Source organism: Streptococcus vicugnae (assembly GCF_016461705.1).
GTDB lineage: Bacteria > Bacillota > Bacilli > Lactobacillales > Streptococcaceae > Streptococcus > Streptococcus vicugnae.
Window position 1 is genome coordinate 519,044 of the sequence record NZ_JAEMHW010000002.1, and the last position, 57,671, is coordinate 576,714.

Annotated in this window: 50 protein-coding genes, 1 pseudogene and 2 riboswitches (2 of these 53 running past the window's edge); of the genes and pseudogenes, 6 read left to right on the forward strand and 45 right to left on the reverse strand. The window is 36.6% G+C overall.

What is annotated here, in order from left to right; translation table 11 throughout:
• Window positions 1–1,226: the 5' portion of a 2-isopropylmalate synthase gene (locus JG537_RS06115; protein WP_132868959.1), read on the reverse strand. Its footprint begins 340 nt before the window's first position; only the first 1,226 of its 1,566 coding nucleotides appear in the window; it begins with the start codon at window positions 1,224–1,226; its stop codon lies beyond the left edge, outside the window.
• Between the two features lie 307 nt (window positions 1,227–1,533).
• On the reverse strand, window positions 1,534–2,166 hold the full coding sequence (gene udk / locus JG537_RS06120; RefSeq protein ID WP_074481959.1) for a uridine kinase: 633 nt from the start codon (window positions 2,164–2,166) through the stop codon (window positions 1,534–1,536).
• A 154-nt stretch (window positions 2,167–2,320) separates the two neighbouring features.
• On the opposite strand from udk, the gene JG537_RS06125 reads away from it, so the two are divergent.
• Window positions 2,321–3,406, forward strand: a complete 1,086-nt coding sequence (locus tag JG537_RS06125; protein WP_199544331.1) for a DEAD/DEAH box helicase — start codon at window positions 2,321–2,323, stop codon at window positions 3,404–3,406.
• 409 nt (window positions 3,407–3,815) lie between these two features.
• Here the strand turns inward: JG537_RS06125 and JG537_RS06130 are convergent, their stop codons facing one another.
• From JG537_RS06130 to acnA, 8 genes are all read right to left on the reverse strand, one after another.
• Window positions 3,816–5,459: a phosphoenolpyruvate carboxykinase (ATP) gene (locus tag JG537_RS06130; RefSeq protein WP_199544333.1), complete on the reverse strand. Its 1,644-nt coding sequence runs from the start codon at window positions 5,457–5,459 to the stop codon at window positions 3,816–3,818.
• 184 nt (window positions 5,460–5,643) lie between these two features.
• Complete coding sequence (locus JG537_RS06135) at window positions 5,644–7,074, reverse strand: NADP-dependent glyceraldehyde-3-phosphate dehydrogenase (protein ID WP_132869854.1); 1,431 nt, start codon at window positions 7,072–7,074, stop codon at window positions 5,644–5,646.
• A 350-nt stretch (window positions 7,075–7,424) separates the two neighbouring features.
• A complete protein-coding gene (ptsP, locus tag JG537_RS06140; protein WP_132869356.1) occupies window positions 7,425–9,158 on the reverse strand; it encodes a phosphoenolpyruvate--protein phosphotransferase in 1,734 nt (577 codons plus the stop codon).
• A gap of 4 nt (window positions 9,159–9,162) precedes the next feature.
• On the reverse strand, window positions 9,163–9,426 hold the full coding sequence (locus JG537_RS06145; protein ID WP_003064009.1) for a phosphocarrier protein HPr: 264 nt from the start codon (window positions 9,424–9,426) through the stop codon (window positions 9,163–9,165).
• A 219-nt stretch (window positions 9,427–9,645) separates the two neighbouring features.
• Window positions 9,646–10,446: a putative ABC transporter permease gene (locus tag JG537_RS06150; protein ID WP_199544335.1), complete on the reverse strand. Its 801-nt coding sequence runs from the start codon at window positions 10,444–10,446 to the stop codon at window positions 9,646–9,648.
• Window positions 10,447–10,523: 77 nt separating this feature from the next.
• Window positions 10,524–11,699 carry an NADP-dependent isocitrate dehydrogenase gene (gene icd / locus JG537_RS06155; RefSeq protein WP_199544337.1) on the reverse strand — a complete coding sequence of 392 codons (1,176 nt, stop codon included), beginning with the start codon at window positions 11,697–11,699 and terminating at the stop codon, window positions 10,524–10,526.
• A gap of 30 nt (window positions 11,700–11,729) precedes the next feature.
• Entirely contained in the window at window positions 11,730–12,848 is a 1,119-nt protein-coding gene (locus tag JG537_RS06160) for a citrate synthase (RefSeq protein WP_199544338.1), read from the reverse strand.
• Between the two features lie 3 nt (window positions 12,849–12,851).
• Entirely contained in the window at window positions 12,852–15,515 is a 2,664-nt protein-coding gene (acnA, locus tag JG537_RS06165; RefSeq protein WP_199544340.1) for an aconitate hydratase AcnA, read from the reverse strand.
• A 283-nt stretch (window positions 15,516–15,798) separates the two neighbouring features.
• Here acnA and nrdH point away from each other — a divergent pair, with 283 nt between their 5' ends.
• The 4 genes from nrdH to thiT all read left to right on the forward strand — a co-directional run bounded on the left by nrdH (window position 15,799) and on the right by thiT (window position 20,280).
• A complete protein-coding gene (nrdH, locus tag JG537_RS06170) occupies window positions 15,799–16,026 on the forward strand; it encodes a glutaredoxin-like protein NrdH (RefSeq protein WP_074481950.1) in 228 nt (75 codons plus the stop codon).
• A 69-nt stretch (window positions 16,027–16,095) separates the two neighbouring features.
• A complete protein-coding gene (nrdE, locus tag JG537_RS06175) occupies window positions 16,096–18,255 on the forward strand; it encodes a class 1b ribonucleoside-diphosphate reductase subunit alpha (protein WP_199544342.1) in 2,160 nt (719 codons plus the stop codon).
• A 228-nt stretch (window positions 18,256–18,483) separates the two neighbouring features.
• Entirely contained in the window at window positions 18,484–19,446 is a 963-nt protein-coding gene (gene nrdF / locus JG537_RS06180; RefSeq protein ID WP_199544344.1) for a class 1b ribonucleoside-diphosphate reductase subunit beta, read from the forward strand.
• A 100-nt stretch (window positions 19,447–19,546) separates the two neighbouring features.
• A riboswitch (TPP riboswitch) is annotated at window positions 19,547–19,644 on the forward strand.
• Window positions 19,645–19,713: 69 nt separating this feature from the next.
• Window positions 19,714–20,280, forward strand: coding sequence for an energy-coupled thiamine transporter ThiT (thiT, locus tag JG537_RS06185; RefSeq protein WP_074869132.1), 567 nt, complete (start codon window positions 19,714–19,716; stop codon window positions 20,278–20,280).
• A gap of 70 nt (window positions 20,281–20,350) precedes the next feature.
• Here thiT and ribH read toward each other — a convergent pair whose 3' ends face one another.
• The 28 genes and pseudogenes from ribH to JG537_RS06325 form a co-directional block, all read right to left on the reverse strand.
• Window positions 20,351–20,812: a 6,7-dimethyl-8-ribityllumazine synthase gene (gene ribH, locus JG537_RS06190; protein WP_132868926.1), complete on the reverse strand. Its 462-nt coding sequence runs from the start codon at window positions 20,810–20,812 to the stop codon at window positions 20,351–20,353.
• 11 nt (window positions 20,813–20,823) lie between these two features.
• Complete coding sequence (gene ribA, locus JG537_RS06195) at window positions 20,824–22,002, reverse strand: GTP cyclohydrolase II (protein WP_199544346.1); 1,179 nt, start codon at window positions 22,000–22,002, stop codon at window positions 20,824–20,826.
• Window positions 22,003–22,605: a riboflavin synthase gene (locus tag JG537_RS06200; protein WP_199544347.1), complete on the reverse strand. Its 603-nt coding sequence runs from the start codon at window positions 22,603–22,605 to the stop codon at window positions 22,003–22,005.
• Complete coding sequence (gene ribD, locus JG537_RS06205) at window positions 22,605–23,660, reverse strand: bifunctional diaminohydroxyphosphoribosylaminopyrimidine deaminase/5-amino-6-(5-phosphoribosylamino)uracil reductase RibD (RefSeq protein WP_199544349.1); 1,056 nt, start codon at window positions 23,658–23,660, stop codon at window positions 22,605–22,607. Before ribD ends, JG537_RS06200 begins: the two co-directional genes overlap by 1 nt.
• A 216-nt stretch (window positions 23,661–23,876) precedes the next feature.
• Window positions 23,877–24,130, reverse strand: a riboswitch (FMN riboswitch).
• A gap of 53 nt (window positions 24,131–24,183) precedes the next feature.
• Window positions 24,184–24,951, reverse strand: coding sequence for a DUF3169 family protein (locus tag JG537_RS06210; protein ID WP_199544350.1), 768 nt, complete (start codon window positions 24,949–24,951; stop codon window positions 24,184–24,186).
• Window positions 24,948–25,163 carry a helix-turn-helix transcriptional regulator gene (locus JG537_RS06215; protein WP_286782918.1) on the reverse strand — a complete coding sequence of 72 codons (216 nt, stop codon included), beginning with the start codon at window positions 25,161–25,163 and terminating at the stop codon, window positions 24,948–24,950. The genes JG537_RS06210 and JG537_RS06215 overlap by 4 nt, the downstream gene beginning before the upstream one ends.
• Window positions 25,164–25,343: 180 nt before the next feature.
• Window positions 25,344–25,901 carry an NAD(P)H-dependent oxidoreductase gene (locus JG537_RS06220; RefSeq protein WP_199544351.1) on the reverse strand — a complete coding sequence of 186 codons (558 nt, stop codon included), beginning with the start codon at window positions 25,899–25,901 and terminating at the stop codon, window positions 25,344–25,346.
• A gap of 124 nt (window positions 25,902–26,025) precedes the next feature.
• Window positions 26,026–27,156 carry an acetylornithine transaminase gene (locus tag JG537_RS06225; protein WP_199544352.1) on the reverse strand — a complete coding sequence of 377 codons (1,131 nt, stop codon included), beginning with the start codon at window positions 27,154–27,156 and terminating at the stop codon, window positions 26,026–26,028.
• 25 nt (window positions 27,157–27,181) lie between these two features.
• The gene (gene argB, locus JG537_RS06230; RefSeq protein WP_199544353.1) at window positions 27,182–27,916 is read right to left on the reverse strand and encodes an acetylglutamate kinase; all 735 of its coding nucleotides are present in this window, start codon (window positions 27,914–27,916) and stop codon (window positions 27,182–27,184) included.
• A 12-nt stretch (window positions 27,917–27,928) separates the two neighbouring features.
• Window positions 27,929–29,122 (reverse strand): bifunctional ornithine acetyltransferase/N-acetylglutamate synthase, encoded by a 1,194-nt coding sequence (argJ, locus tag JG537_RS06235; RefSeq protein ID WP_199544354.1) that lies wholly within the window; start codon window positions 29,120–29,122, stop codon window positions 27,929–27,931.
• Between the two features lie 66 nt (window positions 29,123–29,188).
• On the reverse strand, window positions 29,189–30,211 hold the full coding sequence (gene argC / locus JG537_RS06240; protein ID WP_199544355.1) for an N-acetyl-gamma-glutamyl-phosphate reductase: 1,023 nt from the start codon (window positions 30,209–30,211) through the stop codon (window positions 29,189–29,191).
• 112 nt (window positions 30,212–30,323) lie between these two features.
• Window positions 30,324–31,502 carry an aminotransferase class I/II-fold pyridoxal phosphate-dependent enzyme gene (locus JG537_RS06245; RefSeq protein ID WP_199544357.1) on the reverse strand — a complete coding sequence of 393 codons (1,179 nt, stop codon included), beginning with the start codon at window positions 31,500–31,502 and terminating at the stop codon, window positions 30,324–30,326.
• 18 nt (window positions 31,503–31,520) lie between these two features.
• Window positions 31,521–32,303: a carbon-nitrogen family hydrolase gene (locus tag JG537_RS06250; RefSeq protein WP_132869885.1), complete on the reverse strand. Its 783-nt coding sequence runs from the start codon at window positions 32,301–32,303 to the stop codon at window positions 31,521–31,523.
• 156 nt (window positions 32,304–32,459) lie between these two features.
• A complete protein-coding gene (locus JG537_RS06255) occupies window positions 32,460–33,440 on the reverse strand; it encodes a site-2 protease family protein (protein ID WP_199544359.1) in 981 nt (326 codons plus the stop codon).
• A gap of 286 nt (window positions 33,441–33,726) precedes the next feature.
• The gene (alaS, locus tag JG537_RS06260) at window positions 33,727–36,345 is read right to left on the reverse strand and encodes an alanine--tRNA ligase (RefSeq protein ID WP_199544361.1); all 2,619 of its coding nucleotides are present in this window, start codon (window positions 36,343–36,345) and stop codon (window positions 33,727–33,729) included.
• A gap of 361 nt (window positions 36,346–36,706) precedes the next feature.
• Entirely contained in the window at window positions 36,707–37,771 is a 1,065-nt protein-coding gene (locus JG537_RS06265) for a peptidyl-prolyl cis-trans isomerase (RefSeq protein WP_199544363.1), read from the reverse strand.
• A gap of 69 nt (window positions 37,772–37,840) precedes the next feature.
• Entirely contained in the window at window positions 37,841–38,542 is a 702-nt protein-coding gene (locus tag JG537_RS06270) for an O-methyltransferase (protein ID WP_199544365.1), read from the reverse strand.
• Between the two features lie 52 nt (window positions 38,543–38,594).
• Window positions 38,595–39,206: pseudogene (locus tag JG537_RS06275) on the reverse strand (HAD-IA family hydrolase).
• A gap of 21 nt (window positions 39,207–39,227) precedes the next feature.
• Entirely contained in the window at window positions 39,228–39,746 is a 519-nt protein-coding gene (locus JG537_RS06280) for a GNAT family N-acetyltransferase (RefSeq protein WP_199544366.1), read from the reverse strand.
• 72 nt (window positions 39,747–39,818) lie between these two features.
• Window positions 39,819–41,621, reverse strand: a complete 1,803-nt coding sequence (gene pepF, locus JG537_RS06285; RefSeq protein ID WP_199544368.1) for an oligoendopeptidase F — start codon at window positions 41,619–41,621, stop codon at window positions 39,819–39,821.
• Window positions 41,621–42,583, reverse strand: coding sequence for a competence protein CoiA (locus JG537_RS06290; RefSeq protein ID WP_199544370.1), 963 nt, complete (start codon window positions 42,581–42,583; stop codon window positions 41,621–41,623). The genes pepF and JG537_RS06290 overlap by 1 nt, the downstream gene beginning before the upstream one ends.
• A gap of 53 nt (window positions 42,584–42,636) precedes the next feature.
• The gene (locus JG537_RS06295; RefSeq protein WP_199544372.1) at window positions 42,637–43,353 is read right to left on the reverse strand and encodes a pseudouridine synthase; all 717 of its coding nucleotides are present in this window, start codon (window positions 43,351–43,353) and stop codon (window positions 42,637–42,639) included.
• Window positions 43,354–43,385: 32 nt separating this feature from the next.
• Window positions 43,386–44,090: a glucosamine-6-phosphate deaminase gene (gene nagB, locus JG537_RS06300; protein WP_132869113.1), complete on the reverse strand. Its 705-nt coding sequence runs from the start codon at window positions 44,088–44,090 to the stop codon at window positions 43,386–43,388.
• A gap of 139 nt (window positions 44,091–44,229) precedes the next feature.
• Window positions 44,230–44,835, reverse strand: a complete 606-nt coding sequence (locus JG537_RS06305) for a response regulator transcription factor (RefSeq protein ID WP_133018337.1) — start codon at window positions 44,833–44,835, stop codon at window positions 44,230–44,232.
• Window positions 44,816–46,381, reverse strand: a complete 1,566-nt coding sequence (locus JG537_RS06310) for a sensor histidine kinase (protein ID WP_199544373.1) — start codon at window positions 46,379–46,381, stop codon at window positions 44,816–44,818. Before JG537_RS06310 ends, JG537_RS06305 begins: the two co-directional genes overlap by 20 nt.
• Window positions 46,382–46,425: 44 nt before the next feature.
• Window positions 46,426–48,327, reverse strand: coding sequence for an FtsX-like permease family protein (locus tag JG537_RS06315; protein ID WP_199544375.1), 1,902 nt, complete (start codon window positions 48,325–48,327; stop codon window positions 46,426–46,428).
• 1 nt (window position 48,328) lies between these two features.
• Window positions 48,329–49,066 carry an ABC transporter ATP-binding protein gene (locus JG537_RS06320; protein ID WP_027967951.1) on the reverse strand — a complete coding sequence of 246 codons (738 nt, stop codon included), beginning with the start codon at window positions 49,064–49,066 and terminating at the stop codon, window positions 48,329–48,331.
• 504 nt (window positions 49,067–49,570) lie between these two features.
• Window positions 49,571–50,077: a VIT1/CCC1 transporter family protein gene (locus JG537_RS06325; protein WP_199544377.1), complete on the reverse strand. Its 507-nt coding sequence runs from the start codon at window positions 50,075–50,077 to the stop codon at window positions 49,571–49,573.
• Between the two features lie 158 nt (window positions 50,078–50,235).
• On the opposite strand from JG537_RS06325, the gene queA reads away from it, so the two are divergent.
• Complete coding sequence (gene queA / locus JG537_RS06330) at window positions 50,236–51,264, forward strand: tRNA preQ1(34) S-adenosylmethionine ribosyltransferase-isomerase QueA (RefSeq protein ID WP_199544379.1); 1,029 nt, start codon at window positions 50,236–50,238, stop codon at window positions 51,262–51,264.
• 38 nt (window positions 51,265–51,302) lie between these two features.
• Here queA and JG537_RS06335 read toward each other — a convergent pair whose 3' ends face one another.
• The 7 genes from JG537_RS06335 to JG537_RS06365 form a co-directional block, all read right to left on the reverse strand.
• Window positions 51,303–52,028 carry a YebC/PmpR family DNA-binding transcriptional regulator gene (locus tag JG537_RS06335; protein WP_132869300.1) on the reverse strand — a complete coding sequence of 242 codons (726 nt, stop codon included), beginning with the start codon at window positions 52,026–52,028 and terminating at the stop codon, window positions 51,303–51,305.
• Between the two features lie 103 nt (window positions 52,029–52,131).
• Entirely contained in the window at window positions 52,132–52,743 is a 612-nt protein-coding gene (gene sodA / locus JG537_RS06340; protein ID WP_199544389.1) for a superoxide dismutase SodA, read from the reverse strand.
• Window positions 52,744–52,811: 68 nt separating this feature from the next.
• A complete protein-coding gene (gene holA, locus JG537_RS06345) occupies window positions 52,812–53,876 on the reverse strand; it encodes a DNA polymerase III subunit delta (RefSeq protein WP_199544392.1) in 1,065 nt (354 codons plus the stop codon).
• 51 nt (window positions 53,877–53,927) lie between these two features.
• On the reverse strand, window positions 53,928–54,650 hold the full coding sequence (locus tag JG537_RS06350; RefSeq protein ID WP_246454331.1) for a CYTH domain-containing protein: 723 nt from the start codon (window positions 54,648–54,650) through the stop codon (window positions 53,928–53,930).
• 11 nt (window positions 54,651–54,661) lie between these two features.
• Window positions 54,662–55,240, reverse strand: coding sequence for an HD domain-containing protein (locus JG537_RS06355; protein WP_199544394.1), 579 nt, complete (start codon window positions 55,238–55,240; stop codon window positions 54,662–54,664).
• Window positions 55,241–55,344: 104 nt separating this feature from the next.
• Window positions 55,345–57,579, reverse strand: a complete 2,235-nt coding sequence (locus JG537_RS06360; protein ID WP_199544555.1) for a DNA internalization-related competence protein ComEC/Rec2 — start codon at window positions 57,577–57,579, stop codon at window positions 55,345–55,347.
• A protein-coding gene (locus tag JG537_RS06365) for a helix-hairpin-helix domain-containing protein (RefSeq protein WP_199544403.1) crosses the window boundary here: on the reverse strand, window positions 57,569–57,671 show its final stretch. 563 nt of this gene lie beyond the right edge of the window; the window shows 103 of its 666 coding nt (coding positions 564–666); its start codon lies off the right edge, out of view — the gene reads right to left on this strand; its stop codon occupies window positions 57,569–57,571. Before JG537_RS06365 ends, JG537_RS06360 begins: the two co-directional genes overlap by 11 nt.

Sequence of the window (57,671 nt, forward strand, 5' to 3'; positions counted from 1 at the left end):
ACCACTTCAGCAGTCACTGTTTCATCTGGATTAGAAGTTAATTTCAAATCACCAAAGTGGAAACCTTCAGGATTTTCAATTTCTGTACCCGCAACCAAGGCACGAATATCAGCATCTGTAATTTCTGTTTTCTTATCAGCCAATTTTTTGAATTTGCTAAAGAGTGGTTTGATTTCAGTTTCTTCAAAAGCAATTTCCAATTCTTTTAGTTTTTCAACAAAGGCATGACGACCTGAAAGTTTACCAAGTGGTAGTGAATTATGCTTAACACCGACAAGTTCTGGAGTGATGATTTCATAAGTAAGCGGATTTTTAAGCACACCATCTTGGTGAATACCAGATTCGTGTGAGAAGGCATTACCACCGACAACTGCTTTGTTTTTAGGAATTGGAATACCTGAGAAACGAGAAATCAATTCTGACGTATTAACTGTTTCATTAAGAACAATATCTGATGTTGCTTGGTAGTAATCTTCACGAATGTTAAGAGCCACTGCGATTTCTTCAAGAGCAACGTTACCAGCACGTTCACCAATGCCATTAACAGTACCTTCTACACGGCCTGCACCATTTTTAATAGCTGCAAGGGTATTAGCAGTAGCCATACCAAGGTCATCATGACAGTGTGGACTGAAAATAATATCACGGTCAGATTTTACATTTTCAATAAGGTATTTAAAAATATTACCGAATTCTTCAGGTGTTGTAAATCCTACAGTATCTGGAATATTGATATATGTAGCACCTGCATCTACTGCTGTTTGAACAACTTCAAGCAAATAATCAAGCTCCGTACGAGTGGCATCTTCAGGAGAAAACTCTACCACATCAAATTTACTACGCGCATAAGTAACATGTTCCTTGATAATTTCAAGAATCTCTTCTTTTGTTTTTTTCAGTTTATATTCACGGTGAATTGGACTTGTAGCGATGAAAACGTGACATTGTGGGTATTTAGCATCTTTCAAGGCTTCATAACAAGCATCAATATCAGATTTCACAGAACGTGCCAAACCTGATACCGCTGTTGTTGTCATAGCTTCTGAAATTTGACGGACAGCTTCAAAAGAATCTGGACTAGCAGCTGGGAATCCTGCTTCAATAGAAGCAATGCCCCATTTTTCAAGTTGCTTAGCAATCGCAACTTTTTCTTTAACAGAGAAATTCACGCCAGGCGTTTGTTCACCGTCACGAAGAGTGGTATCAAGAAATTCAACTTTACGCATAGTAACCTCTTTCTAATTCTAGCAAAAACATTAATATAAAAATAAAAACATCTCACGGTCAAGCGAGATGTTTTTATCCCGCTTGGTAAGCCAAACAGGACTAATGCTTTTTCTGCACTAGCCCTCATTACGCAATAGCAAGACTGTCATTGTTGCGAATGTCATTGACTTATTTTCCCTTCGATGTTTTTCATTTTTTAACATAATACCCCTTTCTAAGCTAAAAGTCAACAGAATAATCTCAATAAAATAAATTTTCTGAAAATAATTTCAAAAAAGTAAAAGAGCTGGTTTTCCAGCCCTTCACTTATTCTTCGTTATCTTTCAAAATTGCAGCAATTTTAGTATTGATAAGGTCGATTGCGACAACATTTGAAGCACCTTCTGGGATGATGATGTCTGCATAACGTTTTGTTGGTTCGATGAATTGATGGAACATTGGTTTAACCACTGATGTATATTGTTCGATAACACTATCAAGGCTACGTCCACGTTCTTCCATATCACGTTTGATACGACGGATAATACGGATATCATCATCAGTGTCAACAAAAAGTTTAATATCCATCAAATCACGAAGACGTTTGTCTTCAAGAACCAAGATACCTTCAACGATGATAACATCTTGAGGTTCTTGACGATATGTTTTTTCACTACGAGTGTGTAGTGTGTAGTCGTAAATTGGAATATCTACTGGGCGACCTGCAATCAATTCATTGATGTGTTCAATCATCAAATCAGTATCAAAAGCAAGTGGGTGGTCATAGTTAGTTGATACACGTTCTTCAAAAGTCAAGTGGCTTTGATCTTTATAGTAAGAATCGTGTTGAATCATAGCAATTTTTTGATCTTGGAAATTTGCCAAAATTGCTTTAGAAACGCTGGTTTTTCCGCCTCCAGAACCACCAGTCACACCAATAATAATAGGTTTTTTACGCATTTATTACTCCAAATAAAAAATATTTCCTATCTATTCTACTACTTTTTCCAAATTTTTCAAACATTGAAATCCCTTACTTTCCCTTTAAATAAAAAAACTTCGCTTTTTCTATGTTATAATGAAATAAAGATTTAAAACATAGAAAAGGAAAACTATGATTTCACAATTTCCATCTGTCTGGCAAGACCAACTAAAAAATGCTGGCTTTACAGAATTAACAGACATTCAAAAACAAGTTTTTGAACCCATTTCACAAGGAGATAATCTACTTGGCATCAGTCCAACAGGGACTGGTAAAACCTTGGCTTATCTATTTCCAGCATTATTAAAACTAAAACCTAAAAAGTCTCAACAATTGCTAATTTTAGCTCCAAATACAGAGTTAGCTGGGCAAATTTTTGAGGTTACAAAAACATGGGCTGAACCTCTCAATCTGTCAACTCAACTCTTCATCTCTGGTTCTAGTCAAAAACGTCAAATCGAACGTTTGAAAAAAGGTCCTGAAATTCTTATCGGAACACCAGGTCGCGTCTTTGAATTAGTTAAACTCAAAAAAACTAAGATGATGAATGTTGATACCATCATCTTAGATGAATTTGACGAATTACTTAGTGATTCACAGTACCACTTTGTTGAAAACATCATTCACCGTGTTCCACGTGACCATCAAATGATTTACATGAGTGCAACAGATAAAGTTGATCCTGAGGTTCTTGCTGAAAATACTTTAACCATTGACCTTTCTGATCAAACATTAGATCAAATTGCTCACTACTACATCTCTGTTGATAAGCGTGATCGTCTAGAATTACTTCGTAAATTCTCAAATATTCCAGAATTTCGCGGTTTAGTCTTCTTCAACAGCTTATCTGATTTAGGAGCTGCTGAGGAACGTCTTCAATTTAACAATGTTCAAGCTGTTTCACTGGCTTCTGATATTAACGTGAAGTTCCGTAAAGTTATTCTTGAAAAATTCAAAAACCACGAACTCTCATTACTTCTTGCTACTGATCTTGTCGCACGCGGCATTGACATTGAAAACCTTGAATATGTTATCAACTTCGACCTTGCTCGTGACAAAGAAACTTACACACACCGTGCTGGACGAACAGGACGTATGGGGAAAGCTGGTGTCGTGATTACCTTTATCACACACAAAGAAGAATTGAAAAAACTGAAAAAATACGCTCCTGTCTCAGAAGTTTACCTCAAGAAACAAGAAATTCATTTAAAAAAATAAAATAGTAAGCTAAAGAAGCTGAGACAAAAGTCCTCAGCTTCTTTATTTATATAGTTATTGTTTACAAGACGCAGTAGTTGAGTGGGTTCTAATACGCTTATAAATCAGCCTTTACAACCCTTTTGACATCAAGCTACGCTTGACTTCATTTCCAACCTCAAAAGGTTTCCCAAACCTTTTGAGCCATGCGGGGGTGAGTTAAAAAGGTTCGGTGAACCTTTTTAATCGGGAAATAAAACTTACGGAGTAAGTGTCAAAAACGGTCTGGGAATAGACCGTTTTAGGTCAGCAACAAGAAATTAAGACTTGCTGAGGAATCGAATTTCTACGAAATTACTAATTCGCTTTTTAATTTTTAGGCTCATGAATAAAATCTCCACTGGAGACTTTATTTGTCTCACTCCCTTTCTTATTTCAAATTATTAATAACTCTTTCCAAACGTGAAATAGCTTCAACTGGCAAGGCAAGTTTTGGATTATTTTGATTGAAAGATAACAAATAATTCAAACGGAATTGCATACGTGAACGGATGAGTTGTTTGTATTTATTATCAAAATCGTGAATAGGATATTCAGATAAATCTAAATACTCAAATCCTTCAATTGGACCAAAATCTTTAAATTCTGTATTGCCATCGACAATTTTTTCAATTATGCCAAGAGAAACTTCTTTTGGAATACTTTGTCCCATATAAGTTCCGGTATTAATGATATAACAATCAACATCTCCTTCAAATAATGAACGGAATTTTTGATAATCCTCAACCAAAGGATAAACTCTAAATGGATTAGCAAATGGTTCAATGACAAGTGTTTGTTTATTGCCTTCGATGTTTTCTGCACTTGAACGTTTGGTCATTAAGGTACAACCCATCGTAGCTGCCATCAGAGGATCATTAATCTTAATCAATGGAGGTAGTGAATCGTCTTTCATAATCCAGAAGATAGCATTAATTGGCTCTTCAATATGATCGACACGATTTGGCGTTGCGAAACGAGACTTAACCGTTCGACCATTACCGTTTCGAATGTCTTCTGTCATCAATTTCTTACGACCATTTTCATCCAAAGTAACCCCACAATTTTGTACTGTTACAAAGAAATCTTGTTCTGGGTGTCCAGTTGGATAATCATTAGTTTTATCAAAATATGAAGGTTCCAATGCAATAGATGAACCATCTTTTTCTGAAATAACAAAAGCATCATCATGCAAAACTTTGATATCATATTTACCATTGTGCTTAGCATGAGTTAGAGTAGATTTTCCTGAACCAGATAAACCAAAGAATGATGCCACATAGTCATTTCCATCTTCCTTACCTTGGAAAATCTTCAAACCACCATGGCAAGAAACATAGCCATTACGAGCCGCTGTCCCCCAAGCAAGTGTCAAAGTAGCTTTTTTCAACTCACCAAAATAATTAAGCCCCAGAATAGCAACACAGTTATGGTTAGTATCAAAATAAACTAGACCATCTGGATAAGCTGGATGAGACCATTTAGGATCAAAGAACACAAAAATATCATCTTCATCGTAAGATTTAGAGACTTTCAAACGATTCTTAAACTCTTCATCCAAAATTTGGAAATTTAATAACCATGAATAAAGATTGTTAATCTCTTCTTCTGGTACCATCAAATGAGCACGTACCATAAATTCTTCATCTAACCCTACAATAGCATCAGCTTTGTAAAATTGACGACGGTGCGCTTGATAAACTGCACTTCTGACAATAGACAAGAGACGTTCATCTTCATCTTCATCTTGACCAAAAATACGGCGTGCTTTAGCTGTTCGTCCAACCACAGCACCAGAATTTGTTAACAACACACGAGCATAGGAAGGCAGTCCCAATTCCTTAGTATGAATGACAGGCATGTCTAAAATCACTGTACCTGCAGCATTTGAAGCCAGTTGATATGCCTCTTCTAAGGTTTTAATTGGGTGAACCTGGTTTTCATAAAATGCTGTTTCGACAATAGTTTTTAATGCAGAAAAATACGGACTTGATTTGCGCATTTCTAAAGTTGAAAATTGATTACGTGTTACCATTTTCTACCTCCTATTGTATGGTTAATTTCATTCTACCAAAAAAGTATGCGTTTTCATAATTAAAAGTGTGAAAATATTAGAAAAAAGAAATAATTTCTAAAAATTTTCAAAAAAAGAACAACTTCCCTTCCTTCTATTTCTGAAAAAACAAAAAGGCTAGAACAATGTTCTAACCTTTTATCTATTATTTGGCAATATCAAATACAGTAGATTTGACAGTTGTCATAGCTTCAATTGAATATTTCACACCTTGTGTTCCAGCACCAGATTTTTTAGCACCAAGGAATGGGAAGTTATCTGTACCACGTTGTGTTTTGTTGTTAATGTGAACAGTACCCACTTCAAGTTGTTCAGCAATCTTGAATGCCAATGGGAAGTTGTTTGTAAATACAGAAGCTTGAAGACCGTATTCAGATTTGTTTGAAATTTCGATAGCTTCTTCAACTGAGTTCACACGGATAAATGGAAGGACTGGACCAAATGGTTCTTCCCAAGCCAAGCGCATATCAGTTGTAACGTTATCGAACAAGACTGGGCTGATAAGGTTACCTTCACGTTTGAATGAAATAACTTCTTTAGCACCTTTTTCTTGAGCATCTTTGATAAGACCTTCAACGTAATCAGCTGCTTTTGTATCAATAAGTGGAGTGATATCAGCGTTATCTTCTGGCATACCAACAGTCAAGTTGTTAACAAGTGCAGAAACTTTTTCAACTAATTTGTCAGCAATGCTATCCATAACAAGAACACGTTTTACAGCTGTACAACGTTGTCCTGAGTATCCATAAGCACCAGCAACGATGTTTTTAGCAGCCAAGTCAAGATCAGCATCTTCAAGGATGATAGCTGAGTCTTTACCACCAAGTTCAAGCATGATTGGACGCATACCAGCTAAATGACCAATGTGTTCACCAACTGGTGTAGAACCTGTAAAGTTAATGTAGTTAACAGCTTCATGTTCTACAATGTAGTCACCGATAACTGAACCACGTCCTGTGATTGTATTGAAGACACCTGCAGGAAGTCCAGCTTCAGCAAATGCTTCAGCCAAAAGAAGACCTGAGATAGAACCTTGCGTAGGTGGTTTAAGGGCAACAACGTTCCCTGAAATAAGGGCAGGAGCAATCTTAGAACCTGCAAGGTTGATTGGGTAGTTAAATGGTGAAATAGCAAGTACCAATCCTACTGGTTCGCGACGAACAATAGCGATTTTTTTCTTGCTTGCTGGATCAAAGCTTCCACCTTCAAGAACTTCACCTTCAAGACGTACGCCTTCTTCAGCAGCATAGTTAATGATTTCAGCAGTACGGATAACTTCTCCAACAGCTGATTTGTAACCTTTAGCAATTTCTTTTGAAAGAACAGCACCGATTTTTTCAGCGTCACGTACCAAAATATCAGCTGCTTTGTGAAGGTATTCAGCACGTTCAACATATGAAAGTGCACGCCATGCTTTTTGAGCTGCTTTAGCTGATGCATATACATAGTCAACTTCTTCTTGGCTCATTGCAGGAACAGAACCAAGTTCTTCACCAGTTGCGGGAGCGTAAATTTTGATTTCTTCTTTAGAAAGTTTCCACTCACCGTTGACGTAATTTTTATATTGTTTAGTCAAGTGATATCTCCTTTTAAATGTGATAACTCCATTTTATCACTTTTTTAACTTTTTTCAATATTTAAACACAAAAAAAGTCTGAAAATTTAGACAAAAACTTTGTACCGTCAAATAGTTATAATTATAAAATATCTAACAAAATGAGAAAAGTCCTCTAATTCCTACATATGTTTTGCTATAATCAGAATTTAGAGAATTTTTTCAATTGATCAAAATTTTGTTTTTATAATTTTTTTGTATATTTTCCATTAGAAAAAATATTATACTTTTGATTTGATTTAGGTAAAATCTTTAAAATTTTAACATTAAAAAAAGCTTTTAACAAAATGTTAAAAGCTTCCTCATGTTAATTAGTCAACATTAACATATTCTTTGCTAAGCTCAAGAACTTCTTCCATTGTTGAGCATTCTGTAAGAGCACGGTTAGCGTATTCTTGCATTTTAGCAGTGTCAAGTTTCTTCATCAAGCTACGTGTACGAAGAATTGATGTAGCTGACATAGAGAACTCGTCAAGTCCCATTCCGACAAGAAGTGGAACAGCTTTTTGGTCACCGGCCATTTCACCACACATACCAGCCCATTTACCTTCAGCGTGAGCTGCTTTGATAACGTTGTTAATCAAACGAAGGATTGATGGATTATATGGTTGGTAAAGGTATGAAACTTGTTCGTTCATACGGTCAGCAGCCATTGTGTATTGGATAAGGTCGTTTGTTCCGATTGAGAAGAAGTCAACTTCTTTCGCAAATTGGTCTGCAAGCATAGCTGCAGCTGGAATTTCGATCATGATACCAACTTGGATATCATCTGAAACGGCAACGCCTTCAGCTTTAAGGTTAGCTTTTTCTTCATCAAAGATTGCTTTAGCAGCACGGAATTCTTTAAGAAGTGCAACCATTGGGAACATGATACGAAGTTGTCCGTGTACAGATGCACGAAGAAGAGCACGGATTTGTGTACGGAACATTGCATTTCCTGTTTCTGAGATAGAAATACGAAGTGCACGGAATCCAAGGAATGGGTTCATTTCTTTTGGAAGGTCGAAGTAAGGAAGTTCTTTATCCCCACCGATATCCATCGTACGAACCACAACTGGTTTACCATTCATGCCTTCAAGAACAGCCTTGTATGCTTCATATTGTTCATCTTCAGTTGGGAAGTCTTGTGAATCCATGTACAAGAATTCTGTACGGTAAAGACCAACTGCTTCTGCACCATTAGCATTAACACCTTCAACGTCTTTAGGTGTACCAATGTTAGCTGCCAATTCGAAGTGTTTACCATCTGCTGTTACTGTTTCAGCATCTTTAAGAAGAGCCCATTCAGCTTTTTGTTTAGCATACGCTTCACCAGCAGCTTTAAATTCAGCAATTTCTTCATCTGTTGGGTTGATGATAACATCACCAGTGATACCATTTACAGCAACGATATCGCCATCTTTAACACGGCTAGTGATATCGTTTGTCCCAAGAACAGCAGCAATTTCAAGTGTACGAGCCATGATAGCTGAGTGACTTGTACGTCCTCCAATGTTTGTAACAAAGGCTTTAACGAATTGTTTGTTCAATTGGGCAGTATCAGAAGGTGTCAAATCGTGTGCAATAACGATTGATTCTTCATCAATTGTTGCAGGGTTTGGAAGTTTAGCACCGATAAGGTGAGCCAATACACGTTTAGCAACGTCGCGGATATCTGCGGCACGTTCTTGCATGTATGGGTTATCTTCCATTCCTTCAAAGATAGTGATGAACATGTCAGTCACTTCTTTAAGTCCTGCTTCTGCGTTAGTTTGTTTTGCACGAATAGTTTCTTTAATTTGGCTGATCATTTCTGGGTCAGCAAGAACCATTAAATGTGCGTCAAATACGGCAGCTGCTTCTTCGCCAAGTGTTTCTACTGCTTTTTCACGTATAATAGAAAGCTCGTCTTGTGATGCTTTCAATGCGGCATCTAGGCGAGCTTCCTCTGCACTTGTATCTTCAACTGTAACAGTTTCAAATGACAAATCAGGTTGAACGAGTAGATACGCTTTAGCAACAGCAACACCATCAGATGCGGCAATTCCTTTAAGCATTTCTGTCATTTTCTTAAGCCAATCCTTCTTTTGTCATTGTTTCTTCGATTGCTGCAAGTGCGTCATCAGCGTCAGCACCTTCAGCAGAGATAGTTACGTCAGCACCTTGACCAACACCAAGACTCATAACACCCATGATTGATTTAAGGTTTACTGCTTTACCTTTGTAGTCAAGAGTGATGTCTGAAGCGAATTTGCTAGCTGTTTGAACAAGCAAAGTAGCTGGACGTGCGTGAATACCTGTTTCTGCAACAATGTGAAAATCTTTTGAAGCCATATTATGGTTCTCCTTTTATTTGTGTTTTTTCGGATTACCTTATGATAACCCTTACAAGCTATGATTATAGCATAAACCCTTTTTTATTTCAATAGTTACACACCTTGTATGCGCCTTCTTTTTTGAAAAATTAAGGAAAAACGGCACTTTTGGGCTGTGAAATTACCTGTTTTTTTCAAAAATAAATAGAAACAAGTTGAACTCGCTTCCATTTATTGATTAATCTTTTTTATCAGCCTTTTTTCTTTTCAAAGCCGCTGTTTGTTTTCGAAGCTCATTAAAGAATGGTGCCGTAGTCAAACTGAAGTTTTTATAGTTTCGAAGCATACGACGTTGGTTAAAACGAAATGGCTGTACTCCTTTTTCTTTTAATGTATCATTAATATGAAGTCGCAGATTATCCAAACGCTTACTGAAGACTTCGGCTTGTTTTGACAAGTCTCCCACTTCATTTTTAACCGTTTCTCGTAATTTTTCTTGCTCTGCACGAACATATTTTTCAAAAGCTTGCGCTGCTTGTTGGAATTTCACCGTATCAAGGACTGTCCAAATCAAATCAGCTGTCATAAGACAAACAATCCCTAATGCTATCCATTGATTCAAATGATTTATCAAACGCATCACATCAGGCTGAATAAATTTAACAAGAATAACAATGCTAAATCCCCAAAAAAGAGAAATTCTTGGGGCAATCCAACCTTTAATATTTCCAACTTCATTGGTGTAATCCCAAAGTTTCATGTGGAAAAAGGTCTCCAGCAACCAAGCTGCAATAAATTCAAATATCGTTGCTACAAGCATACCACTAACAAAGAGACCTAAAAGATTATGCTGAAAGGGCTGTGTTGCTAACAAAACAGTTGTCACCGCAAAGCCATAAACTGGGCAATACGGTCCGACCAAAAAGCCACGATAAGCAAACTTTTTATCTTTTATAGAACAATAGATGGTCTCCCAAAGCCAACCGATGAATGAATAGATAAAAAATAAAAAAATAATATCCGTCACAGAATAGCTCATAAAACTCTAACCTCTAAAATTCAAACTATTCTCATTATAACAAAAAACCTAGAACAAGACTTGTCCTAGGTTAGGTTTTACATATTTTCAATAAGTTTTGCAGCAAACTCACTTGTTGAGCAAGCTTTTCCACCCTGAGCTAAATCTGCTGTGAATTGACCTTTGGCAAATGTTTTTTCAATTGCTTGAGAAATCAAGCTAGCAACTTCTGTCCAGCCGATGTAATCAAACAACATACAGCCTGACAAAAGAACTGAACAAGGATTAGCAATATCTTTTCCAGCAATATCTGGTGCTGTTCCATGAGTCGCTTCAAAAATAGCATGACCAGTCACATAATTGATATTAGCACCAGGTGAGATTCCGATACCACCAACTTGAGCAGCAAGAGCATCACTTGCGTAGTCACCATTAAGGTTTGTCAAAGCCACAACATCAAACTTTTCAGGGTTAAGCAAAATTTGTTGCAAGAAGTTATCGGCAATAATGTCATTCATAACCAATTTTCCACTTGCCAATTCATCTGCGTATTCGCGTTCTGCTAATTCATAACCCCATTTTCGGAAGCCACCTTCAGTGAATTTTTGGATGTTTCCTTTGTGAACGATTGTGACATTTGTTAATTGATTAGCAAGAGCATATTCAATAGCAGAGCGAATCAAACGTTCACTGCCTTCTTTTGAAATTGGCTTAATACCAATGCTACTTGTTTCAGGAAAACGAATCTTGCTGACAGACATGTCATTTTGCAAGAATTCGATGACTTTTTTCACTTCAGGAGTGCCAGCTTCCCATTCAATACCAGCATAAATATCTTCGGTATTTTCACGGAAAATAGTAATACTTGTTTTTTCTGGTTCTTTAAGTGGACTTTCAATTCCTTTAAAATAACGAACTGGACGAACACAAGCATACAAATCCAATTCTTGGCGAAGCGTTACATTTAGTGAACGGATTCCGCCACCAACTGGTGTTTCTAGAGGACCTTTAATAGCAATCAAATCTTCTTTAATCGTATCAAGCGTTTCTTCTGGTAACCATTTACCAGTTGCTTCATGCGCTTTTTTACCAGCTAAAAGTTCATGCCATTCAACTTTCTTTTGACCTTGATAAGCTTTTTCAACAGCAGCATCAAAGACAGCACGCGCATTTTTCCAAATGTCACGTCCAACACCGTCCCCTTCAATAAAAGGGATAATTGGATGATTAGAAACGACCAATTGGCCATTTTCTAAAGTGATTTTATCAGCCATAATTTTCCTTTTTCCTTTCGTAATCTTTTTTTAACGATCTTCAAGTGGAACATATTTCAAACCAAGTTCACCTTTATAACGAGAACGTGGACGAATCAATTTATTATGTTTTTGTTGTTCTTGAATATGAGCAATCCAACCAGCAACACGACTCATGGCAAAAATCAACGTAAAGATTGAACTATCAATACCAAGCACATGATAAACTGTCGCTGAATAGAAATCGACATTTGGAATCAAACCTTTAGTATGTTTCATGTAATCTTCAATTTCACGAGACAAGTCAAACCAAATTTCATTTTCAGTTCCTTCTGTTAAAGCTTGAGCCATTTCACGAAGATATTTTTCACGTGGGTCTTGTGTTTTATAAACGCGGTGGCCAAATCCCATGATTTTTTCTTGTGAATCAAGTTTTTCTTTTAGATAAGCTTTAGTATCACCCATTTCACGGATTTCAGTCAACATGTCGAAAACACGTTCATTAGCGCCACCGTGAAGAGGTCCTTTAAGGGTACCAATCGCTGTTGTTACACAAGAATAAATATCAGCCAAAGTTGACGCACAGACACGAGCGGCAAATGTTGAGGCATTTAATTCATGATCAGCATGTAAAACCAAAGCTCGATTTAAAGCTTTAACTTGCAATTCTGTTGGTTCTTCACCATTTAGCATATAAAGGAAATTGGCGGCAAAGCACAAGTCCTTGCGTGGTGCTACTGGTGTTTTTCCTTCACGCAAACGAGCAAAAGCTGCAATGATGGTTGGCATCTTTGCCATTAATTGAATAGATTGTTCGTAAGTTGCTTCTTCTGAGTTATCTTCTGCATTAACATTGTAAACTCCGAGCAAACTAACTGTTGAACGAAGAACACTCATCGGATGCAAATGATTACGTGATTGAATCATAATACATTGCACAACAGCGTCACTGATAGCGTAATTATCACGAAGTAATTTTACAAAATCATCAAGTTGTGTTTTATTTGGCAAATGAAGGTTCCAAAGAAGGTAAATCACTTCTTCGAAACTTGCGTCATTGTCCATCAATTCTGAAATATTATAACCTGCGTAAGATAGATTATCATTAATAATCGAGCTAATACGGGTATTACAGGCGATTAAGTCTTTTAATCCACTTGATCCTGTCATATATTAAGCACCCCCTAATTTCTTTCTAACAACCATTGGTAGAATTCCACCGTTTTTGTAGTAACGGATGTCAGCATCCGCATCAAAACGTACCATGGCTTTAAAGTGTTTTTCACCTGATTCATCACGTGCAATCACATCAACAATATCGTGAATACCAGGATTTTCTGAAAGGTTAATATCGTATGTTTCGTAACCTGTTAATCCAAGGCTTTCTGCTGTTTCACCTTCTAAGAATTGCAATGGCAACACACCCATCATAACAAGGTTTGAGCGGTGAATACGTTCAAAACTTTCAGCAAGAACAGCCTTAACACCGAGAAGATTTGAACCTTTAGCAGCCCAGTCACGACTTGATCCCATACCGTAATCTTTACCAGCAATGACCAAAGTGTCAACATTATCTTCTTTATAATGCATAGCTGCATCATAGATTGGCATCAATTCACCGTTATATTTTGTATAACCACCAATTTTACCATCGGCTAATTGGTTTTGAATACGGATATTGGCAAATGTTCCGCGCATCATGACTTCGTGATTACCACGACGACTACCATATGAGTTGAAATCAAGGTAATCTACACCGTGTTCAGTCAAGTATTTAGCGGCAGGGCTATTTTTAGCGATGTTACCAGCTGGTGAGATGTGGTCAGTTGTGACACTATCACCAAATTTAGCCAATGGTTTAAGGTTCTTAAGTGGTTTGATTGCTAAATCATCACCCAAGTGATCAAAGTATGGTGGATTTTGGATGTATGTTGACGCTTCATTCCAATGGTAAATTTTACTTTCTTCTGTTGGAATTTGGTTCCATTTTTCACTATCTGTAAAGACATGTTCATACTCATGTTCGAACAACTCACGCGTGACAAATTGATCAACATATTTTGCCACTTCGTCATTTGTTGGCATAATGTCTTTAAGGTAGACTGGTTCATTATTTTGATCAAAACCAAGCGGTTCTGTTGTCAAATCGATGTTAGTATTTCCAGCAAGTGCATAGGCCACAACAAGCGGTGGGCTAGCAAGGAAATTAGCTTTGACAAGTGGATTAACACGTCCTTCAAAGTTACGGTTACCTGATAAAACAGCTGACGCTAGCAAATCAGTATCAGTAATTGCCTCGGCTACTTCTGGACGAAGGCTACCTGAGTTACCGATACATGTTGTACAACCATAACCAACAATATTAAAGCCAAGTGTATCTAGATAAGTTTGCAAACCAGAGTTTCGAAGATAACCTGTCACCACTTTTGAACCAGGAGCAAGTGATGTTTTAACTGTCGGAGCTACGCGTAGACCTCGTTCAACAGCATTTTTAGCAAGTAATCCAGCTGACATGAGTACGTAAGGATTTGATGTATTCGTACATGACGTGATAGCTGCAATTGCCACATGTCCAGTCTTAATCTCAACATCTTGATCTTCAAAATGAACAGTTGCTGTTTTATTAATTTCATCAGCTGTTAGACCAAATCCTTGAACACCTGCTTCACGTACCAAACTTTCTTGGAAAGTTTGTTTAGCTTGTGTCAAATCAATCAAATCTTGTGGACGTTTTGGTCCAGAGATACTTGGTGAAATAGTAGATAAATCAATTTCAACGACTTTAGTGTATTCAGCTTGATGTTCTGGATCGTAGAAAAGATTGTTACGTTTAGCATATTCTTTTGTCAATTCGATGTGAGTTTCATCACGGTTTGTCAAACGCATGTAGTTAAGTGTTTCATCATCGATTGGGAAATAACCACATGTTGCACCGTATTCAGGAGCCATATTAGCGATAGTTGCACGCTCTGCAAGGCTAAGATTTGAAAGACCATCACCAAAGTACTCAACGAATTTGCCGACAACTTTTTCTTGACGAAGGACTTGTGTCACTTTAAGTGCCAAGTCAGTTGCAGTCGCAATCTTAGGCAATTTACCTGTCAAACGGACACCGATGACTTCTGGAATTGGGAAGAATGACGCTTCACCAAGCATAGCTGCTTCAGCTTCAATACCTCCAACACCCCAACCAAGCACACCAATACCATTAATCATTGTTGTATGACTATCAGTACCAAACATTGAATCAGGATAAAGCATGCCATCTTTTTCAATAACAACATCGCTTAAATATTCAATATTAACTTGGTGGATAATCCCTGTTGCTGGTGGAACAGCGCGATAGTTATCAAATGATTTTTCTGCCCATTTCAAAAATTCATAACGCTCATTGTTACGTTTAAATTCCATGTTAATGTTATCTTCTAAAGCTGTGTCACAACCGAAGAAATCGACTTGAACACTGTGGTCAATAACCAAATCAACAGGAATTTCAGGATTAATAAGTTCTGCATCACCACCGTTTGAGACAATGGCATCACGCATTGAGGCAAGGTCAACCACAACTGGTACACCAGTGAAATCTTGTAGGATAACACGACTTGGTTTGAAAGGCACCTCGCCTTGGATGTTTTTAGGATTGTAAGTTGCTAAATTTTCAATGTGAGATTTTGTGACATCTACTCCATCATACTTTCTGAGTAAACTTTCAAGTAATATACGAATAGTGTAAGGGATTCTTTTGATATTTCCTCCATAATGAGAAACGGCTTCTTCAAGATTAAGGTAAGAATAGTCATTCTCTTTGAAAGAAAATTTAGATAAGAACTCTGTCATGTACGGACCCCCGATTATAATTATGGTGTTTTAATTATACAAAATTCAGAAAATTTTGTCAACATTAATTTACAGGTATATGTTAGGTTTTCTGACACAACTTGTCACCTTGTTGGTCGTTTTCCAAAAACGCTTGATATCACTACATTTTGTATCGCTTTCAACAACAAGGTACTATATGTTGTGTTTTTGTAAGCCTTTTTGTTTGCTTTTTTGGTAAATTTTGGTTATTCTAATTAAACATTGAATTAAAAAAAGATATCGATTTATGGAGGAAAGCCTAATGGCTAACAAAATTACACTTTTTTCAAAAAATAATTGCATGCAATGCAAAATGACCAAAAAGCTTTTAGAAAAAGAGGGGGCTGATTTCCAAGAAATTAATATCGATGAGCGTCCAGACATGATTGATTACGTTAAAAGCCTTGGTTTCACTGCTGCTCCAGTTATCAAAGCCGGCGATATCGTATTCTCTGGCTTTCAACCAAGTAAGTTAAAAGAAATTGTTTAACTACACTACTTCCATCTTTAATTAGAAAGGAATTACCTTGCCCGACAAACGAGCTTGGTATCTTACTTTATGAGTCTTAAAAATCTCGGCGATGTATCATACTTTCGCCTTAATAATGAAATTAACCGTCCAGTCAATGGACAAATCCCCTTAAATAAAGATAAAGAAGCTCTGAAAGCCTTCTTTTCTGAAAATGTCATTCCCAATACAATGACTTTCAAGAACATTTCAGAAAAAATCAGCTACTTAATCACAAATGACTACATTGAAGCTGAATTCATCAGTAACTATTCTCCAGAGTTCATTGAATCATTATCTGAAGAATTAAGATCTCACAATTTCCGCTTCAAATCATTCATGGCAGCCTACAAGTTTTACCAGCAATATGCATTAAAAACAAACGACGGTAGTCAATACCTTGAAAGCATCGAAGACCGTGTCCTTTTTAATGCACTCTATTTTGCCAATGGCAATGAGACATTAGCTCGTGATTTAGCCACTGAAATGATTAACCAGCGTTACCAACCAGCTACTCCTTCTTTCTTGAATGCAGGTCGTAGTCGACGAGGAGAATTTGTATCGTGTTTCCTAATTTCAGTTACTGATGACATGAATGCTATCGGACGTTCTATCAACTCAGCTTTGCAATTGTCACGTATCGGAGGCGGTGTTGGTATTAGCCTTTCAAATCTACGTGAGGCTGGTGCTCCTATCAAAGGTTACGAAGGCGCAGCATCTGGTGTGGTACCAGTCATGAAGCTCTTTGAAGATAGCTTTTCGTATTCTAACCAACTGGGGCAGCGCCAAGGTGCTGGTGCGGTTTACCTGGATGTTTTCCACCCAGATATCATGGCTTTCTTATCTACTAAAAAAGAAAACGCTGATGAAAAAGTGCGTGTCAAAACACTGTCACTTGGAATCACTGTGCCAGATAAATTCTACGAACTAGCACGTAAAAATGAAGACATGTACCTCTTCAGTCCATATAGTGTTGAGCGTGAGTACGGTGTTCCTTACAGCTATGTAGACATCACAGCAGAATACGACAAAATGGTTGCTAATCCTAACATTGTTAAAACTAAGATTAAAGCGCGTGATTTGGAAACTGAAATTTCAAAACTCCAACAAGAATCCGGCTACCCTTATGTGATTAACATTGACACAGCTAACCGTACTAATCCAATCGATGGTAAAATCATCATGTCAAACCTATGTTCTGAAGTTCTTCAGGTTCAAAAGCCAAGCATTATCAACGATGCCCAAGAATTTGTCAAAATGGGGACAGATATTTCATGTAATTTAGGATCAACTAACGTGGTTAATATGATGACTTCTCCAGATTTTGGTCGCTCTATTAAAGCTATGACACGCGCTCTAACTTTTGTTTCAGATACGTCATCAATTGAAGCTGTGCCAACAATCAAGCATGGGAATGAACAAGCTCATACCTTTGGACTTGGTGCTATGGGACTTCACACCTACCTAGCTCAAAACCATATTCACTATGGAAGTCCGGAATCTATTGAATTTACAAACATCTATTTCACGTTGCTCAATTACTGGACATTAGTCGAATCTAATCAGATTGCCCGCGAACGCAAGCAGACATTTGTAGGATTTGAAAAGTCAAAATACGCGGACGGAAGTTACTTTGATAAATACATCACAGGTGAATTTGTACCAAAATCTGACCGTGTTAAAGAACTTTTTGCGAATCACTTTATCCCTAGTGGAAAAGATTGGGCTGAGCTTCGTGATGCTATTATGACAGACGGGCTCTATCACCAAAATCGCTTAGCTGTTGCCCCAAATGGTTCTATTTCTTACATCAACGATGTCTCTGCTTCACTTCATCCAATTACACAACGTATTGAAGAACGTCAAGAAAAGAAAATTGGTAAGATTTACTACCCTGCTGCAGGTTTGTCTACAGATACTATTCCTTATTACACTTCTGCTTATGATATGGATATGCGAAAAGTGATTGATGTTTACGCTGCAGCTACTGAACACGTCGATCAAGGATTATCACTCACATTGTTCTTGCGCAGTGACATTCCAGAAGGACTCTATGAATGGAAAACGCAAAGTAAACAAACTACTCGCGACCTGTCTATCTTGCGTCATTATGCTTTCAATAAAGGTCTTAAATCAATTTATTACATCCGTACTTTCACTGATGATGGGGAAGAAGTTGGTTCAAACCAATGCGAAAGCTGTGTGATTTAACTGAACACTTGTTATTGGTACTAAAAAACCTAATAACAAGACGGCAACCGCTATAGCGGATTCCCTAGTTCACTTACTAACTTCATCAAATGACTAGTATCGAGTCATTTGGTTTTGTGTGATAACTGCTATGTGACGACTTGAACCGGTACAACTTAAAGAACTTCAATTGAAGCGCCAGTCTTCTGGCTAGCTTTCTTATAACTACTCTTAGGAGAAATCAGAAACATGACTACATATTATAAAGCCATTAATTGGAATGAGATTGAAGATGTCATTGATAAATCAACTTGGGAAAAATTAACAGAACAATTCTGGCTAGATACACGTATTCCGCTTTCAAATGATTTAGATGACTGGCGTAAACTCTCAGACCAAGAAAAAGATTTGGTTGGTAAGGTATTTGGTGGCTTAACTCTTCTTGATACCATGCAATCAGAATCTGGTGTTGAAGCTATTCGTGCAGATGTCAGAACACCTCATGAAGAAGCTGTTCTCAACAATATTCAATTCATGGAGTCAGTCCATGCCAAATCTTACTCTTCTATTTTTTCAACCCTGAATACAAAATCAGAGATTGAAGCTATTTTTGAATGGACAAATAACAACGAATATTTGCAGAAAAAAGCTAAAATCATTAATGATATTTATGAAAATGGTACTGCTCTGCAAAAAAAAGTTGCCTCAACTTTCCTTGAAACCTTCCTCTTCTATTCTGGATTTTTCACCCCTCTTTATTATCTTGGTAACAATAAATTGGCAAACGTCGCTGAAATTATCAAATTAATTATCCGTGATGAATCTGTTCATGGCACTTACATTGGTTATAAATTCCAGCTTGGTTTCAATGAATTATCCGAAGAAGAACAAGAAGAATTGCGTGACTGGATGTATGATTTACTTTACCAACTTTATGAAAATGAAGAAAATTATACTAAAACACTCTATGACGAAGTGGGCTGGACCGAAGAAGTTCTGACTTTCTTACGCTACAACGCTAATAAAGCTCTTATGAACTTAGGCCAAGATCCGCTATTCCCTGATAGTGCTAACGATGTCAATCCAATCGTCATGAATGGTATCTCAACTGGTACTTCTAATCACGACTTCTTTAGTCAGGTTGGAAACGGCTACCTTCTTGGTTCTGTCGAAGCTATGCAAGATGATGATTACAATTATGGTCTTGATTAGCATTTTCAAAAATTTTCAAAAATAAATTAGAATTTTCAAAAAATTGTTGCGAAGTGTCTTGACAAGAAACTTTCTTTCATGCTAGACTATAAGCAAAATATAACTCACAAAGGAGTGCCTCTGGCTGAGATCGCATTTGCGAAATCCTGATAACCTGATCTCGTTAGGACGAGCGTAGGGATTGTGACATGACTTTTTTAAACTTGTTTGAAATCGCATTGAACATATTATCAGTAAAAAGCTCCTTTGTATTAGAAGGAGCTTTTTATGTCGTCAAAGAATTCTCAATTGTCTGCTTTAATTGAGACTGCACTTGTTGCTGCTTTTGCCATGGCCTTATCTTATATCCCAGATTTTGCTAGTTGGTTCACCCCTTCATTTGGTACTGTCCCTGTCGTTCTCTTTGCTCTAAGACGTGGTCCAAAATATGGAACTTTGGCTGGTTTGATTTGGGGATTACTTCATTTCATTTTAGGAAAAGTTTGGTACTTGGCTTTATCACAAGTTATTATTGAATACATTATCGCCTTTATCTCGATGGGATTAGCTGGTTTTCTATCTGCACCATTTCAAAATGCTCTTTCTAAAGATAACAAGGGACGCGCTTTAATTTACTCAACTATCGGTGCGATACTTGCTGTTTTCGTCCGCTATTTCTGGCATTATGTAGCAGGCTTTATCTTCTGGGGAAGCTATGCTCCAAAAGGCATGTCTCCCTACTGGTATTCATTTACCGTCAACGGAACAGCTGGACTATTGACTTTGATTTTTGTCATTTTAGCACTTGCTATTATCATACCAACACAAGGAAAACTTTTCTTGGTAAAAAAATAACTATTCCTCTTTAAGCGTAACACTACAAAAGCTAAGGCTGCTTGCCTTAGCTTTTTGTCATGTCTTCAATTTAGAGTTGTTTTGCCAGATTAATCATTTCAAGTACACCTTGTGCACATTCGCTACCTTTATTTCCAGCTTTTGAACCTGAGCGTTCGATAGCTTGTTCGATATCTTCTGTCGTAATCACGCCAAACATGACTGGAATATCACTCGTAAGATTGATTTGACCAACACCTTTTGCCACTTCATTACAAACAAGGTCATAATGACTAGTTGACCCACGGATAACACTTCCGAGTGTGATAACTCCATCGTATTTGCCAGTCGCAACAATTTTTTTGGTCATGAATGGAATCTCAAAAGCACCTGGGACCCAATAAACATCAATATCTTCTTCAGCTACTTCGTTGCGAATCAAACCATCCATGGCACCTCCCAATAATTTTGAGGTGATAAATTCATTAAAACGTGCGACTACAATAGCAATTTTTAAGTCTTTTCCGATAAATTTTCCTTCAAATGTTGTCATGATTTTTCTCCTTATACGATATGTAGTAAATGATGAAATTTTTCTTGTTTGGTTTGCAAATAAGCACGATTTTCTTGATGGGCCGGCATCTGCAAAGGCAAGCGTTCAACAATCTCAACGCCAGATTTTTCAAGTTGCTCTAACTTGTCAGGATTGTTAGTCAATAACTTGATTTGCTTAATATTCAAAAATGATAGAATATCTGCCGCAATTTGATAATCGCGCTCATCTGGTGCAAAACCAAGTTCAAGGTTGGCATCATAGGTATCCATACCTTCTTCTTGCAACTGGTAAGCCTTAAGTTTGTTTTTAAGTCCAATGCCACGTCCCTCTTGTCGAAGGTACAAAATAGCTCCGCGCCCAACTTTATCAATTTGGTGCATTGCTGCATGTAATTGCTCACCACAATCACAACGTAAAGAACCAAAGATATCTCCTGTCAAACATTCGGAATGCAGACGAACTAAAAGCGGTTCATCACTTGTTAAATCACCCTTTGACAGCAAAACATGCTCACGGTGTTCTTCATCTTCAAACAAGCGCAACTCAAAATCACCATAAGCCGATGGCAACTTTACCTTTGGGCTATCTTGAAAACTCACATAACGGGCAATATCACCCACTTCAATCATGGTCAAATTCCATTTCTCAGCATACGTGTATAAATCAGTCTTACGGGCCATAGTGCCATCTTCTTTTAAAATTTCACAAATATATGCAGCTTCTGTACTACCAGCCAAACGCACCAAATCAAGGCTGGCTTCGGTGTGCCCTCGACGTTGCAAAACACCGCCACTTCGTCCCACTAAAGGAAACATATGCCCAGGGCGATGAAAATCGCTAGCTTTACTACTTTGTGATGCCAAAGCTTGAATAGTTTTAGCACGATCAAATGCTGAAATACCCGTTGATGTCTCCTTGTGGTCGACACTAATAGTGAAGGCTGTGCCGTGTGCATCAGTGTTTTCTTCTGACATTGGAGATAGTTCCAAATGCTTAGCAATACGTTTTGATACTGGTGCGCAAATCAAGCCACGCGCGTGCGCTGTCATAAAATTCACATTTTCTGGAGTTACCAATTCTGCTAAACCGACCAAGTCTCCTTCTGCTTCGCGGTCATCATCATCAACCACTACAATTAATTTACCTGCTTTTAAATCAGCAAGTGCTTTTTCAACATCCTTAAACATTTATTGTCCTCCCATTTTTGCCATTTGTGCTTGCATGTATTTGGCTAAAATATCTGTCTCAATATTGACCTTATCACCTTTTTTAAGCTGAGCCAGATTCGTTTCTTTAGCTGTGTGCGGAATCAATGACACAGTAAACTGTCCTGACTTGACAGATGCCACCGTCAAACTAACACCATTAACTGCAATTGACCCCTGACCCACGATTTGACCTTCCAATTCTTTTGGAAAAGCAAAACTAAGCACAATAGCATTTTCATCACTTTGTTTTTGAACAAGTGTCGCAACGCTATCAACATGTCCTGTCACAAGGTGCCCTTCAAAACGAGCCTTAGCAGACATTGCTAACTCTAAATTAACCAAATCCCCAATACGACAAGTTGAAAAAATCGTTCTTCTAAAGGTTTCTGGCATGATATCTACCGTAAACATATCACCTGCTTTTGCTACGCAAGTTAGACAGACACCATTGATTGCCATACTATCACCGATTTTGTAATCCGCTAATAATTTTCGTGAAGCTTTGCAAGTTAATTTGATACTGTGTTGCTGTTTGACAATTCGGCTGATACGCCCTTGTTCTTGAATTAATCCTGTAAACATCACAACCTCCTTTTGACTGACAAACGCAGATTAGTGCCAATTGTTTGAACTGAAAAATCCTGCAAATCGTAAACTTGTTCAACCTGACGAGAACTTGCTATAGCAGTTCTGCCATTGCCACCAATCACCTTAGGGGTCACGTAAGAAATGAGTTCATCCCATAAATCGCTCGCTAAAAACGCATCATGAACCTGCGCTCCGCCCTCGACATAAACAGACTGAATCTTTTTCTCATAAAGCGCCTGCAAAATGTTAGCAATGGAAAAATTATCTAAAGATATGACCGTGATATGCGCAGGCAAATTCGCAACTTGTCGCCTACTAAAAATGTAAACTGGCGCTGATTGATTTTTAAAAATTTGTAACTCTCGTTTGTCAAAAATGCGTCCTGCTTCATCCAAAATCACACGTACTGGCGGATACAAACTCGTTCCAGCACCCAATAATTGTGGATTATCAATCAAAACCGTGTCAGCACCAACCAAAATGGCTTTGTAGTCATCTCGCTCATCATGAACAAAACGGTTGGTTTCATCATCAGTCAAGGCAGTTCGTTTGCCAAGCACCGCAATTTTCCCATCCAAGCTCACCGCTTGTTTCAAAACCACATAGGGGCGCTTGTATTCATGATAGAAATTATAATGCGGATTGAGTGCGCGTGCCTCATTTTCCAAAACCTGTGTGATGACATCGATTCCTTGACTTTTCAAGAATTCTAAACCTTTTCCAGCAACCAAAGGATTGGGGTCAAGCTGTCCAACAACGACCTTTTTAATGCCAGCTTCAATAATCGCCTGCGTACAAGGCGGTTGCTTCCCAGTATGATGACAAGGTTCTAACGTTACATAAAGTGTTGAATTGAGGAGTTCTTCAGGAGCTTCACAATGCAAAATCGCATTTTTCTCAGCATGCTCATAACCATACTGCAAATGCGCTCCACGAGCAATCACACGATTATCTTTAACGATGACCGCACCAACCAAAGGATTGGTATAGGTCTGCCTAAAGCCATTTCTAGCTTCTGCAATTGCTTGTGCCATATAAACTTCGTGCATATAAGCCTCCTTTCCAACAAAAAAATCCCAAGAAAAGCAAGCTTAGCTATCTAGCTAAAACTCTTTTCCCCGAGATTAGTCATTTCTGTGCCAGTATTAACCGACACCAAAACTATTAACTGCAATCAAAAACCTCGTAGCAATACACTACGAGGCAATTAAAGACAACTAAAAAAGTATTCCAAAAAGTAAGAGACTCACTCTTTGATACTCTATCAACTTCTTCTCTCATCCAGACTATACTGTCGGTTCTGGAATCTCACCAGATCAGCTTGCGCTCACGGACTTAGCTCTCTCATCTGCATGTCAGACCAAACAAGGTTGATTGATGATTTGCTTTTAGTTTAGGCGACTCCTCGCAGACATAACGGGTGTTAAGCAAAAGGCGTCAACAATGAATAAAAGCAAATACCAATCAACGAGACAACATTACCGTCGGTCGGGAATCACACCCTGCCCCGAAGAAAACTATTCAATTCTTTCTTAGATTAGCACGATTTAAAAACGCTGTCAATCATTTTTCTTATTTTCTGAAATATTTATTAACAAAACGAATGTTCGCAAGGTTAATGTAGAGATAGATTACTGTCGCAACGACAAAACCTGACATAACATCAATAGAGCTCACAATTGCTAAAATGTATAGAATCACATAAACAATTGGTAAAAATTGGTTCAGATTGAAAACAATTAAGAAAGCTTGTTCATAATTTGCTTGAAGTTCACCTTCATCATAAGAGTAAGCAAATTCTTTTACTTCTTTAATTGTTGGCATAGCTGATAATTTGTAGTGACGAATTTTTTGAATTAATTTAAATATCATCACTTGGAAAATAATTAGCAGAACTAGGAAAATGATATCTTTTACATATGCTGTAAAATTAAGGGCAGCACCGCTAACAATTCTATCATGGAAACCGTAAACATCACCAAATATTGAAAGGAGAATTAAGGCTGCTGAGGCATTGTAGAAAATTGTTGCAAACTCTAAATTTTTAAATGTCTTGCGATAAATCTCATAATTATCATCTTCATCAGCATCATCACCCATGCTTTCATAACGATTATGGTAATGATTTGCTTGATACACGAACCATAATGTGACAAAAATTGAAATAGTAGTAATCCCATAAGCCAAAACCATAAAAGTATCATAATTAAACGTTAACACGTTATCACCAAAACCAACACCAAAAAAACCAGTAAGCCCACCTACAAGTGCACTCGTTATGGCAATTCCGAGGTACATTAGGATACGTTGTTTAGTTGTTAATTGTTTTGCTTTTTTCATTCTTCTTCTCCCTCTTCATCAAGACTAAAAACATTTTCGACAGGTTCATTAAATATGTGTGCAATGCGTAGAGCAATAATCACTGACGGTGTATATTCGTTACGCTCTAGGAGACTAATGGTTTGTCTAGAAACCCTAGCTAGTTTCGCTAATTGAGTTTGATTTAACCCCTCACGTGCACGCAATTCTTTAAGACGATTCTTTAAGACCAAAATACCCTCCATTCTAGTAACTAACACTACTACTTATTTTTTGATTTCTTCTTCCGATCAAGTCTTTTTTCTCCTTTTCCCTTTTGTTGATTTGATTATAACATCGTTTTTTATTTTTGCCATAATTGATGATATGTTTGTCAAATAAAGACTCAGTTAATAAAACCGAGTCTTTATTTCCTACAAACTTTTAATCATTTCAACCAATTTTTGAGCATGTTCTTGTGATTTTTCAACCAACTCTTGTGCTTTATCCGCATCCTCGCGTAGTGAATACGACACACCATGTGTGACAATATGACCAACAAAGTTAAGCTGTGTCAATTTCGCAGTTAAACGAATCGGTGCCAAAAGGTCTTCAATTGTCGTTCCAGCTTCAGCACTATAGGCCGCTTCACCAGCTCCTGTCGTCAATGATGCAATCAAAACTTTCCCTTTTAATGCATCACCATTTGAACCATGTGAAAAACCATGCACAAACACTTTCTCAATCCATTTATTCATCAATGATGGTGTCATATACCAGTACAAAGGATATTGAAAGACAATGACATCCGCCCAACGAAGCTTATCTTGCTCAGCAGCCACATCAATCTGATAATCAGGATACAAATTACTCAAAATATCCAATTCAACTTCTGGATATAACTTTTTAATTTCTTTTAAAATAGTTTTATTAGCTAAAGAATCATTTTTCAAATCAGGGTGTCCTGAAACAACAAGAACTTTTTTAGACATATTTACACCTCTTTTTATTTTCAGAAAATTATATATATTTTAACATAATTTGTCAACCAACGTCTCTTCTAACTAGACAGCACAAATAAATGAAGCTGAGCTCATTATCTCAGCTTCTTTCTCTTTACGCAAAAACATCTTTTAAAACAGCGACACCTTGGTCAATTTGCTCTTTTGTCAAAGTCAATGGGGGTAAAAGACGGATAACATTAGTACCAGCTGTTAAAACAACTAATCCTTTGTCACGCGCTTTTTCAACCAATTCACCAAGATTTTCAGTCGTTTCAATACCAATCATGTAACCCAAACCACGAATATCAGTCACTTTAGCATTTCCTGCCAAGGATTTTTTCAATTCAGCTTGCAAGTAGTTTCCGTTGTCAAGTGCTTGTGGTAAGAAACCATCAGCCAACATAATATCGAGTACGCTTGAGGCTGCTGACAAGACTAATTTATTACCACCAAAAGTTGACCCGTGACTACCATATGAGAAAGCTGAACCGAGTTTTTCCTTAGCAATCATCGCACCCACTGGCACACCATTTCCAAGACCTTTTGCCAAAGTGAAAATATCTGGTTCAATACCATAATGCTCAAATGAGAAGAGCTTACCAGTACGTCCCATACCTGTTTGAACTTCATCAACGATTAGAAGAATTCCTGTTTCTTGACAGAAATTGCTCAAAGCTGTCACAAAATCCTTATCAGCAGGTCGAACACCTGATTCCCCTTGAACCAACTCTAACATGACAGCTGCTGTGTCATCAGTCACCATACTTTTAACACTATCTAAATCATTGTAAATAGCATAGCTAAAGTGTGGCACACCGTCACCAAAACCAATTTTGATTTTATCTTGACCTGTTGCTGACATTGATCCAAAGGTACGTCCATGGAAAGAATTGACAAAAGTAATGATTTCTTGTTTGCCAGTTGCTTTACGAGCGATTTTAATGGCAGCTTCATTGGCTTCAGCACCGCTATTGGCAAAGAAGGCGAGATAATCTTTATCGCCGATTAATTTGCCAGCTACTTCTTCTTGTAAAGAATTAAGATACAAGTTAGGTGTGTGCCAGATTTGTTCAGATTGTTTTTGCAAAGCTGCTTTAACTTGTGGGTGAAATCCTAGATTTGTGACACCAATTCCAGTGGAGAAATCTAGATATTTTTTCCCATCTTGGTCAAAAAGATAATTTCCCTCAGCTTTGACAAATTCAATTGCTGCACGTTTATAATTTTGAAATAGTTTCGTCATTTCTTTCTCCCATTTACATTAAGTTTTAGCTGATGATTGAAGTTCCTGTTACAAGATTGTCGCCAATCAATACTTCACCAACACCTGCTAAAACGGTATTGACAGCTGATTCAATTTTTGGAATCATGCCACCAGTAATAATTCCTTGAGCAATTTTCTCTTGAAATTCTGTCGATGTTAAACTATCTAGCACAGCTCCATTTTCCAAGACGCCTTTAACGTCAGTCATAAGGACCAATTTCTCAGCTTCCAAAGCTACAGCGACTGCCGTTGCCAAATAATCAGCGTTGATATTGAGCATTTCGCCTTGTTCAGAATAACCAATAGAGGCCAAAACTGGCAACATATGATTATCGAGCATTTGCTCTAAAATCGGCGTTTGAATATGAGACACATCACCAACATAGCCATAGGTATTTTTATCAAGGAAGTCAGCTTTAACCACCCGCTTAAGTCCTGATAAAAGTTGAATACTATCAACAGACGATTGGTTCAATCTTTTAGTCAAATTGTGACCAACCATATTTAAAAGTGCATAGCTAACTAATCTCATATCAGCTTGACTTGTTACACGAAGCCCATTGATTTTTTTAACTGGAACATGATTATCTTCCATCAATTTATTAATGGCATAGCCACCACCGTGTACGATAACAACTTTCTTACCATTATCTTTCCAGTCTTTGACTTGATTAATAAAATCTTGTGAAAGGTGTTGACTAGCAACTCCTCCAATTTTAATCACAATTGTATCTTTCATGGTCTTATCCCTTTATGTACGATAGAGGGCATTGATTTTCACGTAATCGTATGACAAATCACAACCCCACGCTTTTCCTTGTACTTCACCTGCATGCAAATCAACAGTGATAGTAATCTCATCTTCGTGCATGACATCTTGCATCTCTTCTGCTTCAAATTCAACGGGACTTGATTTTAGCATGACTGGAACATCGCCTAGATAAATGTCAATGTTATCTACGGGTACATCAACACCCGCATAACCGACAGCCGCTAAAATACGTCCCCAGTTAGGATCTTCACCAAAAATCGCTGTCTTAACAAGACTTGAACCCACAACACTTTTAGCCATCATACGGGCATCAAGGGCATTTGGAGCATTTTTGACTTTTACTTCAATGAGTTTGCTTGCCCCTTCACCATCTTTAGCAATCATTTTAGCCAATTCTTGCATGACATAATTAAGCATGGCTGAGAATTTATCAAATTCAGGTGTATTTGGCAAAATTTCTTCGTTCAAAGTACAACCATTTGACATGACAAGAACCATATCATTTGTTGATGTATCTCCATCAACTGTAATTTGGTTGAAGGTTGTTTCAACATTTTGGCTAAGGGCTAGTTGTAAAGTTTCACTTGAAATATTAGCATCACAAGTGATGAAAGCTAGCATTGTTGCCATGTTAGGGTGAATCATCCCTGAACCTTTTGCCACACCTGCCATGGTTACTTCGTCACGTCCAAAGCTTTCTGTGACCGCAACAGTTTTAACCATGGTATCTGTTGTTAGGATAGCTTTTGAAAAATCATCTGAATTTCCATTAACAACAAGTTTTGAAAGACCAGTTTTAAGTGTATCCATTGGTAACAAATCACCAATAACACCAGTAGATGCCACACCGACCAAATCAGGTTCAACACCAAGCTTTTCAGCTGTCCATTTTTGCATAGTGTAAGCATCTTCCATCCCTTGTACACCAGTACAAGAATTAGCAACACCTGAATTAACAACGATAGCTTTCATTTTCTTAGCTTTTTTAACAGACTGGCGTGTCACAATCAATGGCGCTGCAATAACTTTATTAGTAGTATAGACACCCGCTACACTTGCTGGAACTTCTGAAACGATCCATCCAAAATCCAATTTTCTTTTCTTAAACCCAGCATGTAATCCATCTGCTGAAAATCCAAGTGGGCTTGCTACATTGCCTTCAATAACTTTCATTTTCTATACCTGAAACACTTAAAGCAAACTCATTCTTTCAAAAATACTTTAAGCGTCCTTCCCTTTCTATAAATAATTCGGTGAAATCAATAAACCTTCTGTTTCATCCCAACCATTCATGAGGTTAAGATTTTGTACAGCTTGACCAGCAGCACCTTTAATCAAATTATCAATAACAGATACTACTGTCAGTACATTAGTCACTTCATTGTAAAGAAAACCAATGTCTGTAAAGTTCGAACCAATCACATTGTGCAATTCTGGCAAATCATCTTGCACACGAACAAATGGTGTATCCTTGTAAGAATCCTCATAAATCGCAAAGAGATTAGCATTTGTTAGTGGTTTTTTCAATTTAAGATAAACGGTAGACATGATGCCTCGGTTAACTGGCAATAATGATGTTGAAAATTGAATGTGATTAACCTCGTCATCGAACAACTTCAACTCTTGCACAATTTCTGGAATGTGCTGGTGACGATTCAACTTGTAAGTCACGTAATTATCATGCACATTAACAAAATGACTTGATTCAGAAAGAGCTTTACCAGCACCTGTCAAACCACTTTTAGCGTCAACGATGATTGAATCTTCCTCAACCACACCTGCTTTTAGCAAAGGAATCAAAGCCAATTCAGTTGCTGTAGCATAGCATCCTGGGTTTGAAATAAATTTCTTATCCTTAACATCTGTAAATTCAGCCAAAGAATATGTAAATTTATTCAGAGCCTCATCACTTGCTGGTGTTTTTTTATACCATTTTTCATAAAGGTAAGCTGGCAAGCGATGGTCTCCCGATAGATCAATAACTGGAAAATCAGCCTCAACAAATGGCTGTGCTAGTTTACTTGCCACACCACTTGGAGTCGCAAAGAAGACTAGATCTGATTTTGCCATGATTTTTTGAGCATCAAATTCTTCGATGGCCAAGTCACACACACCAACTAAGTAAGGGTATAACTCTGATAATCGTCGACCGATTTCCTTAGTTGCATGAATCGAAGCAATCGTAACTTTTTTATGATTATTCAATAATTTAACTAATTCTAGACCACTGTATCCAGTGATACCAACAATCGACACTCTCATAATATACACTCCTTGAATAAATATGTATACAATTTTATAGTATATTTATTCATAAGTCAAGTGTTTTTTGCATAAAATATTAAAAAAGCACGAATTTTCATTCGTACTTTCATTATTTTTCAAATAATTTCAGCTCGCTAATTCGTTCGACAGCTTCAATGAGACGTTCTGGTTCAACCAATAAACCTATTCTGACATAACCATCTCCTGCTTGTCCGAAACCTTTTCCTGGTGCGACCGCTACATGAGCTTCATTTAACAGTAAATCTGCGAAACTTTCACTATCATAACCTTTTGGCACAGGCATCCAAGCATAAAATGATCCTTTTGAGTCAAAGGCACGCCATCCAATTCTCTCTGCTGCCTGAACAAAAGCATGACGACGTTCATCATATTTGTGGTTTAGCTCAGCGATGGCTGACTTCGCTTTTTTATCTAGTAAGGCTACAGCACCAGCGTCTTGGATTGCCGGAAAAATACTAACAAAGAGGTGATCTTGTAGGAGATTAAGAGCTTCAATCATCTCAGTATTTCCTGCAGCAAATGCCAAACGCCAACCTGCCATGTTAAAAGTTTTCGAAAATGTGTAAAGTTCAATACCAACTTCTTTTGCCCCAGATGTTGATAAAAAGCTTGGATTTTGGTAACCGTCTGCTCCCAAAGCCCCGTATGCAAAGTCGCTAACAACACCGACCTTGTATTTTTTCGCCCAAGCAACCAATTCCTCGTAGAATTCTGCTGTCGCCACAGCTCCCGTTGGGTTATTAGGGTAATTAACATAGATAAATTTAGCACGTTTGGCCACTTCTTTTGGAATAGCTGACAAGTCTGGCAAGAAGTTATTTTCAGCTTTCAAAGGGAAGGTTTCATATTCGATTTTCCCTAATGCAACACTAGAAAGGTAATCTGGGTAACCTGGGTCTGGCAACAGTAGCAAGTCTCCTGGATTCATCATTGCCAAAGGAAACTCAACCAATCCAATCTTTGCACCACCAAGAACACAAATTTCCTTTTCACTGTCAAGACTTACCTGATAATTTTCCTTATAAAATTGACTAGCTGCTTCTTTAAAATTAGCATTCCCACGAAATTGCGAATATTTATGAGAAGCTGGATCTTTAGCCGATTCAATCAAAGCCTCGACAATGTAATCGTAAGTTGGCTGATCTGGATTTCCTTGTCCAAGATTGATAACGTCATAACCTTCTGCCACTTTAGCATTGACTTTTGCGACAAGACTAGCAAAAAACTGTTCTGGTAATTCTTGTAAAATATTTGATTGTGAAAACACCCTAATGCCCCCCCCCCCTTAATGATACAAATCTGGTTTGCGGTCTTCAAAAACTGGAATGTGACCTCGAATTTTTTCAACTTCTGTCAAATCAAGGTCAGCCGTAAAAATGCCTTCTTGATTGTCTGGCGCCTGCAAAATCACCTTCCCTAAAGGATCAATCACCAAAGAATGCCCTGAAAAATGATCAGCAAGACCGTCACCCACACGATTGACCGCAACAACAAAAGCTTGATTTTCAACCGCACGCGCACGCAGTAAAATCTCCCACTGTTCTACACGTGCTTCTGGCCACTCAGCAACGGCAAATAAAAGCTTAGCTCCGCTTGCCATCAAGGTTCTCACCCACTCTGGAAAGCGAATATCATAACAAATGACACTAGCAGCCTTGACACCATCTAAATCAAAAGTACTCTCTTTACTACCTGATTGTAAATACTCATCTTCTGACATTAAGCCAAACAAATGTACCTTATCGTATTCAGTCAGTATCTTTCCATCCCGATTAAAAACGTAAGTCGTATTAAAAAAGCCAGTTTCTTTCTTTGTTGCAACAGACCCTGCAACCAGATTTACACGATGCTGTTTAGCAAAGGCAGCTAATACAGCTTTTGTTTCTTGTCCATCCTCATCAGCAACACTTGATAATTGATCCAATGCATAGCCTGTATTCCACATTTCCGGCAAAACAATCACATCTGGCTCATCAAGCAGAGCTTTTTGCAATAATGCCAAGACATTTTGGATATTCTGCTTTGGCTTGGCCTCCTGAATAGACATCTGAATTAGTGAAACTTTCATGATTTCCTCGATTCTATCTGCTATGAAAATTTTCTGAAATCTTAGTGACTATTATAACAGTCTGCTAAGCCCCCGTAAAATAGTTATTTTAAATGGACTTGATAGTTAAAAACTATAACCAAAAAAGCCCACCACCAGGTGAGCTTTCGGGATATTTTATGCTAAAAAACATTGTTCTGCTTGAACTAAAATTGAATTTGGTTTATTATACGATGCCAAAACTTCTTGAAATACTAACTTACTTTCACTTATACCTTGTCCTCTTTCTAGATAATAACACGATAAATAACGCAGACGCTTTTGGCTAATCTTATCTAATTTATCCAGGTTAACTTTAGCAAATAAGTCTCTAGACATCCTTTTGTACATTAAAGCTTCTAAAGTTACTAGTAAGCAATAGTAATAATTTCGGTTAAACTGATTGCTTGGCTCCATCTCAGTCAATCTTTGGTATAGATTTCTAACCTGCGCTACTTCTCCTTGTAATAACCACGCATAAATCAGATACAATAAAAAAGTATTGATCATATAGTCAGGAACATTTTGACTCTCTAGAGTGCTACAAACTTTTGAAACTTCATCAAAAGTCTCATCACTATATTCTTGCAATAATTTCCTAGATACGTTTTGATATAAAAGAAATAAATTATCTCGCACTAACAACTTATAACTTTTAAAACCATCATTACACAGACCAAAAAAGTTCAGAGGAAGTGCAGTTGCTAAAAAGAGTAAAAAACTACAATAGCCAAAGACTGTTAGTATATCTAGTTTCAAAAATAAAACCAAAGAACCAATCAAACTAAATAATGGACCACCAACTAATAATTTTAGAATGGCTTTTTCTGGATAATTTGTAACCTTGTAGCGATAAATACCACCATAATACATCCAGTTATCATTAAATCTCACACGAAATCCATTTTCAAAATCAAATTTGATAAAGCCAATTATCAAATAAGAAGGTTTAATTCCATTTAAGTAGCCAACTATCAGATGCCCTAATTCATGAAAAACATTAGCAACCATGATACTAAAGTAGCTAACCATCACATCTTTTCGTGCAGTTGGTAATAGTAATAATAAAAAAGATAATCCTGAAATCGTTAGAAAAAATGGCGAATATAGTTTTCTCATATCGTAAATCTCCAGCTCCCAAATTTCTAAAAATATACCAATATTTTACCATATCATCATTAACCAAAAAAGCCCACCTCCAGGTGAGCTTTCTTTTGTTTATTTTCTTTCTCGCAATGCTTTAATCAAACTATTTAGTAGGCTACATTCTGCAAAGAGAATGACGATAAGTACCCAGTTTACCTTTCCTTGGATGCTATTGACAATAAGCACTCCAGCAAGGATTATGATTGTTACACTGATTAAGGCAATGGCGAGTTTTAGAAAGATATTTTTTGATGTCATCTTAAAGATTTTCTGCTACTGCTGCAAGAAGGTCAGCGATTTTAGCAGCATCTGAACCACCGGCCATAGCCATGTCTGGTTTACCACCACCACGACCTGATACGATTGGTGCCAAAGCTTTAATCAAGTTACCAGCATGAACATCTTTTGATTTGCTTGCTACAAGAACATTGACTTTTTCGCCAATAGCTGCAGCCAAGACAAGAACATCAGAATAATCTTTTTGTTTCCAGTTATCAGCAAATGTACGAAGGGCACCTGCATCAGAAACAGTTACTTGGCTAGCGATAAAGCGAAGACCATTTGCTTCTTTAACATCTTTGAAGACGTCACTAGCTTGAGCTGCGGCTGCTTTTTCTTTCAATTCAGCGTTTTCTTTTTGCAATTTTTGCAATTGTTCTTGCAAGCTAACAACTTTCTTAGTAACTTCTTTCAATTGAGGCACTTTAAGTGTTTCAGCAATTGCTTTAAGGTCTTCTTCTTCTTGACGGTATGCTTCAAAGGCTTCTTTACCAGTTACAGCAAGGATACGACGAGTTCCTGAACCGATACCTTCTTCTTTAACAATCTTGAAGATTCCGATTTCTGCTGTATTTGAAACGTGTGTACCACCACAAAGTTCAATTGAGTAATCACCAATTGTTACAACACGTACGTTTTTACCATATTTTTCACCGAATAAGGCCATAGCACCCATTGATTTAGCAGTGTCAATGTCAGTTTCGACAGTGATAACAGGAATAGCGTTCCAAATTTGTTGGTTAACTTCTTCTTCGATTTGACGCAATTCATCAGCAGTAACAGCTTCAAAGTGAGTGAAGTCAAAGCGCAAGAAACCTTCTTCGTTAAGAGAACCAGCTTGAGTAGCGTGTTCACCGATAACGTGATGAAGAGCTGCATGAAGCAAGTGAGTTGCAGTGTGGTTTTTAATAACACTGTGACGACGTTTAGCGTCAATTTCAAGTGTGTATGTTGTACCAACTGACAAGCTTGCAAGTACTTCAACTGTGTGAAGAGCTTGACCATTTGGTGCTTTTTGAACATCAATCACACGAGCAACGATGTCGCCTTTATCATTTTTGATAACACCGTGGTCAGCTACTTGACCACCCATTTCAGCGTAGAATGGTGTTTTAGCGAAAACAAGCAAAGCTTGACCTTCTGAAACAGCTTCAGTACGTTCGTTATCAGCGATAATAACTGACAATGTAGATTCAAGAACTTCTTCTTCATAGCTAAAGACTGATTCTTCAGTGATGCTTGACAATGTTTCGTTTTGCATACCCATTGAACCACCTTTAACAACACTTGCACGAGCGCGTTCTTGTTGTTCTTTCATAGCAGCTTCAAAGCCAGCGTGGTCAATCTTGAATCCTTTATCTTCAGCCAATTCTTCAGTCAATTCAACTGGGAATCCGTATGTATCATACAATTTGAAGATGTCTTTACCTTCAACAGTGTCTTTACCAGCTGCTTTCAAATCAGCCAACAATTGGTCAAGCATGTTTGAACCAGCATCGATTGTACGAGCAAATGTTTCTTCTTCGCGGCGTACGATTTTTTCGATAAATTCGCGTTTTTCAAGAACTTCTGGGTAATATGATTCCATGATTTTACCAACAGTTGGAACCAATTTATACAAGAATGTTTCGTTGATACCAAGGCGACGACCGTGCATAACTGCGCGACGAAGCAAACGACGAAGCACGTATCCACGACCTTCGTTACCAGGAAGAGCACCATCACCGATAGCAAATGAAAGTGAGCGAATGTGGTCAGCAATAACTTTAAAGCTCATGTTGTCGCCATCTGGATCATAAGTTTTACCAGATAATTTTTCGATTTCACGAATGATTGGCATGAAGAGGTCAGTTTCAAAGTTTGTTTTAGCCCCTTGCATAACGGCAACCAAACGTTCCAAACCAGCACCCGTATCAATGTTTTTGTGTGGCAATTCTTTGTATTCTGAACGTGGAACAGCTGGATCAGCGTTAAATTGTGACAACACGATGTTCCAAATTTCGATATAACGGTCGTTTTCAATATCTTCAGCAAGAAGTTTGATACCAACGTGGTCTGGGTCAAAGTCTTCTCCACGGTCAAAGAAGATTTCAGTATCTGGTCCTGAAGGTCCAGCACCAATTTCCCAGAAGTTATCTTCGATTGGAATCAAGTGGCTTGGTTCAACACCAAGTGAAATCCAACGGTTGTAAGTATCTTTATCATCTGGGTAATAAGTCATGTAAAGTTTATCTTTAGGGAAGTCAAACCATTCTGGGCTTGTCAACAATTCAAATCCCCAAGTAATAGCTTCATCACGGAAGTAATCACCAACAGAGAAGTTACCCAACATTTCAAACATTGTGTGGTGACGAGCTGTTTTACCAACGTTTTCAATATCGTTTGTACGGATAGCTTTTTGAGCATTTGTGATACGTGGGTTTTCTGGAATTACTGAACCATCAAAATATTTTTTAAGCGTTGCAACACCTGAGTTAATCCACAACAAAGTTGGGTCATTTACAGGGACCAAGTTTGCAGAAGGTTCAACAGAGTGACCTTTTGATTTCCAGAAATCTAACCACATTTGGCGCACTTGCGCACTAGTCAATTGTTTCATTACATCTTTCCTTTTCTTCTTACTAAGCGATTTTAACGCTTGCCATAGATTGACATCATCTTCTTTAATGCTACTTAAACAAGGGTAAAAAAACGACAAGTCCATCTTACAGAGGGTGACATTCGCCACGGTACCACCTCTTTTCAATGAACTTGTCATTCTTCATTTATTGTTAAATTGTTTTTCTGACATTCTTTGTTAGTGACCTTGTCACCAAAATTCAAAAACTAGAAATCATGAGTAGCACATTTTTAACTTCATCCATGGCTCGCAGCAACCGCCACTTTTCTGAATCTGAATGTTTAAAAACGATTCTCAATCTTTTTAATTGTACTGTATTTTAGGCGTCTGGTCAAGTAGCTTATTCAGCTGAATCTGTAGAACTTGATTCTTCTGTTGAAGATGCTTCTGTTGAGCTTGATGAACTTGCTGCAGAAGAACTTGATGAAGCTTTTGAAGATGAAGAAGATGAAGAAGATGATGAGCTTGTAGCATATTGTGAAAGGATGCTTGCAAAGCTACGATCTTTAATTTTCACATTAGCTTTATCAAGTGCTTTACCGATAACTTGGTTTTGGAAGCTTGTATCATTTTGGTATTTAGCCATAATGATTTTCTTCAAACGTTTTTTATAAGTTTTCCAATCAGCATTTTTTTCTGTTTTCTTAGTTGTTTTAACGATGTAGTAAGTGTATGAATATGTTGATGAGTTCATCACTTTGATTACATCTGATACTGACCCTTCGTCTTGTTTGAATGCTGCATTCATAACATCTGTTGGAAGTTTTGTATCTGCAGAATCAAATGTGTATTCAGTTTTCTTAGCTGTTGTGTTATCTTTAGCAATTTTATCGAAATCAGCACCTTCTGCTGTCGCTTGATCATGAACTGAGTTAGCTTTGTCCTCATCAGTCAATGCAATAACTGTAGCTGTTGTATCAGGATTGTAATCTTTGTAAGCTTCTTTGTAGTTTTTAGTTGTCAATTTATCTTTGGCAGCTTCTTTAACAGCATATTCTACAAGCATTGATGTACGGATTTGTTGTTTGTAAGTGTCAGTTGTCAAACCAGCTGCTTGAAGAGCGCTTGAGAATGATGAACCATATGATGAAGCTGTTGTGTTATAAGCTTTAGTGACATCTTTATCAGAAACTTTATTACCATATTGGTCTTCAAAGACACGTGACAAAATCAAATTCAACATTGTTTGTTGAGATGATGATGTACTTTTAGCTGCGCTGTAGAAATCAGAAACTGTAATTGTGTTACCTTTCATAGTAACAAGAGCTTTAGTTTCAGAGTTGCTGTTTGTCGCAAGGTAAGTAACGCCTGCACCAATAAGTGCTGATGCTACGGCAATAGAAACACCTTTAAAGGCCTTGCTTTGGATCATTTTTGTAAATCCAGATTTTTCTTTTTTTGCCATTGATATTAAACTCCTTAATTTGTCTTTAACTCTATTAGTATACCATATTAACTTAAATGTTGCTTAATTTTAAAGTGTGACATCCTCGGCATTTTTACGAATCATTAGCAATCCGTCACTAAGTGGTAAAAGACTTGCCGTCAAGTTTGGATTGTCAAGCGTTGCGTCGAAAAGTCGTTGAAGGCCACGGTAAATTGTACGCTGTCCGCGACGCACTTCTTCGATTGGTTTGACAATATCGCCACCTTGGAAAACATCGTCAAAAATCACAACGCCTCCAACTTTCAAGTGTTTCAAAACTTCTGGCAAAAAGACGATGTATTTTGATTTTGCAGAATCCATGAAGACAAAGTCATACTCACCTTCAAGGGTTGAAAGAGTATCAACGGCATCGCCTTCAACTAATGTGATTTGCTTACGTGTATCGTACTTAGCAAAGTTTTCCTTAGCAAAAGCAATCATTTCTGGATTACGATCGAGTGTTGTAATCTTAGCTTCTGGTGCATTTTCTGCCATCAAAAGCGCTGAAAAACCAATCGCTGTCCCAATTTCCAAGATATTCTTAGGCTGCAAAGTTTGCAACAAGAAACGGAAATAAGCCACTACTTCGTGCTGGATAATCGGGATATTTTCTTGATGTGCAAAAGCCTCTAATTCCGCTAAAAAGCCTTCATTTTGCTTTTGACGTGTTCGCATATAACGCACGACTCCCTCTTTAACAACAGGACGTCGCATATTGTGATTTGCTGTTTTTGAATATGATTTAACCATAACTCTTATTATATAGCAAAATAAAGCCGATGTGAATAGGCAGCATTTTATTTTACTGCTTAAGAAGGGTAACAATATCTGACAAATCAGCAATCTTTTGATTCATTTTTGATGATGGTTGTCCAAGATTAATGGACTTAATACCAGCATTCTATGCAGCTTCAACATCAATTCTGCGGTCACCAACATAAAAAGTGTCTGCTTTGTCTAAGGCGTATTTTTTAATAAGATAATTAATAGCCTCTGGTTCTGGTTTACGAGCAAAACCGTTTGCTGAAGTCACTACTTCTGTGAAATACTGACGCACCCCAAGTCTTTCTAAAACATCATTTGCCGTGATACCTTTATGCGTATAGACAAAATGAGTCGTGCCCATTTGTTTTGTCTGTTTAAGCACCTCTGCCAAATGTTGCATTGGTTTTATCATGTGGTCACGCGCTTCCTGCTCTTTTTTAAAGAAGGCTGATAACTCCGCAAAATCTAATTCTTGCTCTTTCGCCACTTGAAAAAGCAAAGCTTTTACGGATTCTTTAATGATAAAATCCATGACCCATTCTTCATCAAAAACCAAATCATAATGCGCATAAGTGACTTTCAAAGCCTCTCCAATCGCTTCATATGAATCCACTAAAGTTCCGTCAAAATCCCAAATCAAAGTTGTCACTTCTGTCTCCTCATTTCAATATTAATCTAAATTCTCCAAGTCCAAGGTAATCCAATAACGCGCTAGACGATGCCCGTCTTCTAGGTCAATAATATTTTCCAAAATACCACCAGCTTTTTCAATGGTTCTACGACTGGCAATATTGTCCTCACGCGCTGTGATAAGCACAGGATTGATGCCACGTTTGGCATATTGCTCAAGAGCAAAGCTGAGAAGCCTGGTCATGATACCTTGTCGTCTAAATTCTGGTAAGGTTTGATAGCCGATATGTCCACCAATCGTCGCAAGATTACCCTTTTCCAGCTGCCATCGACAAGATATACGCGCAGCAATTTTTCCATTCACAAAGGCATAATAGGTAGTCATCGTTGAATAATCAGGATTAGTAGCTTGTGTTTCTTGCGCTCTGCTATTTTCCACAAAGGTTTTAAAATCACCAATCTCACGTGTCGTGATAAAGGGGTTATCGTCATTTTCCAAAGCTGTTTGATAAGCTCGGTAAGCCGCTTCATCATTAACATCTAGTTTCCTAATTTTCATACTAGCACCTCCAAAATTTTTTCCATTATAACATAAAAAACGAGGCTGGAATATCCAACCTCATAAAGCATTTTAAAGGTGTGCTCCTTTTTCGACCAAAGCTTCCAATTCATTTAAACGTTCTTCAAAAATTTTGAAGGCTGCATCCAAATAATCACTACTTGTCATATCCACACCTGCTTTTGCAATGACGTTTAGCGGATAGTCAGAATTTCCTGCTTTAAGATAATCAAGATAACGATCAATATCAGCTTGAGTGCCATGAACCACTTTATCAGCTAAATAGCTTGCTGCTGCAAAGCCTGTAGCGTACTGGTAAACATAGTAATTATAGTAGAAATGCGGGATACGTGCCCATTCATATTGGATTTCTGGGTTATCTTCTTTGCTAAGTCCGTAATATTTCTCATTCAACTCTTCGTAAAGATTATTAAGATATTCGCTTGTCAATACTTCACCAGCTTGATCTGCTTTATGAATCATATCTTCAAACTCTGCGAATTGTGCTTGACGGAAGATTGTTCCTTTGAAACCATCCAAGAAATGATTCAAAATCGCAAAGCGAGCTTTATCATCGTCAACTTCTTTCAAAAGCGTTTCCGTTAAAATATTTTCATTGGTTGTTGAAGCAATCTCAGCTAAGAAAATACTGTAATCACCGTACACATATGGTTGGTTTTCACGTGTAAATGTTGAATGAAGGCTGTGACCTGTTTCATGTACCAAAGTAAACAGGTTATCAAGTGTATCTTGCCAATTTAACAACATAAAAGCATTAGTATCGTAAGCTCCACCTGAATAAGCTCCAGAGCGTTTTCCTTTATTGACATGAACGTCAATCCAACGTTCTGTAAAAGCACGGTGAACACGATCAGAATAATCTTTACCAAAAACAGCTAATACTTCTTCTGCTTTTTTCAATGCTTCTTCATAAGTGAAACTCATATCCATTTCAGATAACGGTGTGTGGATATCATACATTTTCAAATCATCTAATTTAAGAATTTTCTTACGAAGCTCAACATAACGATGAAGCAATGGCAAATGCGCATTTACACGGTCAAGCAAAGTATCATAAACTGATTCAGGAATGAAATTAGCTGAAAGAGCTGCTTCTCGAGCTGATTTGAAATGATGGACACGCGCATCATAATTGTGAACTTTAACATTTGTTTGCAAAGTTTTAGCGTAAGTGTGTTGGAATTGTTCATAAGTCGCATACATTGCCTCGTAAGCAGCTTTTCGAACATCACGATTTTTTGATTCCAAAAGACTGATGAAATTGCCATGCGTTAACTGAACTTCATTACCTTCATCATCTAAAACGACTGGGAAAACAATGTCCGCGTTATCTAAAATCTCAAAGGTTTCACCAGCAGCACCAAAGATTTCGTGTGCACCAGCTAAGAGCTCTTCTTCTTTTTGAGACAAGACATGCGCTTGACGTTTAAAAAGTTGTTCAAAGAAATGCGCATAAGCTGACAAAGCAGGGGTCTCAGATACAAAAGTAGCAAAATCTTCAGCTGATAATTGCATTAATTCTGGTTCGTAAAACGCGAATACCTCACTATATTTAGCATAAAGGGATGTCGCTTTTGCTTGGTATTCTTGGTATTTTGCCACTGTAGTATCTTGGTCGTTTTTCATTGACGCATAAACATAAACTTTTTCCAAACGACGTGACAAAGCAAGGTAATCTTCCGTAATTGATAGCAATTCTTGACTTGATTGTGTCAAGTGACCTTTGTATTTTTTAGCGTCTTCTAAAGCACTATCAAGCTCTGCTAATTCTGCTTCCCAATCTTCATCTGTCGCAAAGACTGTGCTCAAATCCCATTTATATTTTTCATCGATATGACTACGATTATCTGACATTATGTTCTCCTTTTCTTGGCATTATTAACCATTCTACCATAATAAGCAGGAGGATAAAGTTTTTGAACACTTTTTTCAACTTGATTTTGATAATAACGCCTAAACGTCTCATAAAAAAGTGACAAATCTTGTGAAATTTGGCAAAACCCGTCCTTCAGTTCTGGCGGTCTGACCTGCGGAAAATAAGCCGAGAGAGGCATGGTTAAAAGATTTTTTCCTTGTAAATACGCATCTTCCTGCCTTTTCAACCAAGAAACATTTCTAGCTAGCAATTGCCTCTGAATATAGCATAATAAAACTTGATCTTGTTTGACTTCATACATTGAAAGCTTCTGCTTTTGATAAGGCAAGCGAAGAAATGCCATGACATTACCCGAAAAAGGACAAACCTTTGTCAGGTAATGAAGATTTCCACGCCTATCCTCATAAATCAAATAACGTAATCTAATAAGACCTTGCTTAACATCAAGCTCCCACAAGTGAAATCCCATATTTTGTGAAAAATACAAAAAGTGTCGATGCAATGGCGTCAAGCGCCTTCCAAGCCACAGCTTTTCTCCCAAAAGCCATAAAACCTTAAAACCTGCCTGATGATAGGCTGCTGTCCTTTGCTTAAGACGTTTTTCTGACAAACGTGAACACTGCACTTCCAAAACCAAATTGTCATTTACTAAAAGATCAGCCACCTGATGCAAATCTGGTAAAACAGCTTCAACAGTTACTTTCTCAGTTTGCGAAAGAGACTGATAGAGCGCCGCTTTTAACCCAAGATGTTCGTCACTTTCATTTTCACTATAAAAATCACAATTCTCCAAAGACACATGAGCAAAATGCGGACGCATAATACTGCCATTTTTTAAGCGCACTGGCATATGGCAAGCTGGACAAGTAAAAGCCTGCTTTTTAGGAATAACATCTAAGAGTGAAATCAAGCGTCCATTTTCATCAAGAGCTGATAGCATAGTAAACCTCCTTACCTTTTTATTCGAAAAAAAATCCTGAAAAATCATTGGCATTAATCCAAATAATCTTTCAAGATTTCTTTTTCTTCACTTGTTAATTCACGGTAGTGGCCAGCTGGTAAATCTCCCAAATAAAACTGTCCAAAACTCAATCGTTTCAAGTAAGTAACCTTAACCCCGTAAGCTAAAAACATTTTCTTAACCTGATGAAATTTTCCTTCTGAGATACTAATATTAGCAGAGCTTTTTTCAAGACTTGTCTCAATTATCTCTAGCCTTGCTGGTTTACAAACTGTCCCATCATCAAAAGTCACCCCGTTTTCAAAAAATGCTGGCGCATCTTCAGCTAATAATCCATTAACTTCTACATAATAAGTTTTTGTGACATGATACTTTGGATGCAACATGCGAAAGCCTAGGGGACCATTATTAGTAATCAATAAAAATCCCTCAGTATCACGGTCTAAACGCCCAACAGGGTAGAGCTTAGGAACTCGGTCAGCCTCATCAATCAAATCAATGACCGTCTGATGTTCCTTATCAGAAACCGCAGAAACCACACCAGCTGGTTTATTAAGAATAAAATATTTTTCAGTCGACTGCTCTACTCGTTTACCTGATACCGTTATTTCCTGCAAACTTGGCTCAACATTAAGGTTATCAGCCTCAGCTAAGCGACCATCAACATAAACCTGACGACTTCTGATTAATTTTTTAACTTGATTACGTGAACCAAAGCCAGCTTGACCTAATAATTTATCTAAACGCATGCTCCTATTTTACCATGTTCTGAAGCATTTTTTTAGTCTAATTCGCTCGCTGCTGCTTCATCAACAATCACCACAAGATTTGGATGATTTTGAAGAACACTAGCTGGCAACTCTTCACTAATCGGTCCATTAATCATTTGATTGATAGCGTCAGCTTTGTCCTTACCATAAGCCATTAAAACAACCATTTTAGATTGCATAATAGATTTAATTCCCATTGAGATAGCTTGTTTTGGAACATCATCCATGCTATCAAAGAAACGGCTATTAGCCTCAATCGTATCTTCAGCCAAATCGACGATATGAGTCGTCATATCAAATGGTGTGCCAGGTTCATTGAAACCAATATGACCATTTCGACCAATCCCCAAAATTTGAAAATCAATTGGGTGCTCAGCTATCACTTGATTGTAACGGCGAGCTTCTGCTTGCAAGTCAGTTGCTAAACCATTTGGTAAAAAACTTTTTTTGAAAGGTTTATATTGGAAAAGATTTTCCTTCATAAAATGATGATAACTTTGTGCGTTATCTGCTGCTAAGCCGACATATTCATCAAGATTAATGCTTGTCATTTCTGAAAAATCAAGGTCACTATTTGCAATTTCTTTATAGAAACTAAGAGGTGTGCTACCTGTTGCCAATCCTAATGTTTTAGCCCCCTCAGACATGGCATCTTTCAAGAGAGAGAATGCCACTTTTCCACCTTCAATTTGATCATTAACACTAATCACTTTCATAATATTCTCTCCATTTCGTTTTTTTGGTATATACCGTTTATCTATTTTTATTATATGGTATATACCAATTCCTGTCAAGAAAAATGTTTCGAGAAATAAAAAAAGAGTTTGAAACTTAAATTCCAAACCCTTTTTACAGTTAAAAATCCATAAAGTAGCCTAATTGCTCAGCTTTATAAATAGCTTCTTGCTTATTGTTCACTGACAATTTTTCATAGATATGACTCAAATGGTTAAATACTGTTCTACGACTTATGTAAAGCTTCTCCTCAATTTCTTTTATAGTATGTCCTTTTCGACTTAAATCTAAAATGACAACCTCTTGCTTGGTTAATTCTTCTAGATACTCTTTACATTGGTAAGACTCAAAATATTTCCTTCCAGAATAAATTATTTTCAAAACCCTCAAAAGTTTATCTGGCTCAATATTTTTGTCAATAAATCCATAGGTACCAATTTTTTTAGCTCGTTCCTCATAAACTGATTTTACATAACCTGTTAACATAGCAATCTTCATTTCAGGATTTTTCTGAATTAATTTTTCAGCTAAATCCAAGCCATTTTCCTTAGAAATATTTGTTAAATTAATATCAAGTAAAACAATATCATAATAGGCTGAATTAATGTCAAGATTATCAAAATTTGTCGTTAAAGTATCCAAAACATCAATTTCATCAAATTGTTCACACATCAATTGAATACTCTTTGCAAAAAGCTTATGATCATCAATCAATAAAATTTTCATAACATAATTTCCAATCTACTGGTAATAAAATTTTTACTACAAAGATGTTGTCACTAATCCGAACACTAATATTTCCTCCAAAAGCTGACAAGGTTTCCTCAATTGATTTAAACCCTCGTCCAAAAGTTATTGATTCTCTATGACATAAACATTCATTCCATTGCTTAATTACTATCGTATCTGATTGAATATCTAAAGATAAATCAATACTGTCATTTGTTGCATATTTAATTGCGTTATTAGTCAATTCTTTTAAAAATCGATATACCATAACATCATATGGAGGAAGCAAATTCAAGTCATCAGAGCAATTAAAAATGATTTGTTTACTGCTCTTACGTTTTTGCACCAACTCAGCTAAAAGCATCTGATAATTATCCTTTAAATTTTTCTCTGGCAATAATATAGGATGATAGGAATCAATTTCATTTCGAATACTAACAACTAAATCATTTAATTCCTCAACAACATATTGACTAGCAAGCTTTTGATTTTCCAAGGCTAGTAAATTTTTAACGGCTATAATATTTTGCAAAATATCATCATGAAGGTAATTCGAAAAATCCTGTCGAACACTTTCTTCTGTTTTCATAAAACGTGACAAACGCTGTCCATCGATTAGCATTACCCGCTCATTTATTTTAGATATATAATAAATCGACCATGATAGCACCATCAAAATGAATAATACATTGATACTTGTAACAACAAAAAATAAGAGAAAATCTGTGATAAAAAAGCGAATAACTATTATCCATACAATTATAAAAAATATCAGTGATACTTCAACTCTTGGTCGATAGTCACCCCAGCATCGCTTTATTTCCAAGCGAAGTTTATCATGAATCGTTCTAAAATAATAAATTACTCCCAATATAGAAGGAAATAAATACCAACCTAAATTAGTATAAATTGGACTAACACCATGTACATCTCCGTAAAACTCAGTACTTAATATGAACAGTAGAAGAATTGCAAAATAGAGGCATGATTTTTTTACTGGACTAATAACCTGCTTAAAATGTGAACGATAAACTACCAATAATAACAATGGGTAGAAATGTAATAAAACAAATATAAAGAAATATAACAAATTAAACAGAGAGGGATTAATAAAATAACATAATATAGTTACTAAAATACTACTAATAAGTACTGTATCAAATTTTCTTTTAAAATCTTTTTGATTATATAGTATCAAGTTAATAATTTCTACAGTATATCCATACATCAGCAACGGCTGAAAAAGAATTCCTACTATATTGAAAACATCATGATTTGATATTGTAAAATAGTATTGCCATATAGTCAAAGAAATAATAAAAATAATCTTTTTAAAAATACTATCTTTATCTTGACGTAAAACTGAAGCTAACCATACAAAAATACCATCAAGTAAAATCGTAATAATAGCAAATTTTTCAGAAAAGATTAATCCATCAATTCTTTCGTCATAAAACAACAATAACAAAGTGATTAATTGTTGAAAAAGTACAACAAAGACCCATAAGTATTTTTTACTCCCATTTTTAATCAGTTGTTCCATATCTCATTCCCACTAAAATATAATTTTCTTCATTGTATCATATTTTAAACTCTAACTATAGAACGTGCTGAACGATTTGTCAAAAAGAAAACAATGAAATAAAGTAATAAAAATACTAATAAACAAGTCACTATTGAAGCAAAAATAATTTGATTTGCTACTAGACTGTCTGTAAATAAATATTTGTAAAAAATAAGTAATAGTCCTCCGTTAAGAATACCTACTAAAACAGGCACAACAAACAATACTCCAATTTCACATTTAAGAATTTTGTCAATCATCTGTCCATTATATCCTAATTTACTTAGATAAGAATATTCATCTTTATTTTCCATAATCTCAACCAAACTTGTAAAGTACAAAATACTTCCTGTACAAATAACAAACAGTATTGATAAAAATGAAATAAAGATATAAGTTGAAATATTTCCCGTTTTAACTAGATATTCACGCTCATAGCTACTCTTAACATCATCTAGATTCTTAAATTTTTCATAAAAAGTTTTACTATGACGAATATCATTCCCATTAAAAGTCCTAATTATCATTTCCTTACTTGGATAACTTTCTCTCAAATTATCATAAAATTTATCACTCACAACCAGAGTAGTCACACTAGTTGCAAAACTAAAAATATTATCAGTTGTTACTTTTTTTACAGTTACTTCACTACCATTTTCAAATTTAAATGTTTTTCCTAAACTTTTTTTAGTAGGATAATAGTTAATTAACAAAGGAGCTGATGTATCAGCCAATACTTTTTTTCCTTGAACTTTAGCAAGATGCTCATAATCACTATATTTTACCAAGTCAAAATATGGTATTGTTTGTCCACTATCTGTAATAGTTATTTCAGGATTGCTATTAAGTCTTAAAAGGTGAATATCTAATTGACTTACTTGATACTTACTAAGAATTTTATCAATGTTAACCGATTCATTTTCATCCTGTAAATTATATTCAATAACTGATGGGTTTAAACGGCTAATACCATTCACACTATAAGTAATAAGCATTACCATCATACCACTAATAACAATCGTCAATGTTAAAAGCCCACTTAAAATGATTAATAATTTACTTTTTGTTGCAATTCTAAAACTAAGTTTAGGATATACAACATTAGCTACCGGTTGATAGAGTTTTTTTCGATTTTTCTTTAAAAGGGATAGTATAAAAACTAGACCATAACGAATTGTAAAAATACTTCCTAGTGAAATAAGAATAATCACTAAAAATGAAATTGGCATAATCCCTATTTTCAACCAGATACGCTGTGTCACACTAAACATGCTTGTTAAACACAAACAATATGCAGCTCCTAAAGCCATAATTGCTAAAATTGAACGAATCCTTTTCACCTTAATTTGTTTTTCAGCTTTTTTAGAATAATTAACAAACTCAATCAAAGATTGACCTTTGATAATACTAATGTTAATCAAAAAATTAATAACAAAAATGATTAATACAATTCCAAAAGATTTTACAATCATCTCTGATGATATAAACCACTGATTTGATATTTCAATTCCTAAAACATTAATAATAAGAGATACTACCACTGAGTACAAAGTCGGCCCAACAATAAGACTAATAAGATAACTCACCGATAAAATAACAAGATTCTCCATAGTTAGTAGGGTAACTAACTTTTGTTTAGAAAATCCTAAAATAGCCATAGCTCCTAATTCATGACTTCTTCTTTTGATGAAAAAATTATTGAAATACATCAAAAAAATAGTTAAAAAAACAATCAAAAAAACAAGTGAAATATTCGCTATCGCTGAAGCCTGCCCGCTCTCTGCTATTTTTGCCAGAGTCATCTTATCAGAAGTAAACGTTAAAAATGCTGTAAATACACTTAAAAGTCCAATGGTAGCAAAAAAATAGACTCGATAAAGTGAAAAATTTTTTATAATATTTGCTTTTGTTATTGTCCAAATCATATTATTCACCTACTTTTGATAATGCTTGGCTAATTTCATCATGATATGAAGAACCACATTCTGATTTTATGATTTCTTTATCAAATTGACCATCTTTTAAAACAACCACTCGGTTAGCATAAGAAGCTGATAAAACATCATGAGTAACCATTAAGATAGTGACATTAAATACTCGATTAATTTTACTCAATAACTTCATTGTATCTTCTGATGATTTTAAATCTAATGCTCCTGTCGGCTCATCAGCAAAGACGATATCCGGATTTTTTATAACTGCTCTAATAATACTTGCTCTCTGTTTCTGTCCCCCTGACAATTGATATGGATATTTTTCTAACTGGTCATATAAGTTTAACTCCATTGCATAGTCATCAATTCTACTGTCTATTTTTGCCCTATCAACATTTTGAAGAGATAAAGCAACTGCGATATTTTCTCTAATAGTTAAACTATCTAATAACATGTAATCTTGAAAAACAAACCCAACATTATTTTTTCTAAATTCAGTTGCCTCATTATCATTAAGGTGACTAATATTTTTACCACCACAAAAAATATCACCACTATCAATACTATCAATAGTTGAAGCAGCATTTAAAAATGTTGTTTTACCGCTTCCACTTCTCCCCATAATGGCTACAAAATCACCTTTTTCAACTGCTAAATTAATATGATCTAACGCATAGCGAGATTGACCAGTATATTTTTTACAAACATTTTTTAGTTCTAATTGTACCATGTTTATTCACTCCTTTTTTGGTATTTATTCATGTATGAATCGTACATTTGTCTATATGACATATTTTTGTTGTACAAATTATTATGATTTCCACAATCAACAATTTTTCCTGAATCCATCATATACACAATTATGGCACACAAAAAATTATCGATACCACTCTTTTGCTTTAGATAGGAAATATATTTCTTATATGCTTCTTCTTTATCAGAAAAATTCTTAGAAAAATAGTTTATGTCCAAAACAAGTGACTTGAGTGATAAATAAATAATAGTTTCAAATAGTTGATTCTTCAAGCCATCAACAAAAACATATTCCAAGTCAGTATTTTTCAGACTTTTAATCAAGTCACTCTCTAATATATTGTATTTCAATATTGAATTATAATACTCATAAAATGGATGAGATTCATACTCTTTTTAGTTTACATTATCTAAATTACTTTTTAATGAGTAAATAGTGCAACATTAAAAAATCCACCCATCTGAGATGAGTGGAAGCTCCTTATCTAGTTCCAGCGATTTGCCCCAAAATGTCACCGACATAATAAGCAAATAAAGCAGCGATTAAACCAATCAATAAGGTTCTAAAAATTTCTTTGAATTTGCTTTTCTTTGTTATCAAAGCTTTGACAAATCCAAGTAAGGTTAGCGCTAGCGATACTAAAATACAAGCCATCATAAAAGTATGGACTTTGAAAATGCTAAAAACATTAATCAAAAGATATGACAAAAGAGGAATCAAGCCAAAAAATATGAATGAAAGGAAAGTTGCACCTGCGTTCTTAACTGCTTTTCCTTTAACAACTGATTCTTCTGTCGTTGAACTTAGATAATCTCCAACTGCCATTGAAAAACCATCAGCTAAGAGATTTGAAAAGCCAAGAATTACAATCGGTGTGACTCCTAAATTACCACCGACCGCTCCAGCAACGACCGCAAATGTTGTAACAATACCATCCATACCGCCATAGACGATTGATTTCGCGTAATCTCCAATTTTTTCTTTCATCTTTTTTCATCACTTTCCATTAACTTTTTAAGCGTTTTCTTTACCATTTTCATTATATCACCTCTTTAGAATTGTTACAATTAAATTCAGACAAGATGACGGAAAAGATTTCTCGTGTTATAATGTAAAGTTGAGAATATATTTATTAAGGACATATTATGAATACCAACGATTTTGATTTTAATTTACCAGAGGAACTAATTGCTCAAACTCCTCTTGAAAAACGAGATAGCTCAAAACTTTTGGTCATTGACCATAACACACACGAAATGGTTGATGCTCACTTTGACCACATTTTAGATGAATTGAACCCTGATGATGCACTTGTAATGAATAACACGCGTGTGCTTCCAGCTCGACTTTACGGTGAAAAACCAGACACACATGGTCACGTTGAACTGCTTCTTTTGAAAAATACTGAAGGCGATAAATGGGAAGTTCTTGCAAAACCTGCAAAACGCTTACGAGTCGGCGCTAAAGTGTCATTTGGTGATGGTCGATTGACAGCGACAGTTGTTGAAGAATTAGATCACGGTGGACGTATCGTCGAATTTGCGTATGATGGCATCTTCCTTGAAGTTTTGGAAAGTCTTGGCGAAATGCCATTGCCACCATACATCCACGAAAAATTGGATGATCCAGATCGTTACCAAACTGTCTACGCTAAAGAAAACGGCTCTGCTGCTGCTCCAACTGCTGGACTTCACTTCACCAAAGAATTGCTTGAAAAAATCGAAGAAAAAGGTGTAAAACTTGTCTACGTAACACTTCACGTTGGACTTGGAACTTTCCGCCCAGTTTCTGTTGACAATGTTGAAGAACACGAAATGCACTCAGAATTCTACCGTTTGTCTGAAGAGGCCGCCCAAACCCTTCGTGACGTTAAAACTGCTGGTGGACGAGTCGTTGCTGTCGGAACTACATCAATTCGTACCCTTGAAACAATCGGATCAAAATTCAACGGCGAAATTAAAGCAGATAGCGGTTGGACAAATATCTTCATCAAACCAGGTTATGAGTTCAAAGTAGTTGATGCCTTTTCAACAAACTTCCACTTACCAAAATCAACACTTGTCATGCTTGTATCAGCTTTTGCAGGACGTGAATTCGTTCTAGAAGCTTACCAACATGCCATTGATGAACGTTATCGCTTCTTTAGCTTTGGCGATGCCATGTTCGTAAAATAAAAGATAAAAAGAACGGAAAAATTTCCGTTCCTTTTTTATTAATCAGCCATATTTGTGTAAACATCTTGAACGTCATCATCGTCTTCGAGTTTATCAACCAACGTTTCTAAAATCTCTGTTTGTTGGTCATCAAGACTAACATAATTTTGTGGAATCATGCTAAGTTGGGCTTGAGCGAATTCAAGATTTTGTGCTTGCAAAGCTTCTTTAACAGCTGGAAATTCTTTTGGTTCGGTAAAAATTTCAAAAGCGTCATCTGATGTTTTCAAGTCTTCGGCACCAGCATCCAAAATCAATTCAAACATAGCATCTTCATCCATATCCAAATTTTCACGGTCGATAACAATGTAACCTTTACGGTCAAACATGTAGGCAACAGAACCTGTTGAGCCCATATTACCACCATTACGAGTGAAAATGGTATGCATGTTAGCATCTGTACGTTTTTTGTTGTCAGTTAAAGTGTGAACTAGGATAGCTACCCCACCAGGTCCATAACCTTCATAAGTGATTTCATCGTAATTTGTTGTATCACCAACATCTGTTGCTTTCTTAATCGCACGATTGATGTTATCTTTTGGCATATTAGCCGCACGCGCTTTATCCAAAACCATACGAAGGCTAGCGTTCATTGATGGATCACCACCACCAGCTTTAGCAGCTACAAAAATTTCACGTGACAATTTATTGAAAATTGCTCCGCGTTTAGCATCTGCTTCACCTTTTTTGTTTTTAATTTTGCTCCATTTATTATGTCCTGACATGCAAAATTCCTCCCTATTCCTTGCTATTATATCATATTTAGACGTAAAAAGAGGATAGACAAATGCCTATCCTCTAGATTAGAGAGTGCTATGATAATAATAATTAATCAGCAATTGCTGCTTGATACAATTCAGCAACTTTCGTCCAGTTGATAATATCAAAGAATGCTTTGATGTAATTTGGACGAACGTTACGATATTTGAGATAGTAAGCATGTTCCCAAACATCAAGAGCAAGAATTGGTTTCTTACCTTCTGAAAGTGGAGTATCTTGGTTAGCAGTTGAGGTTACTTCAAGTTTGCCATCTTTGTTAACGACAAGCCAAGCCCAACCTGAACCAAAGCGAGTTGTTGCTGCTTGCGTGAAAGCTGTTTTGAAATCTTCAAATGAGCCAAATGCTTCTTCAATTGCCGCAAGAACATCTGCAGTTGGTTCTTGTTTTTCAGGAGATAGCAATTCCCAGAAAAGTGCGTGATTCAAATGTCCACCACCATTGTTAATAACCGCTTGACGGATATCAGCTGGAATGCTATTAACATCTGACAATAATGCTTCCAAGTCTTCTCCGATTTCTGGATGTTTTTCAAGAGCAGCATTTGCATTTGCTACGTAAGTAGCGTGATGTTTGTCATGATGCAATGTCATTGTTTCTACATCAATGTATGGTTCAAGTGCATCATATGCATATGGTAATTCTGGTAAAATAATAGCCACGCTAGTTACCTTCTTTCTTTTCGTTATTTCTTATCATCATTCTATAAGAATTTAATCTAGCTAGCAAATTATTTGACCGCTTTTTTTAAGTCCGCTTCATGATGCTCATGAGCAATTTTTAAAATAGCCACATCAAACAAATAATCCTTATCATAAGTCCCAGTTTTAATAGCATAATCTGTCTCGATTAAAACAGCTAAGGCTTTCTTCAAGAAAGTCATTGATAACGTACGTGAATCACGCACAGCAAATTTGACTTGATAAGGATTAACACGTCGTCCAAGATATTCTGACAATGTTGCTACCATCTGCTGTTCATTTTTACCTTGGCTGGCTAAAATGCTGACTTGCAAGAACATGCGAAACTGCCCTAACATAATCGCAATCAACTTAATCTCATCCTCACCCTGCAAACGCAAATCACGAATCAGCTCGCGTGCCTCATCGATTTTGCCATTCAAAACAAACTGCGTCAAATCAAAAATATTATCCTGAAGCGTTTTAGGAATGGCTTGATTAATATCATCTGCCGTGATATGACCATCTTTTTTATAAGATTTCAGAAAAGCAATGTTTTTCAGAATCTCGCTGAAATCATAATTAGATTTCAAAAGCAAAGCCTCAAAAACACCTGAATCAAAAACTAAGTTTTCCTGGTGAGCTAATTTTTGAAAATACGTTTTTAGCTCTGCTTCTTTCAATTCATTGGCTTCAAAAATCTGAGCATCACGTTTTAAAATTTTCACCAAGCGACGTTTGCCGTCTAATTTCCCTGGCGCAAAAATAATCAAGCGCGTCGTATCGAGCGGATTTTCCAAATAAGCCTCAAAACGTTTGAGGGCCTTATCATCCAAATAAGATTTCTTAGCCGTCGTGATATCGAGCAGATTATCAAAAATCACCACTTTTTGATCTGCAAAAAACGGTAAGCTTTCAAGATCCATCTCAGCATCTTGGTAATCAACCTCAGCCATATCAAAATAAGAATAAGTCAAATCATCCTTATCATAGCCCACGCGCTCCATCATACGTTCTTTTAGCTGAGAAAATTGTCCCAAATCTTCGCCTGTCACTACCGTAATCAAACTAAGATTTTCTTTTCGTAATTTATCAATTTCTTCGATTGCAATCATAAAGATATTATAACAAAAAACCATGAGAAAAACTCATGGTTCATGCGAAAGTTAACTATGGAATTTTTTATAAGCAAACTGCCTTAATGTTTCATCAAAAAGACAAATTCTACTTCTATCGCTATCCAATCCCTGCTTTTTCAAGCTATCTTGAATAATCTTACCATAGTTCTTGCTAATGCGACAATGTTCAGGTAAAGCCATTAATTCCTTTAAAGCTATAAGTTTCTCCTCACTAAAAGCTTCTAGCTCAATAAAAGCCCCAACATGACTAGGAAAAAGATCAAAACAAACACCCGTATTTTCTTTTTTGTACTCATGACGTTTCTTCTGAGAAAACATGCGACAACGTGTGAACCCCAAATCGTACAATTGATTTATCAGATAAATACAATTTTCAGACACATCTTTTCCTTCTAGAACAATCCGAGGAAGCACTACATCCAATTCCTTTTGTAATAAACATTGAATATCAGAAAAAGCAAGATTGTCATTGGAATTACTAGAATACTCCAATTCTACATACTCTTGGTAATGATTATTCTGACGTTTGAGTTTAATGGTCAATAAGTATCTCCCAACACTTATTATGCGATAGCGAATGACTATTCCTTTAGATTTGCTTTCAAAATTAGGTAAATCAACCGTAATATCTGTTTCAAGACATTCACCCCCAGAGACAAAGCCTGCCTTTCTCACTTTCTCTTCGTAAATACTCAAAGCTTCTTCAGATAGCTGATATTTCAATTCTAATTCATTTTTAGCGTTACTCAAACTCTTCACCTTCAGCTATATAGTCCTTTTTCAACACTTTTGTCGATTAATTCCTTTGCTAATTGCCACAAAATTTCTGAATCTTCTTTAATGAAAGCTTTCTTAGTCAAGACTCTCTCAGCCGTTAATTTATCGGGATTATAACCTTCTTCCGAAACAACCAAATGATTAATCAGCGGTACCAAAGCATCAATAATTCTAGCATATCTTGCTTCTGGACTATTTCCTTTTTCAAATTCAAACCACAATTCTGTAAATTTCTCGCCTTGAATGATTGGTAAGATTGCTAAACTTTTCTGTAACGATAAGTATTCCTTATCATGTGAGACGGCTTTGCCTGTGGTGTCATACACCCAAGTATCACCTGCGTAAATTTCTCCCAAATCATGGAGTAAAAGCATTAAAGTCACTTTTCCTATGTCCAATTTTTCAGGAAAATAATCTTGAAAAAGGTTTGCTACTAATGCAACCTGCCAAGAATGTTCCGCACTATTTTCAAATCGCCCATCCAATGTCCTATTAAAACGTGTCACAGTTTTTAACTTCTCGATTTCTTTAACAAAATCAACTTTGCTCTCTATTGCTTCCATTCTCGCCCTCCTTTTTATAACATAGTATATGCTTATGCTAATCTAATTGCAAAGCAAAACAGCAGTCACTCGACTACTGTTTTTATTTTGCTTTTGATTTAAATTCACCTCACTGTCTCAAGTTTCCAGTGGTTCAATCCTCTAAAGCGGATGGCGCCTTGTTCGTCTGTGCGGTAAATGGTCATATTTTGAGCTCGGAAGCGTTCAAGTGTTTCTTGGTGAGGGTGTTTGTAGCGATTATTTTGTCCAACCGAAATTAAAGCTATTTGTGGAGAGGTGTAAGCTAGAAATGCTGGACTTGATGAGCCTTTTGAGCCATGATGCCCTGCTTTTAAAACATCAACTGGCAGATTGGGATAAGTTGCTATCAACTCTTGCTCGCCTTCTTCTTCCAAATCTCCTGTAAACAAGAAATGTTCGCCAAGAAGATTGCCATAAAGCACCACAGAATCGTTATTGCTACCGTCACCCAGCTTACTAGGATAGAGCACCTGCAAGTGACTTCCCATAATTGGCAAGTTATCTCCTGCAGAAACTGCGCGAACTGGCGTCTTCGTTTGTCGAAGTTTAACCACAAAATCTGACTTTGTGAGACTTCCTGGACTAACCAGAATTTCTCCAATCTTCACATGTTTGGCTACTTCCAGCATATCTCCCATATGATCCGTATCCGTGTGCGTCAGAACTAACTGGTCAATTTTTCCAACGCCGCGACTGTTGAGATAAGGAATCAAGGTTCGCTCCGCATTGCTATCAGAATTGCACTCCTGCCACGCATTCTTCTCACTAAAGCTCACCTTTCCGCCCACATCAATTAGCAGCGTATGCCCCTTAACATCACGCACAAAAATACTATCTCCCTGCCCAATATCAACCATCGTCACCTCGTTTTCTAGCGGATGCTTGATTTGAAAAAATAGCAGAGCAATTACGCTAACTAGAAAAATCGCCAACTTTTTGTACCGGTAACAATCATATAAAACTCCTAAGGTTAACAATAATAACAACAAGATAGCTAGACTCGGTTTTCCAAAAACAAGTGGAGAACCAACAAGAACCTTACTCATTTTAACTAACTTTTCCAAAAAGACAAACAAAGGATTGAGACAAGTTAATTTAAGAAAAGGTGAAATAAGGAAAGTGAAGCTCAACAAAGGGAGAATGACAACATCAAAAGCCAGTGAAAAAATAGCTGTTAAAAGCAGCGACAAGGGTTGAAATACTGAGAAGAAATATAGCAAAACCGGTAAACTTCCCAGCGAAATCGCCAAACATTCTGTAAGGATTTTTCGATAATGACTAAACTCATCAAAATCAATCAAACTCAGGATAAAAGCATAGGTAAAAGAAAGAATTCCTCCTGTTGTCAGCAGGAAATTTGGCATCAAAATAAAAAGGGTCATTAAAGTAAAGGCAAGATTATCTAATTTTTTTATACCAAGATTTGCAAAAGCAGACTGAATAAGGCTCCGAACAACTGAAACCGAAAAGCCTGTCAAGCCAGCATATACAAGTGAAAACGGGATTTGCAGTATATCCACATAATCTCGCCGTAACCCAAGACGTAAAAAAATAAAACGAAAAAGTCCCACAAAAAAGCCCACCTGCATACCAGACAGAGCAAAAAGATGAATAATCCCTAAACTAGTGTAAACATCACTCATCTCATCAAAAGACTTATCCAAATATCCAAACAAAAGGCCAGTCATGTAATGTTGCATGGGAGCAGGAAAATTCCTTTGAATACTGACAATCGCCTGTCTTCTAAGTTCATGTAGTCGTTCAAAAAAACTTAAAGAGCTTTGCTGTCTCATTTCAGTAATCGAAGAAAGATTAGCAATCCGATAAATGCCTTCATGTTTAAGGTAAGTGCGGTAATCAAAACCACCTAAATTCCGCTGTGGCGTTGCCTCTTCTAAATCCACCTGCCCTGATAAAAGCATTGTTTGATTAAGATTTTTAAAAAATTCCTGCTCTTTTTCTGACTTCAAGGTATAAAGAACTTGGTAAGTCTGCCCAGCCTCCTTCCCTCGAAAAGATAACAAATCACCATTAACCGAAATCGTATCAGGAATCATCTGGATTTTTGTTAAATGAGCTGGCGCCGCTTGATAAGCCTGTTCTGTCTGATTAGCCTTAGTCAGGAAAAATATCGCAAAGAAAGCCAAGCACAGTGAAACCAGACACCAAGTCTTCCAACCATACTGTTGCCATAAAAACAGCAAGGCTAGCAAAAGAAACATCAAACACCCAATCACTTTTGAAAAACAGAGATAATAAACCAAAATGAGCAAAAAAGCCAATTGAATTGGCTTAATGGGAAGATACTTAATCAACAGTCACCTCAGCTTTTAGTTTTTCCAAAGTTTTCTCACCAATACCTGACACATTTTTCAAATCATCAATCGATGAAAAGCCACCGTTTGATTCA

Excerpts from the sequence above, each read along its gene's own strand:
- udk (WP_074481959.1), bottom strand. The coding sequence starts at position 2,166 with ATGCGTAAAAAACCTATTATTATTGGTGTGACTGGTGGTTCTGGAGGC.
- JG537_RS06125 (WP_199544331.1), top strand. The coding sequence starts at position 2,321 with ATGATTTCACAATTTCCATCTGTCTGGCAAGACCAACTAAAAAATGCT.
- JG537_RS06130 (WP_199544333.1), bottom strand. The coding sequence starts at position 5,459 with ATGGTAACACGTAATCAATTTTCAACTTTAGAAATGCGCAAATCAAGT.
- ptsP (WP_132869356.1), bottom strand. The coding sequence starts at position 9,158 with ATGACAGAAATGCTTAAAGGAATTGCCGCATCTGATGGTGTTGCTGTT.
- JG537_RS06145 (WP_003064009.1), bottom strand. The coding sequence starts at position 9,426 with ATGGCTTCAAAAGATTTTCACATTGTTGCAGAAACAGGTATTCACGCA.
- JG537_RS06150 (WP_199544335.1), bottom strand. The coding sequence starts at position 10,446 with ATGAGCTATTCTGTGACGGATATTATTTTTTTATTTTTTATCTATTCA.
- icd (WP_199544337.1), bottom strand. The coding sequence starts at position 11,699 with ATGGCTGATAAAATCACTTTAGAAAATGGCCAATTGGTCGTTTCTAAT.
- JG537_RS06160 (WP_199544338.1), bottom strand. The coding sequence starts at position 12,848 with ATGACAGGATCAAGTGGATTAAAAGACTTAATCGCCTGTAATACCCGT.
- acnA (WP_199544340.1), bottom strand. The coding sequence starts at position 15,515 with ATGACAGAGTTCTTATCTAAATTTTCTTTCAAAGAGAATGACTATTCT.
- nrdH (WP_074481950.1), top strand. The coding sequence starts at position 15,799 with ATGGCTAACAAAATTACACTTTTTTCAAAAAATAATTGCATGCAATGC.
- nrdE (WP_199544342.1), top strand. The coding sequence starts at position 16,096 with ATGAGTCTTAAAAATCTCGGCGATGTATCATACTTTCGCCTTAATAAT.
- nrdF (WP_199544344.1), top strand. The coding sequence starts at position 18,484 with ATGACTACATATTATAAAGCCATTAATTGGAATGAGATTGAAGATGTC.
- thiT (WP_074869132.1), top strand. The coding sequence starts at position 19,714 with ATGTCGTCAAAGAATTCTCAATTGTCTGCTTTAATTGAGACTGCACTT.
- ribH (WP_132868926.1), bottom strand. The coding sequence starts at position 20,812 with ATGACAACATTTGAAGGAAAATTTATCGGAAAAGACTTAAAAATTGCT.
- ribA (WP_199544346.1), bottom strand. The coding sequence starts at position 22,002 with ATGTTTAAGGATGTTGAAAAAGCACTTGCTGATTTAAAAGCAGGTAAA.
- JG537_RS06200 (WP_199544347.1), bottom strand. The coding sequence starts at position 22,605 with ATGTTTACAGGATTAATTCAAGAACAAGGGCGTATCAGCCGAATTGTC.
- ribD (WP_199544349.1), bottom strand. The coding sequence starts at position 23,660 with ATGCACGAAGTTTATATGGCACAAGCAATTGCAGAAGCTAGAAATGGC.
- JG537_RS06210 (WP_199544350.1), bottom strand. The coding sequence starts at position 24,951 with ATGAAAAAAGCAAAACAATTAACAACTAAACAACGTATCCTAATGTAC.
- JG537_RS06220 (WP_199544351.1), bottom strand. The coding sequence starts at position 25,901 with ATGTCTAAAAAAGTTCTTGTTGTTTCAGGACACCCTGATTTGAAAAAT.
- JG537_RS06225 (WP_199544352.1), bottom strand. The coding sequence starts at position 27,156 with ATGACGAAACTATTTCAAAATTATAAACGTGCAGCAATTGAATTTGTC.
- argB (WP_199544353.1), bottom strand. The coding sequence starts at position 27,916 with ATGAAAGATACAATTGTGATTAAAATTGGAGGAGTTGCTAGTCAACAC.
- argJ (WP_199544354.1), bottom strand. The coding sequence starts at position 29,122 with ATGAAAGTTATTGAAGGCAATGTAGCAAGCCCACTTGGATTTTCAGCA.
- argC (WP_199544355.1), bottom strand. The coding sequence starts at position 30,211 with ATGAGAGTGTCGATTGTTGGTATCACTGGATACAGTGGTCTAGAATTA.
- JG537_RS06250 (WP_132869885.1), bottom strand. The coding sequence starts at position 32,303 with ATGAAAGTTTCACTAATTCAGATGTCTATTCAGGAGGCCAAGCCAAAG.
- JG537_RS06255 (WP_199544359.1), bottom strand. The coding sequence starts at position 33,440 with ATGAGAAAACTATATTCGCCATTTTTTCTAACGATTTCAGGATTATCT.
- alaS (WP_199544361.1), bottom strand. The coding sequence starts at position 36,345 with ATGAAACAATTGACTAGTGCGCAAGTGCGCCAAATGTGGTTAGATTTC.
- JG537_RS06265 (WP_199544363.1), bottom strand. The coding sequence starts at position 37,771 with ATGGCAAAAAAAGAAAAATCTGGATTTACAAAAATGATCCAAAGCAAG.
- JG537_RS06270 (WP_199544365.1), bottom strand. The coding sequence starts at position 38,542 with ATGGTTAAATCATATTCAAAAACAGCAAATCACAATATGCGACGTCCT.
- JG537_RS06280 (WP_199544366.1), bottom strand. The coding sequence starts at position 39,746 with ATGAAAATTAGGAAACTAGATGTTAATGATGAAGCGGCTTACCGAGCT.
- pepF (WP_199544368.1), bottom strand. The coding sequence starts at position 41,621 with ATGTCAGATAATCGTAGTCATATCGATGAAAAATATAAATGGGATTTG.
- JG537_RS06290 (WP_199544370.1), bottom strand. The coding sequence starts at position 42,583 with ATGCTATCAGCTCTTGATGAAAATGGACGCTTGATTTCACTCTTAGAT.
- JG537_RS06295 (WP_199544372.1), bottom strand. The coding sequence starts at position 43,353 with ATGCGTTTAGATAAATTATTAGGTCAAGCTGGCTTTGGTTCACGTAAT.
- nagB (WP_132869113.1), bottom strand. The coding sequence starts at position 44,090 with ATGAAAGTGATTAGTGTTAATGATCAAATTGAAGGTGGAAAAGTGGCA.
- JG537_RS06305 (WP_133018337.1), bottom strand. The coding sequence starts at position 44,835 with ATGAAAATTTTATTGATTGATGATCATAAGCTTTTTGCAAAGAGTATT.
- JG537_RS06310 (WP_199544373.1), bottom strand. The coding sequence starts at position 46,381 with ATGGAACAACTGATTAAAAATGGGAGTAAAAAATACTTATGGGTCTTT.
- JG537_RS06315 (WP_199544375.1), bottom strand. The coding sequence starts at position 48,327 with ATGATTTGGACAATAACAAAAGCAAATATTATAAAAAATTTTTCACTT.
- JG537_RS06320 (WP_027967951.1), bottom strand. The coding sequence starts at position 49,066 with ATGGTACAATTAGAACTAAAAAATGTTTGTAAAAAATATACTGGTCAA.
- JG537_RS06325 (WP_199544377.1), bottom strand. The coding sequence starts at position 50,077 with ATGAAAGAAAAAATTGGAGATTACGCGAAATCAATCGTCTATGGCGGT.
- queA (WP_199544379.1), top strand. The coding sequence starts at position 50,236 with ATGAATACCAACGATTTTGATTTTAATTTACCAGAGGAACTAATTGCT.
- JG537_RS06335 (WP_132869300.1), bottom strand. The coding sequence starts at position 52,028 with ATGTCAGGACATAATAAATGGAGCAAAATTAAAAACAAAAAAGGTGAA.
- holA (WP_199544392.1), bottom strand. The coding sequence starts at position 53,876 with ATGATTGCAATCGAAGAAATTGATAAATTACGAAAAGAAAATCTTAGT.
- JG537_RS06355 (WP_199544394.1), bottom strand. The coding sequence starts at position 55,240 with ATGGAAGCAATAGAGAGCAAAGTTGATTTTGTTAAAGAAATCGAGAAG.